Here is a 57,671-nt window from a genome sequence, read left to right as displayed (position 1 = left end):
AATTCTCGTTACTCCTGCCGCAGCAAACTGCCTTGCCGTTTCGAACCCAACGCCCGAGGTCCCTCCAGTGATTAAGACGGCTGCCTCACTAAACTCCGGAACCCAGATTGCTTTTTTGTCGCTCATAGTAGAATCCTGAATGCAGATGATTAAAGATATTGTTAATTAGGTGTGCTTTGGTTAAGGCTTATCAGATTCCAGGTCGTCGGAAAATGAAGCGCGGCCTGCGAGATACTTTTTGTCCAGTAGACCGGGTGAAAGCTTTTCCCATGTAGCGATGATTTGTTGATAGGGTACTCCGGCGAATAGCCCGTGGTAGTTCAGGTACTCCATGTGCCGCCGATTGTTGTCGAACGAATGAAAAATCGAGTCGTTTTTGCCATCGAACTCCAATGGCGTTAAGCCGGTGCGTTCACACAGCTTCCGATCAAAAGCCGGAGTCGCTTTTACCCATTTATCCGCAATAAACAATTCGCAGTAGGCGTGCCAACGGAATACATCACCGTTGCATGCATCAATCATGCGCTTCGAGGCGAGGTGATTCTTGACGTCCGCAAAACCAAGGCGAGCAGGGATGTTCTGTGCTCTTGCGCATGCAGCAAGTAGTGCAGCTTTGGGGATGCAGAAGCCGCGCCCTCTGTTAAGGGCATCCTTTGCGGAAAAGGTGCTTTCTTTTCTGAAATCCTGGTACGGGTCGTAGGTGATAGCATCCCGCACTGCGTTATAAAGCTTTATGGCTATATCATAGTCAGTCGTGGAGCCCGAGGCGGCTTTGCTTGCGAATACCTCCACCTCTGGGGAATCGCTTTCAACCAGATACGCTGGCTTGAGATAGGTCTCCTCCACAATGCATGCTCCAAAACTCGGTCGTCTCATGATTTAGCGGAGGTAAAGAAGCCGAGATCATCTTCTCACCTCCTGGCTGATTGCTAGAATCAATTAAATTATCTTGGTAGATAAGCTTAAACAACAAAACTCTATTGAAAATATAGTACCATACGGTATGCTAGTCAATAAAGTGAGGCGAGGTAGCGCCTGGCGAACTCAGCGGAATCTTTGAAATATCGTTAGTCACAGAAAATAAGAAGCAGAGGGTATGGTTATGACAGATCCCAGCACGAATACTGTAAATGTCTTCGCGACGGCGGAAGACCTTTGGTTGCCTGGCGGTGAACCCGGGCCAGGAAAAATCGCTAGGGCAAAATTACAGACAGATGCGGACCGTGACGGTATACAAGCATATCAGCCTGATCAATTGCTGCCAGCCGAGACGACCTATGAATGCATTCGCGCCGCCGCCGTTCTTGAGCCATCGAAGGCGGCAATTGTCCAGTTGTTGGCGGCAGATACCGAGGTTGCCCCCCGAGAAATCAGTTACAAGCGCCTGGTAGATCTAATTGAAAAATCGGCAAACCTATTCAGAGAGCTGTCACAGGGCCAGCCTGTGGCCGTTGGGCTGATGTTGCCCATGGTGCCGGAAGCGCTGATTGGAACCTGGGCTGCCCAAACCGCCGGTATCGCTTGTCCGATCAATCCCTATCTTGAGGCGGATGTTGTTGTCAGCATTTTGAACTCAGCTTCGGCTACTGTGCTGGTGACTGGCACCTCGGCTTTTGGCCCGGGATGCTGGGATAAGCTGGAGGAAATCCGTAGTCGTGTGCCCAGCCTGAGAAAGGTGTTGTTAGTGGACTCTAACGACGATAACAATGAATTTATGAGGGCTGCAGAGGCGTCGTTGGGTGGCCATCTCACGTTTGACACTGTCGAAGATCCAAATGCCGATATCATGTATTTACCCACCGGAGGTACGACCGGTGCGCCTAAACTCGTACGAATGAATCATAGAGGGCAGCTATTGAATGCCTGGAGTGTGGGGGCGGTGATGGGATCTGAGCAGGAGGGAGTTGTCGGTCACGCTATGCCAAACTTTCACGTGGGCGGGCTCGTGGTCGTTGCCTTGCGTGCCATTATTTTTGGCCAGACGCTGGTGACGCTGACTACAGAAGGTTTTCGCAACCCGGGTGTCATCAAGCATTTTTGGGACATCGCGAAATATTTCAAGATGACGTCTGTGCTTGCAACGCCTACCACGGCATCCGCCATTTTGGCCGTTCCGGATTCCAATTCTGAAGGACACTCGCTTCACACGTTCAACTGTGGTGCCAGTACGGTTCCGGTTGAGTTGATGCGATCGTTTCATCGCCGTTTCGGGGTTTGGCTGCGTGAAGTATGGGGGATGTCGGAAATCCATGGAGTGGTGACTGCCAATCGCCCCGATGGCAAGGAACCTTCGGTTGGCTCCGTGGGTAAGTTTCTGCCTTATCATTCCGTTACAGCGATCGAAGTGGATGATAAAAACAACTTTATTCGGCAGTGCGCTCCCGGGGAGCGTGGAGTTTTGGCAATTAGTGGTCCGGGCATTGTCCCCGGCTATGTTGAGCCCTCGCTCGACAAGGATTTCTTTGTTAATGGTGCTCCGGATAATCAACGTCTCGCCAATACGGGTGATCTGGGGGCAGTGGACGATAGCGGAAGTGTATGGATCTTCGGTCGTGCAAAAGATGTGATTATTCGTGGTGGCCATAATATTGACCCCAAGCTAGTGGAAGAGGTGCTTGCCGGTCACCCTGATGTGCTGAGTGTCGCGGCGATTGGTCGGCCTGATCCGGTAAAGGGCGAAATGCCCATTGCCTATGTCGAGCTGAAAGACGACAGCGGCACGACTGCTGAAGAGCTGATGGAGTTGTGCCGAGAGAAAGTCCAGGAGCGCGCAGCAATACCTGTCGAGATTATTCTGTTGGAGAAACTGCCCCTGACAGCGGTTGGCAAGATCAATAAACCGGTGCTCCGAAAAGATGCCATGTGTCGGGTTTCCGAAAGCGTCGCCACGCGGGTTGTTGGTAGGTCTGGGGTGATCAGCGTGACATTGGAAGAAGACGGGAAGCGTCCGAAAGTATGCGTACATATCCAGCTGAAGGAAGGTAATCCCTCACAGTTTGAAGCCGCACTCAAAACAGAGTTTGCGGGCTTCACTTACGATACGGCAATCACTATTCGTTGACCCTAACGGATCTGCAGTGTTTTGGGGAGCCATTGGCTCCCCTTTTTTGTTGTGCGCCAGGCATGGCGCGTAGCGCCTTGACGGGCGCTGTTCCGGTGCAGGTGGTGCTGGCCGGATGACTTGGGGGTGCAAGTCCCCTGTGGGCCCGGCAAGGGGAACCACTAGCTGGACGGCAAGGGTGTCCACCGCGAGGTGGAATCTGAAGGAAGCCGCAGGCAAAGCACTGGCCTGACGAACAGGAATCGTATAGGAGGCGGTCACACCTGGTGAGACGGCAACGATCGTCAAAGCCCCATACTTGCACGGAAGGTGTGGACGTAAATGCGGCAGGCATAAGTGTGAAGGTCACGCGTCTTACCCTGGGAAGTCTGGCTCTCTGCCACTGTGCTACCTGCCCCGTGAGGGGTGGGGATGGGGCGCCAGAACTCAGCCGAGGCCATAGTAGGTGCGTCACCGCGTACTGAAGGGCCGAACATGGTTAGCCGTTAGTAGGCGATGAGTTCTCGTGATGTGCTTATGAAGACAGAAGCGACCCGGATGGGTCAGGGCATTCAGGGAGGCGCCGGACAGTATCCGGCAGAGACTGAAGCCCGTGTCGAGGCAGGCGCGGGGGCCTACTCGTGGACGAACGCGGAGCCGAACACGCAGATGGAGCAGGTGCTTGAGCGCCCGAACCTGATGCGCGCGTATCAGCGGGTGGTGTCCAACAAGGGCGCCGCCGGCGCCGATCAGATGCCGGTTACAGCCCTGAAAGCCCACCTGCAAGAGCATTGGCCAACGCTGCGCGAGCGGCTGTTGGCCGGAGACTACCATCCTCAACCGGTACGCCGGGTCAGCATTCCTAAGCCACAAGGCGGCGAACGAGTGCTGGGTATTCCGACGGTGCAGGATCGCCTGATCCAGCAAGCGCTTCACCAAGTGCTAAGCCCGATGCTGGAACCGACCTTCTCGGATCACAGCTACGGGTTCCGCCCCGGGCGAAGCGCCCATCAGGCGGTCAAGGCGATGCAGCGACACATCAATGATGGCCACCGCTGGGTGGTCGATCTGGATCTGGCCCAGTTCTTTGATCGGGTCAACCACGATGTGCTGATGGGCCTGCTGGCCCGTCGCATCACCGACCGACGGATACTCACCCTGATCCGACGATACCTGCGAGCCGGCATGCTCGAAGGTGGGCTGGTCAGCCCGAGACGAGAGGGGACGCCGCAAGGCGGCCCCTTATCACCCCTGCTCTCCAACGTGCTCCTGACCGAGCTGGACCGGGAGTTGGAGCGCCGGGGGCACCGGTTCTGCCGCTACGCGGACGATTGCAACATCTACGTGAGCAGCAAAAGGGCCGGAGAGCGGGTCATGGCCAGCATGACCCAGTTCCTGGAAACGCGCCTGAGCTTGAGGGTGAACACGGCGAAAAGCGCCGTAGACCGACCCTGGCACCGGAGCTTCTTGGGGTACAGTGTGAGCTGGCACAAGCGACAGGTACGGTTGAGGGTTGCACCGAAGAGCCTGAAGGCTTTTATGACCAAGCTGCGACCATTGCTGAAACGATCCCGAGGGCAGTCGCTCTCAACGACCATCCGAAGCTTGAACCCGGTACTGCGGGGCTGGGCGAATTACTATCGCCTTACCGCCTCGAAGCGCCCGGTGGAAGCGCTGGATGGCTGGATACGCCGACGGCTCCGCTTGATCTTGTGGCAGCAATGGAAACGGCCCCGCACGCGGGCACGCTGTCTCATGCGGTTGGGTCTGCCAGAACCGAGGGCCTGGATGGGTGCCACGAATGGTCGTGGACCTTGGTGGAACAGTGGCGCCTCTCACATGAATGCGGCGCTGCCCAAGAGGGTGTTCAACGGTCTGTCTCTGGTAAGCTTGCTGGATACGATGAATTGGCTTCCGAGCCAACCATGAACCGCCGTGGTACGGAACCGTATGCCCGGTGGTGTGAGAGGACGGGGGAGGTAACTCCCCCTCCTACTCGATTGGAAGTGTCTCCCTATCAGTTGCCCGAAGTCGATACAAAAAAAAGATGCATCAATATGGAATGCCTGCATATGCTATGCTAGCATACTAAATAAGGAATGCATTTTGTGTGTTCTTTGGCTCAGCCTCCAGGGCGAACCAATTCTGGAAGTAGGTTCGCTTAGTAGGCTTAAGGTACAAAAACAATCGAAATACTGGAGGGTCGAAATGTTAACAACAACAAGATCGGCAACGCCCAATAAAGCAAAACGCGGGCAGAAGTGTGAGTTCAGATTTTCTGCTCTCGCAACAGGTGTGGCGCTCTCTTTGGGGCTCATTGCATCAGCCCACGCGTTCCAGGTTGATACAGGAAATCGCGATATCGAGATCGCTTGGGATAATACGCTTCGATACAACCTAGGCGTACGAGCAGAAAATATTGGCCAAGTAGGTAACAGCTCAACATCTGATGAAGGGGAATATTTCGCCGACAAGGGAGATATTGTTACCAATCGCCTGGATGTGCTTTCCGAATTTGATTTCATCTATAAAGGAAATTATGGCTTCCGGGTGAGTGCAGCCGGCTGGTATGACCATGCCTATAGGGATGCGGAATCAACAAGAAACCCCGATCTTAATGCACCAGGTAGTTATGAGGATGACGAATATAGCAATTATACCGAGCGCTATTACAAGGGGCCTTCAGGCGAAATACTGGATGCGTTCACGTTCGGTCGCTTCTATATTGGAGACATGCCGCTGACGGTCAAAGCGGGTCAGCATACGGTCTACTGGGGTGAGTCACTATCTCTTGGGGCGGCGATAAATGGTATTGCGTATTCCCAATCCCCTTTGGATCTAATTAAGGGTTTCGCAACACCCGGAGCTGGTGCTAAAGAGCTTTTTCTTCCGCTGAACCAGATATCCACGCAGTTGATCGCAACGGACACAGTTTCCATTGCAGCCAATTATTATTTTGATTGGGATCCTACACGTATTCCGGAGGGTGGCACTTACCTGGGTCCAGCTGACTTTATTGCCTATGGCCCCGACGGTCTTATTCCTGGAGTGGTGAATAACGAGGGAATAGAGGAGCCGGATAGTTCCGGAGATTGGGGCCTCCAAACCCTGTGGCGCCCCCAGTGGCTGGATGGAACACTTGGGTTTTACTATCGCAACTTTACAGACAAGATCCCGGCCTTTTACCTGAACGGCTCTGACTATCGTTCCTATTTTGGTGAGGATATTGACCTGTTTGGTGTCAGCCTTTCGAAACAGGTGGGTGATATGAGCCTTGGTGCTGAGGTTTCGTACCGAAACAATATGCCTTTGGTTGCCAGAACGCTCGGGCAGGTAGCCTTTGATCCTAACCTTCATCCAAACGGTGCGCCGGAACTTATTGATAACTCGTATCAGGCGCGAGGCAAGACAATTCATGGTTCCGCCAGCCTTCTCGGACTTTTGCCGAAAAGCCCTTTGTGGGATTCGGGTACCTTCCGTGCTGAAGTCATTTATGCCCGTCTAGATAGCGTTGATGAGAACGAGGATATGTATCACGGCGTAGGATACGGCACATGCGATGAAAGCCGTAGAGCTGAGCTCGGTGCAAACTTTAGGGATGAAGGCGATCAATGCGCGACCGATGATATGTGGGCCATCTCACTGACAGCTGCGCCGACTTGGCTCCAAGTGTTCCCCGGCGTGAACCTTTCAATGCCATTGGCTTATTCACACACCCTTGAAGGGAATGCGCCGACCCAACTGGGAGGAAACGAAGGCAATGGTAACTACAGCATAGGCGTGAGTGCCGATATCAAGTCGCAATACAGCGTCGACCTTAAGTATGTGGATTATTTCGGTGACGTAAAGCGGTCACAGAACGCTAACGGCGATACAGCGATCACTGGCGCAAACGGCTTGAGTACCCTGTTGAGGGACCGTGGCTGGGTGAGCCTGATGGTTAAAGCAACCTTTTGATTCGCGATTTCCGAGGAGAATGAGACATGATTGTGAAGAGAACTTTAGTTGGTGTTATGGCACTTATGTATGCCGGGGCTGCTTTCTCAGCAGTCTCCCCAGAAGAAGCCGCCAAATTGGGTAATGAACTCACCGAAGTGGGTGCCATTAAAGCTGGCAATGGGGAGGGTACAATCCCTTCTTATACTGGAGGTCTGAAAGACATACCAGCCGATTTTGAAGAGGGAAGCGGTATTCGGCCTAACCCGTTCAGTGGCGAAAAACCTAAGTTTTCCATCGATGCCAATAATATGTCGGAATATGAAGATAAGCTGACGGAGGGAACCAAGGCGTTGATGGAGAATCATCCGGATTTTCGTATCGATGTGTATGAAACGCATCGGACTTCAGCATTCCCCGAGTATATTCTGGAGAATACTAAGGAGTGTGCGACATCCGCAGAGACATATAATGGTGGCCTTTCAATGAAGGGTTGTCATGCGGGCATTCCATTTCCGATTCCACAAACTGGCTTTGAGGCGATGTGGAATCATTTGACTCGTTACCAGGGCCGTAGTGCGGTCCTCAACTTTGAGGCTTACTACGTTGACTCTGATGGTGACCGAGTACTGACCTCAGGTGGTACTTACTCAACAGACTTCCCTTACTATGATGAAAACCCTGAGTCAGAACTGTTCTCCAGGGTAAAAAGTGAATACAAGAAGCCTCGTAGGCGTAATGGCGAAACCATTATGGTTCATGATGCCCTGAATCCCACGGAGCAGGGCCGCCGCGCCTATATCTACCTGCCAGCTCAACGAAGAGTAAAGCTGGCACCGTCCGTGAACTTTGATACTCCAAATCCCTCATTGGGTGGTTTTGCCACCTATGATGACACGTTCATTTTCTTCGGATCGATGGAGCGGTTTGATTTCGAGCTCGTAGGCCGGAAGGAGCTTTTTGTCCCCTATAACACCTACGATGCGGCCTACCATACAACGGCGGACGAATTGCTGACGGCCAACCACCTGAACCCGGATCACGTCCGCTGGGAGCTTCATCGGGTGTGGGAAGTTGAGGCTACGCTCAAGGATGACAGTCGCCATCTATATAGCAAACGGACTTTCTATCTTGATGAGGACTCCTGGGTGGCATTGGCCTCGGATCAGTATGATCAGGATGGGGAGCTATATCGCCCTGCATTTGCCTTGATGACGCCAAGTTATGAGGTTCCAGCTTCGTTCTCTGACAACTTCGTGGTTTACGATCTTGATGCCGGTGTATATGCGATCAACTTTTGGACCGCGACAAGTGGCGGGGTTGAATATGTTGATCCCCTGCCCGAACGCGCCTGGTCTCCGTCGGCGTTGACGGGCTCTGGTATTAGGTAATCTAACCGGCGGTGGAGTGCATGCACTCCGCCGCCCTCGTACCAGACACACACCCGGTATTGAGCGTGCATCATGCAAAACTACTCGAGATTTTCGGTAATTTTCGTTCTGCTTTTGGTCGCTTTAGCAGCTCGAACCTCTTGGGGCTTTACAGACCCAGTTGATACAGCCTCTGCTTTTAGCCCATTAGCAGCAAAGAACCTGCTGAACGGAGTTGCGTCAGCTGGTGACCGCCTTGTTGCTGTGGGCCAAAGAGGTCATATTCTCTATTCGGATGATGATGGTGACTCTTGGCAGCAATCGCAAGTACCTGTCAGCACAGACCTGACCGATGTTCATTTTGCGACACCAACTCATGGTTGGGCAGTCGGTCATGACGGTGTTGTTCTCAAGTCAGTTGATGCGGGCGAAAGCTGGGTGAAGCAATTAGATGGGCGCTCTTTCGATCAGATTTTTGAAAATTTTAAGGCGCCTGAGGGGCTTGAAGATTTTGAGTCGGAATCGCTTCAAATGGCAGCCGATCGGTTTCAGTCGCAAGGGCCAGAAAACCCCCTTCTTACGGTTTGGTTTGAAGATGAGAAAAACGGATTCGTGTTTGGAGTCTTCAACCTCATTCTTCGAACTTCTGATGGAGGCAAGAGTTGGACTCCCTGGATTGCCAAAACTGATAATCCAGAGGAACTTCATTTTTACTCTGCAAAGCGCATAGGAGGCCAGCTTTATATCGTTGGGGAGCGTGGCTTGGTCCTCAGGCTGGATACGGAAAAGAATCAGTTTGTTGATGTCTCGGTTGATTATCGGGGAACTCTGTTTGGCCTTACCGGTGATCGCGAGGTGCTCTTGGTTTTTGGCCTCAGGGGTAATCTCTTCCGAAGCCATGACGGTGGTGTTAGTTGGGAAGCAGTTGAGACCGGAATGAGAAGTTCAATTACGAGCGGAACGGTTATGCCAGACGGCGCCTTGGTCATTGCTAATCAGGAAGGTGAGTTGCTGCTGTCTGAAGACCGGGGTGTTGACTTCAAAAAAATTCGGACCGAAACCAGGCTGCCAGTAACTGACGTTGTTGCTGTGAACGAGGAAAAGGTTGTGGTGGTGGGTGTTCGTGGCCTGGCTGTTCAGCCGCTAGAAAGCTCAGCACAAACTGATAATGGCAAATAGAGTGACTGCTATGACAAATAATAAGGGTAGTCGTGAAGAAACACCTGTTATTTCAAATCTGGATGACTTTGATGTTAACTCCGGAAACTTACCAGAGCGACTGATTTTCAAGAACCGCGTTCTAGTGGTTCTTGCCTGCTTTTTTATAACAATTGTACTGGGTTATTTCGCGGCGACAAAACTGGAAATGAATGCCAGTTTCGAGAAGATGATTCCCCAGAATCACCCCTTCATTCAGAATTACCTTGACTATAAGTCCGAACTCCCTGGCTTGGGTAATGCCATCCGCGTTGTGGTGGAGAACACAGAAGGGGATGTTTTTAGTGAAGGCTATCTGGAAAAGCTTCGCCAGATCACTAGAGATCTGTCCCTCACAAACGGTGTCCACAGGGTAGGGGTGCAGTCACTGTGGCAGCCATCTGTACGCTGGGTAGAAGTAACAGAGGAAGGCTTCCGCGGCGATGCAGTGATTGGTGACTATTACGACGGCTCACCAGAAAGTATTGAACAATTGAAACAGAATGTAGCTCGCTCCCGGGTTGCACGTGATCTCGTGGGAGATGACGAGAAATCCAGCATGATTTTTGTGCCTTTAATGGAGCGCGACCCAAAAACCAAGGAGCCGCTGGACTACCGGAAGTTTGCTACGGAACTTGAAGATAACATACGAGCACAGTATGAAAACGGCGACTCCGGCCCTGACGTAAAAGTCCGAATTATCGGATTTGCCAAACTTGTCGGTGACCTTATGGATGGGCTTACCAAGGTTGCGACATTTTTTGCACTTGCGGTTCTTATAGCTGTGGTCATTATCTACAGCTACTCCCGCTGTGCTCGCAGTACCTTTGCGGTTGTAGGTGTCTCTCTGGCTGGTGTTTTATGGCAACTAGGTGTTGTGTCGGCGCTGGGCTTTGTAATTGACCCATTCACTATACTTGTCCCGTTTGTAGTTTTTGCCATCGGTGTGTCCCACGGCGCACAAATGATGAACGGCATATTGAAGGACGTGGGGCATGGCGCTCATGCTCTTGTGGCAGCGCGGCATACCTTCAGACGACTTTTTACCCCCGGCGTAACCGCGCTGATCTCTGATGCTGTTGGCTTTGCTGTGTTGATGGTAATCGACTTTCCGATTATCAAAGATCTGGCCATTACAGCGAGCATTGGTGTTGCGATCCTCATAATCACAAATCTCATCGTACTGCCGGTATTTCTGTCATATACGGGTGTAAACAAGGCCGCTGTTCGCCGGGATCTGCAGCATTCAAGTGAGAAGGATTATGGTAAGGGCATTGGTCATGTGTGGGTACTGCTGGAAAAACTGACTGAACGAAGGGTGGCGTTGCCGACGCTTATTATTGCTGGATGTGTTGCGGCTGGTGCCTACGCGGTTGGGCAAAGACTCCAGGTGGGTGACCTGGATAGTGGTGCTCCAGAGTTACGTGCTGATTCTCAGTACAACATCGACAATCGCTATATTACTAATCATTATTCGATGTCGACTGACCAGTTCGCTGTTGTTGTAGTAACGCCTGAGGGTGAGTGTTTAAGTTATGAAGCATTGACTGAGGCTGACCGGTTGGCCTGGCGGTTGCAGCATGTCCCGGGCGTGCAATCTACTGTCGCCTTACCAGACGCCATAAGGGCAATCACCGCCGGTGCTTATGAGGGCAGCGCGAAGTGGATGACCATTGCACGTAGTCAAGGAATACTCAACTTTGCAGGGAATCAGGTCCTCATCCATAACCCTGAACTGGCTAATACTGAATGCTCGGTATTTCCAGTAATCGCGAATCTAACTGATCACAAGGCAGCAACCCTAGAGCGTGTTTCAGATGCGGCCTTGAGCTTCGCTGAAGCTCAAGGCACGGATAATCTGAAATTCCTTCTAGCCGCCGGTAGTGCCGGCATTGAGGCGGCCACCAACAGCACTGTTGAACAAGCGAGTACCGAAATGAAGGTATATGTGTACCTCGCGGTTATTCTCCTTTGCTTGATCGCTTTTCGGAGCTGGAGAGCTGTTGTTGTTGCTGTGGTGCCCCTCTTCATCACAACGCTGTTGTGTGAGGCATTGATGGTGGTGTTGGGCCTGGGTATCAAAGTTGCCACCCTTCCAGTGATTGCTCTAGGGGTGGGGATTGGTGTCGACTACGCGCTCTATTTACTTTCCACCCAACTGGCATTCCAAAGGAACGGGTTCACGCTGAGAGAGTCCTACCATAAGGCTTTGCAATTTACCGGGCGGACTGTAGCGCTTGTAGGTGCAATGCTTGCAGTCGCAGTTGTAACCTGGGTTTGGTCACCCATTAAATTCCAAGCGGATATGGGTATTCTCCTGACCTTCATGTTCCTCGCCAATATGGTGGGGGCTTTGGTTCTAATACCGGCGTTGTCACATTTCCTGCTGAATTCCTCTCCGGTTGCTGTATCAGAAGATACCGATTACCAAGAAGGCATCCAGCAGAGTGCTAATGAAACGAGTTCTGAACGTCGGGCACTTTGCGAAAGCGTTTGACGTTTATACATCTCACTCCGTGGCCAATAGAAGTATATGGCAACGGAGTCTGGGCTAGTTGTTAGTGAAGACATCTTGGAGAATAAAATGGGGTATCAATCTGTATTTCGTGAGGGCCTGTTTAATGGGCACGTAGTGATCGTTACGGGTGGCGGAAGTGGTATTGGTCGCTGTACCGCTCATGAGCTCGCGTCGCTGGGCGCAACAGTGGCTATTGTGGGGCGTGATCTCGCCAAGCTTGAAACTGTAAAAAAAGAGATCGAATCAGAAGGCGGAGTGGTTAGCTCCCATGTATGCGATATTCGTGAAGAAGCCCAGGTTATTGCGACTGTAGAGTCCGTCCTAGAACAACACGGTAGAATTGACGCGCTAATCAACAATGCCGGTGGCCAGTATCGACAGGCTCTGGAAGAGATAAGCACGAATGGATTCGAAGCAGTGGTACGGAACAATCTCACTGGTGGCTTCATCTTCATGCGAGAGGTTTATAACCGATGGATGAAAGAACATCGTGGCAGTATCGTGAATATCATTGCTGATATGTGGCACGGCTGGCCCGCCTACGCTCATTCCGGCGCTGCACGAGCGGGCATGTGGAACCTTACAGAAAGTGCGGCTTCCGAGTGGGCGTCAGCTGGCGTGCGGATCAACGCAGTGGCAGTTGGTGGTGTCGCAAGTAGTGGTTTCGACACCTATACGGCTGAAGCGCAGAAGGAAATCCTCAAGTTCCCTACCAAAATCCCGTTACAACGTTACGGAACGGTCTCTGAGATATCTGGTGCCATTGTCTATCTACTTTCTCCAGTAGCCGCATATATAACTGGCACTTGCATTCGTGTGGACGGTGGCGGTCCCAATGCTCGTTTCTGTTACACCGATCTGAAACCTCATCAAAATTCAGATCCGTTTAATGGATTTCATTTAGATGAGCCTCCGAAGCTGCTTACAGAGGGGCCGAAGAAAGAGTGACGAGCTGTCCAAGTCTGGGTTGCCCCTGAGTACGGTGTGAAACCCGGTTGGCGCATAGTAGCCAAGAGTATACCAGCAAAGTTGTTTTCTCGGGGGCGATCATTCTGCACATTGTTGAGACGTAACAAGGGCGCAAGGAGACAGCCGATGAGTCTAGATACAAGGATTTTGGTATCCATGGGCTTGGAACCCTTGGCGGAAGTGTTCTCACAGCCTGCTGCCTCTATTCATGATATTGTGAAAGGAATACTTCTCGGAAATGAAGTCATGCTCGATGTGCAAACCATGGTTAGGTGATGGTTGGTTCGACGCTGACTGCTTCATCGTTTCCAGTATGTCCCCTGTCTGGAGCAGCTAAAATAGCCCCGGCTCCATCCCCTTAACTGAAGTCGCCATGCTCAACTTTTTCCGCCACTTGCGTCACCCAGCGTCGCCCCTCGTAGGTATCGAACATTTCAACAGGTTTTACACCACCCAGCGCCGGCACATTGGAATGAAGCCACTGTTGGGCCAATTCATTAGACTCCCAGGTTCGGCGAACTCGGTCCAAAATGCGAATGGTATCCAGCAGAACTTCAGACCTCCGGCGATCGAGCGGCGTGTCCGTGCAGTAGCTTTCGAGGCCAGCAGAATCTGTGTGGAGCGCCTGTGCAAATATGAGCTCACTGCCAAGCTGACGCAGTGCCCGCCTGAGGACCTGGCCGGAGACTCCCTCCCGAACACTGGCTATAAAATGGGCTGGATTGTGAAAGATCCTGGGATCCAGTCCCAATTCAGTGGTGATGGTGTGTAAGGAGGAGTCCACGGCAATTCCTATTGTCTGATGGTCATGACGAAGATAGGAGAACGATGATCGTCTCGAAGGTCAAGTGTGAGCGCGATGCTCCTTTGTCACTATACAACGTTCCATGAATCAGCAATCCGAGAAACTCGTTTTACGTTCACTTTAGCTTAAGACGCCAGTGGTTTAGTGGGCTCAGCACCAGCCAGTTCAGGGGGCATGACTGATGTCATTAGAAATCTGGTTCGCGTATGCTGTCGCCTCAACAGCGTCATTGGTTATTCCCGGCCCAACCATTCCGACGGTATCCAGCTATCGATTTCTCAAGGGCTGCACGCGAATGTCCCATTGGTGATTGTTGTTGCCCTTGGGGACTAATCAACGCCACTGACATTGGTTCATATTGAAATGTGACAGCCGAATTTGGCGACTAGATAATAAGGGGGCAGTCGTTGCGTATCAATCACGCTATCCTTATCCGTGCTCTACCAGCAGATCGCTTGGAGGACTTCGTCAATGATTGGTTGGCCCAGCGTTGCAAAGACTACCACAGCCATGAACTTTGGCGCGGCACAGGAGACATGGGGCGCGATGTCACGGGCTATGTGACAGATAAACGGATGGAAGGCCCGTGGGATAACTTCCAATGTAAGCAGCTCAGTAAGTCACTTTCCGAAAGCTCGGCTTTTATTGAGCTTGGCAAGATATTTATGCACGCCTCTGCCGGTGAGTATTCCTTGCCACGCTCTTACATTTTTGTCGCACCGCGAGGCGTTGCTAGGGCTGTGCAGCAGTTTATCGCTCATCCTGAGCGTTTTAGAACTGCGTTTCTCGAACGTTGGAATTCTGATATCGCGGGAAAACTAGTGGAAAAGCAAAGTATACCGCTCAGCCCCGAGATAGAAATGGCGATTAAAGCATTTGATTTCACCCAGGTCCATTGGCTTGATGCAGCTCGGCTTGTCGACGATCCTGCGTGCAAGTCCGCTTTGGTTAAATGGTTTGACGAAGATCCTGGCCCTTCGCCACGAGGCGTCGTTCCAGATCAGATAGATGCCAGTGAGTCCTCCTACATCGGTCAACTTCTTAAGCTATACGAAGAAAAAGGTCCGGGGACGTTCCCAGATGCAACTGCAGCATTGGCGAGCCCTGAGTTTGCTACACATTTGCGCGACCAGCGTACTCGTTTCTTCGATTCGGTAGCATTTGATCGGTTTTATAGAGACTCTACCCCTGAGGATTACTTGTTCAACTTTAAGGATGAAATCTATCATGGTGTGGTCGAAATTCATGGTGATGATCATCCAAATGGGCTGGCGAGGCTGCGCCAAGTGATGCAGCAAGCAGCCCTTTTGCAACCATCCGGAATACTGGGAAAGCATGCAGGCCCTCAAGTCAAACAAGGGACCTGCCACCAGTTCGCAAATAACGGACGTTTGCCGTGGCATCGTTAGAGGACAGAATGTTGGACAAACATCCGTTCAATAGCACCCTTGAAACCGGTATTCGGGCCTTGGTAGTGCTTGAGGCTTTTTATCCGCGCCATTGCGATTTAATGGAAATGACGTGGTTTGATCATTTGATTGTACATACAGGCGATATTGATGGGCAGGACGTACCGGAAAGCCTCCACCCCGATTTACCTAATCGTACCGGTGAACTCCTAGTTCGTCGCCAGTTGGTAGAGAGAAGCCTGCGCATGATGCAGCAAATGCACCTTGTTGACGTTTTTGAGACAGAAGCTGGCATCGAATTTTGCGCCAGTGAGGAGGCTCCAAGTTACGTAGAGCTTTTGCAGACGCCTTATTCTCTTGCGCTCAAGGAGCGTGCTAGGTGGATGGCAGGTCGCTTTGCTCAACAGGAGAGTGTTGAAATTCGGGAACTCATTGAAAGCCGGATTGGGCGCTGGACTACGGAATTTACGACTGATGACACATCGTCGGGGCGATCAGCATGAATGGTATCCGGCTGCGTCATCTCGTCTTCACTGGCCCCGGCATTGAGCCCGCCGGACTTGGGTTTGATGAGGGGCTCAGTATTATCTATGGCGCCTCGAATACTGGTAAATCCTTCGCTTCGAAGGCCATTCTGTTCATGCTCGGTGTTTCCAAGAGTTTACCTGAAATTGAAGAAATTGCTGCCTATGAATCGGTTTGGTTAGGCCTGACACTACCTGATAATCGCGATGTTACGCTTTACCGTGCCACACAGGGCGGTCAGTTCAAGCTCTATGAGGGGCTTTACAAGAAGGCCGCTGTCAAAGATGGTTTAGTGCTGCGTCAGAAGCACGATTCAAAGCGTACTGATACGGTTTCGCACTTATTGCTCAATGCGATGGGGGTCGCGGGGAAAGCGGTTGTACGAGACGGTAACTGCAAAAAGGACGCGCTGTCCATTTACTTGTTATCCCCCTACGTTGTGGTGTCCGAGCAGGACATTATTGCCGAGAAAAGTCCTGTCTTTACCTCGGGATCGCCTTCTCAGCGCACCTTCGAGCAGAACCTGTTCAAGTTTTTGCTTACCGGTGTTGACGACGTCGCTGCCGTAACAGTTCCTAAGCCTTCAGAACGCAAAGTGGCGAAGGCTGCGAAGATTGAACTAGTGGATGAGCTGATTGCCCAGATCGATGCGGAACTTGGCGAGAATCCACCAGATGAAAGGGAAACCGAAGAGCAGCTTCGGCGACTGGAGCAAAGTGCAAGTGACCTAGCCTCTCGGCTAAAGGATGCCCAAGCAAAACTTGACGCCCTTGCAGGTGAGAGACGAAAAACCATAGAGCGCCGTCGCGAGTTATTAGAAAGGGCGGGAGAGCTTGATCTAACGATTGAACGTTTCTCTAAATTGCAGGCTGTCTACAGCTCAGACCTTCAGCGCCTGCAATCAATTGAGGAGGGAGGATTCGTGCTCGTGGCGATGACCGATATGGATTGTCCGGTCTGTGGTGCTCCGTCCGATGCCCAAAAACATAATCATGCTGCGGAAGAAATTGCGATGGCGCATAAAGCTGCTGCCGCTGAGGCCCGCAAAATCGAGCGTGAACAACGTGAACTGACCCAAACTATAGCTTCTCTTGAGGCCGAAGCTGTTGGGCTGCGCCGGACCGTTGATTCGGAAAAAAAGGAGATTGATAGACTCGATGGCGAGATAGAGAAGGCGCGCCCACATGAAACTTCTCTGCGAGAAAGTTACGAAGTATATGTTTCGAAGCGATCCGGGATAGTACGTGTTCTCGACCTTTATAAACGCCGTTCCAACCTATCAACCCGGAGAGCCGAAATCGGCGCCGAGCCAACCCGACGTAGTAAAGGCGATGCACCATCAGTCGGCCCAGATTCGACTACACTGTTCCGGTTTGGCGAGACAGTGAAGTCTGTGCTGACTGAATGGCGCTTTCCCGATGCAGACAAGGTGCAGTTTGATACGGAAGCTATGGATATTACCGTTGCCGGAAAACTCCGTGCCGCCAACGGCAAAGGCGTCAGAGCAATTCTCCATGCTGCTTTTAATGTAGCTGTTGTTGTTTTTTGTATCGAAAACGATCTTCCACATCCTGGTTTCCTTGTTCTTGACACTCCGTTGCTCACTTATCGTGAGCCGATGACATCGCGCTATGGTGAGTTGTCGGATGATGAAAAGGTCCTCAAGAAGACAGGTCTTGCTGAGCATTTCTACAAACACCTTGCTAGCCTGAAGGACAAGGTGCAGATCATCGTGATCGAAAACTCTGACCCGCCGGTCGCTATCCGAGATGTAGCTCGTATTGAGACCTTCAGTGGTCTCGAAGGCAACGGTCGATTTGGTTTGTTGGCGAGACGTATGTGATTGTATTCGAAGCTTGAAAATCAAACTCGTCTTGAGTCGTGAGATTACATGGGTTAACAGAAGGTAAGGGGTCAACTTGTTGCTGCGAACAGGGTTCTGAATGCCTGAGCCTGGCGCTGTCGCCGTCACGATAGTGTCCACTTATTTTCTCGTGTACATTTATCATGAACAACGCAATGCCCATCAGAAGGGAATTGCTTTGAAGCTTACCTGTTTCCTATCGGAGAGTTACCAACTTTATTACGACGGAAAATGATTGATTTTCTGCAGGGAGTCTCAAAAGTAACCAACTTTATTTATTTTCGAAAGTGACTTGGTATCTTAAAGTGCGGTCTAAAGAGGTTTTTTGTTACCAACTTTATTATGATCCTACACTAATCCTTTGGCACTGCGACGATCGCTTCCAGTGCCTCCGGATAGACCTCAAACCGGGCGGGGGTGTAACAGACCGGCTCACCGTCGGCATGAATCGCCATCGGGCGCTTTGTCTGCACTTCGATTTCCAGGCCCCTGGCGGTGAAGATACGCCGGTGCCTTTGATGGCTGCCGCTTCGTAGCAGGGGTGCCAGCAGCAATAGCCTCCAGAGTTTCTGTGGTTTCAGGCTGTATACCGATAGTTGTCGGTCGTCGATACGGGCGTTCTTGTGGATCACATTGCCGCCGCCGTAAAAGCGACCATTGCCCACCGCCAGGTGGATGCTTCGCATCCGATGGCTGCGACCATCCACCGTAATTTTCACCGCGAACTGGTCCGTCCTTGCCAGAGCGGCGAACAAAGCCTTGAGATAACTGAACACGCCCCAGCGTTTTTTGTTCTTGTCGGTCAGTTCTTCAGTAACCTTTACGCCCAGCCCGATATGGGCGGCATTGAAGAAATAGTGCCCGTTCAATCGGCCGAGATCGATACGCTGGCGACGGTTTGCGATAATGGCATTGAACGCGGCTTCCAGGCTGTCGGCGACGCCGAGCGATCGAGCCAGATCATTGGCGGTGCCGAGGGGCAGCACCGCCAGGGTCAGTTTGCAGTCCAGCAGCGTTTCGGCCATGGAACTGATGGTGCCGTCGCCGCCTGCCAGTATCACGAGGTCGATGTACTGGTGGCGGCTCTCTACGATTTCGCGACTTTCGGAGGGACTGCTGGACTGAACAGACTCCACATCGAAGCCAGCATCGTGTAGTCGCTCCAGACCCTCCTGCAGTTGATCCACAGTGCCGTGACGGCTTTGGGGGTTGGTGATCAGCAGTGCCTTTACTGAATGTTGAGAGGCCATAAAGTAACGACTATGTGGGTCTGCTCTCATCTTCCAGCCTGGAAAACCTGGTCAGCCATTCAACACCGAACCGCACACCAAAACCCTGAAGGTCGGTTGGTATCTGTGCAAGCCCGCCCTTATGAGTACCTGAGGAAGCCATGTCCACGTGGACCCAGCCAATATCCTTGTCGACGAAACGCCCGAGCAGGCGGGCAGCGTAGATGTGATCGCCTGCCCCGGTTGTCCGGCACTGCAGGGTGTCGGCGACTTGCGATTGCAGATCCTCATCGTAATCGTCTTCATAGGGAAATGGCCAGACCCGCTCGCCACAACGTTCACCGGCCTGAATGATCGGCTCGATCCACTCGCGGCGGTTGGTGATGGCCCCACCCATTCGCTGTCCCAGGGCGGCTACCACGCCCCCGGTAAGCGTTGCATAGTCGACGATGGCCCGGGGTTTTTCGCGGCAGACCAATGCCAGAGTGTCTGACAGCACCATGCGACCCTCGGCATCGGTATTGATCAGTTCGATGGTGGTGCCATTCAGGGCGGTAATCACGTCATTACATTTAACAGCCCGGGAACCAATATGGTTTTCCGCCAGAGCCAGCCAGCAGTCAACGGGCTGGTCGAATTCCAGGCGGGTCAGGGCAAGAAATGCACCCAGGGCGACGGCACTGCCCTGCATATCGCCATGCATGCCCAGCATGCTACCTCCGACTTTCAGGTTGCTTCCGCCGGTATCGAAACAGATGCCCTTGCCGACCAGGGCGAGGGGTTTTTCTTCAGTCCCTTTTGCTCCAATCCCAGACGGGCGGTATTTCAGGTGCAGTATGCCGGCGTCCTTCACCGGGCTGGCCTCGACCACGGAAAGAAACGCGCCTGCGCCCAGCTCTTCCAGTCTGTCCAGGTCATAGAACTCTGTATGCCAGCCTTCCTGGCGAGCAAGTGATTCGGCGTACTCCCGATAGATGCCCGGGGTCAGATAATTGCCCGGCAAATGGGTCAGCCAACGGGCCAGGTTGTTACCTTCGGCGGTTGCTTCCGCGTGGGCGAAATCAGCACTGTCGAAATTGCCGGAAAAGCGGATGGCTTTCAGGTTGCGCGGGTCAGAGGGCTTGTCCGTTATTTTCGGTAGTTGAAAGAGTGCCGCGTGGGCCGCCGCCACGAGTGATTCAGCCATACCCGCTGCCGCGGAATCATCTGGAAGCAGCGAAATCACATTGATCTGTTTCAGTCGGTCAGCCATCAGAGGGCTGATGACCTTGCGGGCCAGAGTCAGAGCCTTGAATGCCGGAAGCCGGTCAGCGACAAAAACAACCACTGTCCGTTCACCGCCGGGCCCTGACAGAATCACCGGATTGGTGGTTTTCGGATAGTCTGGGAGACGGCTTCCCAGGAAATCCGACCAGGGAGTATTTTCTATGGTCTTCCGATCAGCTTCGGGCACCAGGAGAACGACACCTGAGCCCGGTTCGAATTGCCAGGAGGAAGGCATGGATGGGTCTTTATTGAGCTGTAATTCGTATACTTCCGGGATAGCTGGCCTCATGAGGCATACTCCTTGTCCGAGCTGACTATTGCTTCAGCGTAGTGTGATCTTCTTTCTCCAGTTCATAAAGCCGATTCACATTGTGACCGTTCCTGCTGTTCCTGATCATAAGCGAGGCTTCAGATGTCTGACAGTTCTGGTCGAATCAATCGTGTTATCAGCGCTCTTCAAACCCAGTTCATCGCCGATGCCCTGGCCATGCCGGTGCACTGGTATTACAACCCCATGGATATAGACCGGGCGTTCCCGGGCGGCATTCAGCAGTTCGAGGCCGCACCGGAATTTCACCCTTCGTCGATCATGTCCCTGCACTCCACCACCAGTGGCGGCCGTCGAGGCGGAGAGGTCAGTGCGCCCGAAGTGGTCGGCAACCTGATTCTGAAGGGCCGGGCGGGGTACTGGAATCAGCCCAACGTGCACTGTCACTGCCATACAGGCCCTGTGCCGTGACCATGTCGCGCTGACCCACCCGGATGAATCCCTGCTGACGGTGTGTGATCGCTACGTTGCGCTGCTTTGGGGCCTGATGGAAGGCCCGGATGATGACCGGGTGCGCGCGCTTCTGGTGGATGCCGGCCGGGGTGTGGCGGGTCGGGATGTGGAAGTTCTGGCCAAACGGAATCTGCCGGATCTCCAGGTGGTGGGGCGGTTGTACTCACCGGCCTGTTATATTTCCGAGTCCTGGCCGGCGGTGCTGTATCTGGCCTACAAGTACCGCAATGACCCGTCCCTGGCGCTGCGGGTAAACACCAATCTGGGGGGCGACAACGTGCACCGAGGCGCGGTGCTCGGAGCCTTGATGGGGCTGCTGAGCGACCGGGTGGCCACCCGCTGGTTCGACCAGCTGGTAGCCCACCGGGAGATTGATCAGGAGCTTACCGCACTGGTCAGCGCGGCAACCGCTCCCAGATAGTCACTTCCGACAGCGTGTGCTGGAACTTGTGCTGCGTCTCGCGGATCACGAAGGGCACTTTCCTGGGCTCGCTGACCAGCCGGAAATGCTTGCCCAGGTGCTCCTTCAGGCCATCCAGGGTGGTGTGATTCTCACCATCCCGTTTGAAGCCGCCGATCCATTCCGCTTTCGGAGTGTGCTCTTCCAGCCAGGTATAGGGCGAGGCAATCACCAGAATACCGCCGTCGTTGATGCGTTCGTGAATACTGTCCAGGAAACGCCTCGGGCGGTAGAGCCGGTCAATCAGGTTCGCGGCCAGCACCAGGTCATAGCCGTCGTACTGGGGTTTAAGATTGCAGGCATCGCCCTGATGGAAAGAAACCCGGTCTGCGTAGCTGTCCAGTCCTAGCTCTTCGAGGGTACGGTTGTGATAGCTGACCAGCTCCCCTTCCTCTACCAGTTCGTAACGGACCGACCCCTGTTCGGCGATTTCAACGCCCAGCCGAATGAAGTTGGCGGAAAAGTCGACGCCTTCTACAGTGTCGAATTCACGGGCCAGTTCGAAACTGGACCGTCCACAGGCGCAACCCAGATCCAGTGCTTTGCCGGTGGTTTTGCCCTTCATCGCCTTGAGAGACAGGTCCGCCAGGGCTTTGGGGAAATTGTTCACGCCAAACCAGTTATCACCAAAATGGAACTCGGCGTACTCGGCCAGCAGTCGGTCGCTCTCGTAGTAGGCATTGGGCTGGGCTGCCTCGACATCCGAGGCAATATAGCGGAAGCCGGCGTGCTGGAAGAAATGTCTGCGGAATGCATAGCGCGCTGCCAGGCGTGCCTCGTCGCCGCAGGAAATCCACGAGCCGCCCTTGATCAGGTTGTGCTGGCCGTCGAAGGTCGGCGTTGTGAAGTCGTCATACAGCGGGTGAACCTTGAAGTTGTCGAACGGATAGGTGGGTGTTTCCATCCACTGCCAGACGTTGCCCACCACATCAAACCACTGGCCATGGCGAAAACGGGTAACGGCGCAGGAAGAAGCGCCATGGTCCAGATGAAGATTGGCGTCTGCGGGGCGCTCGTCCACCTCTTGTACACCCGCCTCGGAACACAGCCGGTACCATTCATCTTCCGTGGGCAGCCGGATGGGTTGCCCACTCTTTTCCCGCTTCCATTCACAGAAGGCTTTTGCTTCGTGGTAGTTCACCTCAGCCGGCCAGTCCCAGGGCATTTCCACTTCCTCGGTCATCAGCCGTAGCTGCCAGCCGTTGTGCCAGCGCCAGAAAGTGGGGTGTGCGGCCTGGGCAAACGTGCGCCAGGAAGCGCCTTCCTCGCTCCAGTAACGGTCCGTCTGATAGCCGCCGGCCTCAACAAATTCCAGGAACTCCTGGTTACTGACCAGATACTGGCTGGCTTTGAACTCTTCCACACAGGCTTCGTGCTCGCCGTATTCATTGTCCCAGCCATAGAAAGCGTCATCATAGGGCTTGCCGATGCGGACGGCGCCGGCCGGAACAGTGATCAGGGCATTGTCCGGTGCCTCTCCGGTCTGGCGAACGGGAGCCCACTCCGGCTGAGCCCGGACCAGCGCCAGATCATGCTGGCGGATCAGCACCGAGGAGGTTTCCAGATGGATCCGCTCGTGCTCGATGCCCATAACGATCGGCCACCAGGGGCTTTCCCAATTGATCGGCAGGGTCAGAGGCAGGGTCTCGATCAGCTCCAGCACGCCGGCACGGACTTTCCGCCGGTAGTCTTTCACCGCCGATACGCTGGGCCATTCATAATGCTCGTCGTTCAGGTCATCCCAGCTCATTTCGTCCACACCCACGGCGAAGACGGACTCGATGTGAGGGTCGATGCGCTCAGGCAGCAATTTGGCCAGTACCAGTTTGTTCACGAAGAAGGTGGCGGTATGGCCCAGGTAAAAAATCAGCGGGTGGCGCAGGGGGATGGATTTTTTGAAGTAGCCCTCATCGCCGGCAAGACAGTCGAACAGGCGGGTATAGGTATCAAACGTGTTGGCGAAATAGCGGGCAATTTCCGTGCGTTTCTCTTCCGGCGTCCCAGCGTCGAGCCGGGGCGTTCTGAGCAGCTTTGGCCGGACGGATTCTTGGGTCAACGAATCGGAGAAGGCAACAGGATCCTGGGTAGACGATGCCATATCAAAACACTTCCTTGGTGATTTTCACTAACCGTCTAGTACGCTTGAGGGTCTGAAGTCGGTTCACTTTCTTTGGCTCGTCGAACCGCTTCCGGTGCGCCGAGGGCGAGCAACACAGCGCCGATTGAGCAGGCCAGCATGCCGGTGGCAATGGTTGTCAGGCTCAGATCACCAAAGCTTGACGACACGCTGCTGATGGCGCCGGCAATGGTGAACTGGGAAGCCCCCAGAAGGGCAGACGCCGTGCCACTGAGTTTGGGAAAGAACTCCATGGCGTTGGCCATATTATTGGGCACAATCCCGCCCTGGCAGCCGATGGCCAGGATAATGCAGGGCGCCACCGCCCAGACCGTTCCGCCCAGAAGTGCGGCGACCGTCAGGGCAACCAGGGCCAGGCACTGAAGAATGACCTGGGCCCGAACCAGAATCGCGGAGGGAAAGTATCTCAACAAAGGCCGGTTGATCAGATTCAGAAGAGCCATCAGAACAATATTGGCGGCGAACAGCAGGGAAAAGTGGCCGTTCGACAGACCGAACCACTCCTGATAGATAAACGAAGAATGGGTGATGAACAACAGCATCATGCTGAAGCAGAGCACCTGAATACCGATGAAACGCATGGTGGTGCGGTGCCTGAGTACCAGCAGGTAGTTGGTGGCCAGGGTAGCGATCGGCGTTTTGGTGGGAATGTGGGGTTTGAGTCTGGGGAAAAGTGCCAGATTCAGTGCCAGCATCAGGCCACCGGCGTAAGCGGCCAGCATCAGAAAGATCCACTGCCACTCGCCCAGCGCGAGCATCAATGAGCCAAGTGCGGGTGCCGCGGCCGGCGCAACGAACATGATCAGGCCAATCAGCCCGAACAGCCGGGCGGCGTCCTGCCCGCTGACCTGGTCCCGCACCAGGGCCGGCACCGAAACCGCACAGAAGGCGCCGCCAAGGGCCTGGGCCACGCGCCAGAACACCATCTCCGAAAGGGTGTCGGCCAGTGAAACCATAACGGCGCCCGCAGCAAAGACAAGCAGCCCGCCAAACAGGACAGGCTTGCGTCCATAACGGTCGGACAGCGGTCCGCCGACCAGTTGCGCCAGCCCGAGCGTCATCACATAAGCGCTGAGGGTCAGCCCGACCTGGGCATGGGGAATGCCCAGCCAGTCGGCGATGCTGGGAAACGCCGGCAGGTAGGCATCAATGGACAGCGGCGCAAGCGCCACTGTCATACCGAGCAATAGAGCGAGTCGCAGCTGTGACAAAAGACGTTTCCCTGAACGATAGATCGCTAACGGTACGCTGTTAAACTGTACCGGACCACGATCAATCTGATAATGACACACAGAGAGCCACAGTATGAGCAATCAAGCCCTGGCCGAACTACTGGCACTGGACGGTGAAGAGCGGTACGACTTCTTTCTGAGCCAGGTGGCGGAGGAGCGTGAAATCTGGATTCTGGCCAACGCCGACAACCGCTTCCTGAAAATTTCCTCCGAAGAGGACGGCGTGGAGTATCTGCCGGTCTGGCCGGCATCGGAGTTTGCCGTGGACTATGCTGGCGGCAGCGATGGACTGACACCCCTGAGCATTTCATTGCCGGATTTCTTCCGCAAATGGGTGCCGGGGCTGACCAAGGACGGCCTGGAAGTGGGTGTGTTTCCGGGCCTCGACAAAACCCTGTGGATTACTGAGCCGGAAGAGTTAAAGCGGGATTTGCAGGATGCCATGTCGGACTTCTAGCGGGTAGCTTATGCAGCGTTGGCTCCTGTTCTGTGGAAGCTTCCTTTTCTGTCAGGATCTGGCAGCCGAGCCAGCTGGCAACTGCACGGTCAGCGAGGTCCAGCCGGAGACAATAGATCTGGACCGGCCCCGTGACCAGCTGGCGCGCCAGTCGGATCTGGTGATACCGGAAGATGCCCGCATTGGCCGGATCCGCATTATTCGCCGCCCCATTTTCGATACCAGCGACCCTGACCAGGACAACGTCCTCTATCGTACCCTGAATGCGCTCAATACCCCAACCTGGGAATCAGCCTTACGGGCCCAGCTGGTCTTCAGCGATGGGGATCTTTATCAGCCCGGAATGCTTGCCGAAACCGAGCGGGTTCTTCGTCAGCGCCAGTATCTGGCGGCTGCCTGGGTTGGAGTTACGCGCATCTGCGGGAACGAACTGGAAGTCAGTGTGCTGGTGCGAGACACCTGGACTCTGTTACCCACGGTGGGCGCCTCCCGCGCCGGTGGCGAGAACACCACTAGTACGGGCCTGTCGGATCCGAATTTTCTCGGTTCCGGCAAGAGCCTGGGGATTGCCTACACGGAAAGTGCTGATCGCAGCCAGACCAGCCTGAATTTCGATGACCCCAACCTGCTGGGTACCCACTGGCAGACGGGATTTTCATATGCCAGCCGCAGTGATGGCCGCGGCCGCAGTGCTTACCTGGAGCGGCCCTTCTACAGCGAGCGTACGAACTGGCGTTTTGGCCTGAGCGGCACGGAAGACGTGCGTGAGCAGACCCTGTATGTGGGCGCGCAGGCCTTCGCAAATTATCGTCGTCGCAGTGAATTTGCCAGCATTGATACCGGTTGGCGGCTGGCGGAGCGCAACAACAGACAACTGCGGCTGCTCGCCGGCTACCGGTACGACACCAAAGAATTCGAGCGGCTGCCCGGCCAGTTTGACTTCTCACCCTTTATTGAAAACAGAACTCTGAGTTATCCCTGGGTCGGTTTTGACTACCGGGAAAACCGGTTCCGGGAAATGACAAATCTGACACGACTTCAACGGGTTGAGGATGTCAGGGACGGCTTTGTCTGGCGCACGGAACTGGGTTACTCCTCCCCCGGACTCGGCGCAACAGAGGATCGCGCCGTCCTGAATATGGATTTCCGCGATGCGCTTCTGGTTACTGACACCAATTACGCCCGTTACGGGTTCAACCAGAGTGGCACCTGGCGTTTTGATGAGCACCGCTTCGAAAATCTGCTGGGAACAGTCAGCCTGGAGTATTTTCATGGAGGGTCAGTGACCTGGAACAGCTGGTATACCAAGCTGTCCTTCACCGCGGCCCATAATCTCACCTTGGACCAGCAGCTGCTGATCGGCGGTGACAATGGGCTTCGCGGTTATCCCAACGACTATCAGCAGGGTAATCGGCGAGCGCTCTGGACCCTGGAACGGCGCTACTTCCCGGACTGGTACCCGTTTAAGCTGTTCCGGCTTGGCGGCGTTGTGTTCACCGATGTGGGGCGGGCCTGGTTCAGTGACGGACGCAGCAATGGCCCTGACCAGGGCGTACTGACAAACGCGGGCTTCGGGCTGAGGCTGGCGTCGAGCCGGATTGAGGTCCAGAGAATGCTGCACCTGGATCTTGCCTTCCCGCTCGGCGCGGACGACAACATCGATCAGGTGCAGATTCTGTTACGGGGTCGTACGAGCTTCTAGTTCGCTTTGATCCGCTGGTACTTCCTGGTACCAGTCGTCCATGGTGTCGTACATCTCGCCCCGGAACAGGTGTATGGGCGCGTTCTTGTAGATCTTGATGTCGTGGAAAGGGTCGGTGAGGATCTTGGTCATCCACACCAGCCCGGATTGCACACCCATCAGCTTGAACAGGTGCACCGTCCGGAACAGCACCGCACCCAGGCCGATGTAGAGCCACACCAGGGCGGTATTTGTGATAAAGCCCATCAGGTCCGTGGCCGGTGCGAACAGGCCGAACAGGTCGGGGCGCAGGTAGAGCACCAGCGGGGTAGCGGCCCAGATGGACAGCAGCACCACCTTGCGGTTCAGGTTATAGCCCACCTTGATGCTTTCCTTGTAATCGTGGGTGGCCTTGTTCACCTCGTCGTAGGTCTTGGGCTCGAAAAAGAAGTGTCCGGTCTGGCGCAGGGTCATGGCCAGCAACCAGCCCACCAGCGCCGCGGCCGCCGGATAATAGAACACCAGTCCGTAGCTGATCAGAAAACAGCAGGCGCTGAGCAGATGCAGGGACTGGTTGATCCGGTTGTGATGGTAAAACCGGTGATCGTCCCATCGCTGTTTTTGAAGTTCTTCACGAAAGTTCATGGCAATTTCCTTGCAGTTCAAGAGTTGAGTTGGTGACCGGTCAGCAGTACCTGACCCATGTTGATCGGTTGCCCCGATGTGATGCCGGGGCTGAGTTGGTAATGCTCGGAGGCAAAGACGATGATCGTTGAGCCGTGCTGGAAGTAGCCCATTTCATCGCCCTTGTGAAAATGGGCGTCACAGGGAATCCGATTCGGACCCCGGTATTTCAGGTCCAGTGGCTCCGGCAGGCAGTGGAATTTCATGCTGGCCACCAGAATGGCCGCCACCGGCACCAGGGTCAGGCTGGCTTCGGGATGATCGAACTCCAGTTCCAGCACCGCCCGTTCGTTCTTGCAGAACAGCTTTTCCACTTTTTTCAAGGCAATCGGATTCACGTTCCAGGTGTCGCCGGAGATGTAGTTCACCTGCCGGACGCGACAGTCCACGGGCGCATGAAACCGGTGGTACATGCTGGATTTCAGCCTCAGGGTCACAAATCGTCCGTTGCGGTAGCGCCTGGCAAGGGCCGCATCGGGAATCAGATCTTCCAGGGTGTAGGGAAAGCCCTTGGCCTGGAACAGCCGGTTACCCTCGATGGGCCCACAGGCGCCGATGATGGCGTCGCAGGGGCTGGTGACCACTTCGGGACTGTTATCCAGTGGCCGCAGTCCGGGTTTGAGCTGGCGAGTGAAGCAGGCCTGCAGGCTGCGAAAGCTCTGGGTTGTGGCGTCCTGAAGGCGCAGATCCTCGGCAAACAGCTGCCAGACGGCGATGGACAGACGCGTCAGCGCCGGGCTTTCAATCCGGCTGAACCAGCCCATGAAGAGCGTCAGCCAGCGCCTGGGCAGACGGTTGGTCAGCAGGAAATTCAGCTGTTCCCGAACGGTCAGTAGCGGTTTTGGTTCTGTGGCGGAATCGAGTGTATCCACTAGGCCACCGTCACATGGGCGTGGGCGGTTTCCGGGTAGTCCAGCCCCAGATCCGCCACGAACTGGCGCATGATGGGCTCGGCCTGGAACCGCGCCGCGCGCTTGCGGGCCTGGTCTTTCATTGCCTTCCGGTCGTTCTGGCTGAAGAAGCGCACAACCGCCTCTGCCATGGCGTCGATATCCTCAACCAGATAGCCGCTGGTTTCGTGCTCGATAATGTCTTTCGGCCCCTTGCAGTTGTAGGCCAGCGCGGGCATGCCGTGGGTCAGTGCCTCAAGCAGCACATTGCCGAAGGTGTCGAAGCGGGACGGGAATACAAACAGATCCAGTCCCAGATAGAGCGACGCCAACTGTTCACGGGTCTGCCAGCCCAGGAACACCGCGTCAGGCATGGCCCGTTGAAGCTCCGCACTGGCGGGCCCGGAGCCGGCAACCACAATCTTCAGGCCGGGAACCGACAACTTTGCCTTGCGGACAATATCCGGCAGATCAAATATGCCTTTCTCGCGACTCAGGCGGCAGGCGATGAACAGCACCGGGGTGTTTTCGTTGGCGCCGGGAATCAGGTCCGCCTTGCGCGCCGGCTGCACCCGCAGGTCCCGGGGCGAGGTGTGATGGGCGGTGAGGAAAACCCGCTCTTCTGGAAGTTCCATTTCATAGCCGGTGAGCCAGTCCCGGTGTTCGCGGTTGAGAACAAACACTCCGTCAAAGCGGCCATAGAGCGCCCGCATCAGTCGGCGGATCCGGTCCCTTTCAGGCCGGTTCAGATTGGTGGCATGGGTGATGAAATCTATCCAGTCCGTGTGCATAAAGAAATAGCTGGGCACGTTGAACATCTGCTGCAGGAACAGGGCCACCAGCGCCATGGGGCCCTCGGTGGAGCAGACAATCCGGTCGTAGCCTCCTTCATAGAAGATGCGGGCGATTTCCATCACATCCGGCACCTGCAAGGTCTGTTCACCGAAGGGGTGCAGATCGATGTCGGCTACGGGTCTGACCACGTGCAGGTGGGGCTCTGCCTCGGCCTCCGGATGACAGATCAGGAAATCAATGGGCAGGTCGGTGCGTTTGATCTCTTTCAGCTTGCCGCTCAGGGACGTGGACACGCCGTTCTTGTCCAGCAGGGTGTCGGTGAGATAGAGCGCCCTTCTGGAATGCTCGTTTTTGCCGAGTTCCCTGGCAAACCGGTTGAGCAGGTCGCGATTCTGGTAGAGCACCCGGGTGGACGCCAGGGTGGACCCCGCCAGCACGGTACTGATCAGCACCGGGAAGGACAGGCTGTCCAGCACTTCCGCCAGATTGATATTACTCATGTTGTCCTGGCGTTTGCCGTCGCCCAGAAACAGCGAGGTGAGCTGGCTGGGGATCTCCAGCTTGCGGGTCAGCTCCTCGGTGGAGAAGTCCTTCAGGCTGGTGCCCTGATGCTTTTCCAGGGCCTTGCGAACCCGTTTGGCAATCAGCAGGTTGAGATGGTTGAACAGCTCGCCGATGCTGTCGTTGACCGTGTCCACAAAGGTGTCCGGGTTGTTGCGTTTGCTGTCGGCAATCCGCTCCAGGTGGGTGATGCAGAACTTGTAGTCTTTCGATGCCTGCCACTTCAGGAAACGCTGGGGCTTTTTGCCCTGCAGGGCGTCGTGAATGAACGAGAAAAACTTCATGGTTTTCTTGTGCTTCTGCATTTCCAGAAACAGGTTGGCGACCACAAAGCAGCCCATCTTGTCCCAGGTGGACCCCCGGTGAAGCAGGATGCGCAGCAGGCCCGGGTCTTTGAGTTTCGTGGCCACCTGGGCGAAGTAGTCCAGCAGGGCAATGTTCAGTTTCTGGTTCTCGCCCACCGTGCCAAAAGGTGCGACCTGGCCGTTGCGCAGGGCTTCCAGGGCCAGGTCGGAGGCGCGTTCAGTTTTCAGGCGCTTCCGAAGATCGGGCACATGCAGGCGGGACCCGCAAAGTCCCGCGAAAATGCCGGTGTGGTCGTCGGAGCCGCCGGTCACCACCTTGGGCTTGTCAGGGTCAACCCCGAATTCGGCCGGGTCCAGATTGTGCTTCGTCGCGCAGGCGCGGATGCGTTCCGGTGTCAGGCTTTGCACCCAGTTGAGGGTCAGCACGCTCTGCCAGAGGTCGCGCTGACCGTTCAGCACTTCAAAACGCCAGAACATCACCGCCAGCTTCTCGAACAGACACAGGTCGATGTGGTCGTTGCGGCAGTACAGGTAAAGGGGATGGGGCAGGATCACCGGAATATCGAATCGGGCGGCGTAGCGCAGAAATTCGTAGATGTTCTGGCGCTTCTGGTTGAGGATCACTTCCTGTTCCCGGGTGAAACCGTAGGTAAGCACGTGAATGAACAGATCGTATTCGGGAAAGAAGCAGGTGAATTCGCAGCCCACCAGCACATCCACGCCTTTTTCCTGAAGTTCCCAGCAGGATCGTGCGTTGTTGTGGTTGGTCACGGTGACTACCGAGCTGCCGTTCTGCTCCAGCACCTTGACCAGCTTTTTGGTCTTCAGCCAGGTTTCCGGTAGCCGCAGGATCCGCCCCCAGAGTTCGTCGGGTATGTCGCTGTTGTGGTCGTGGCAGTGAAAGTCGATCTGCAGGCAGTCCTCCGGGTCGAAGCGCCTGGACTGCTGGCTGATAAAGTCATCGAACTCCGCCCGGAGCCCTTCGCGGAATTGTGGTTCGCCGTTGCTCTGCCATTGCATGGTCATACTCAACCCACCTTTTGGGAGTGTTGGTCCGGGCCCGTTATCGGGCCGGCACGGGTTTTGTCTCGGGCGTTTGCTCGGGAAGCGCCAGGGGGCCGTTCAGCCGGCCTTTCAGTACCGGAAACCGGGCGCACAGCATGTCCACCAGAAACTGGCGCTTGATGGCCTTGTTGGTCAGTCCCGGGCTTTGCCACCACCAGCCTTCTGCTTGCATCCTGCGGGCGGCGGCGATGAAGCGTTCGATGACCTGGTTAAAGTCGTCGTCGGTAAAGCTGTAACTCATGATCAGCCGGCCGGTGCCGGTCCAGCTCAGTTCCAGCCCGGCGTCGCGCAGATAGAACTGAAGCATCCAGTTGTAGCGACTGGGCCGGGTATAAAGCACCGAGAGAATGGAATGGATGTTGGTGATTCGCAGCGGCAGGGCTTCACTTTCCAAACGCTGATTAAACGTGGCCACGCGCCGGTTCCAGAGGCTTTCCGACTGCCGGTACTGTTGCTGGAACTCAGGCTGGCGGGCGCGCTCCAGGAAGGCATTCATGGCACCCATCACATAGGGGTGCGAATTGAAGGTGCCGCGGGCAAAGGACACGTTGACCGGCTGATTGTCCTTGAAGCGTTGCATCAATCGGTGGGTTCCCGCCAGCACGCCGATCGGCAGGCCACCGCCCAGGGTCTTGCCGTAGGTCACCAGGTCCGCCTGAATGCCGAAGAACGCCTGGGCACCGCGCCAGGCCAGCCGGAAGCCGGTAAACACCTCGTCGAAAATCAGCACAATGCCCCGCTCGGTACAGACTTCCCTTACCTGCGCCAGCCAGCGGGTGTAATCCTCTTTGTCGAAACCGTTGTTGCGGTCACTGGCCACCAGCGCGGTATCGGAGGGGGCATCGCTATTGGGATGGAAGGCCTGCAGCGGATTGATCAGCACGCAGGCGATGTCCTTGCGGGTGCGCAGTATGTGCAGGGTGTGTTCGCTTTGATCGGCCAGGGTGTAGACATCCCGGGCCTTGCGGGTGTTGCCGATACCCGGCTGCACGCCGTCCCACCAGCCATGATAGGCGCCGCAGAAACGAACCAGATGGGTTTTGCCGGTGTGGTAGCGGGCCAATCGCACCGCCTGCATCACCGCCTCGGTGCCGGACATGTGGAAAGACACCTCGTCCAGCCCGGACACTTCGCGGATGATGTTCACGTTCTCGGTAATCAGCGGATGGTAGGCGCCCAGTACCGGGCCCAGGGCGTGGGTTCTGGCGATACCCTCGTCCATGCACTGCTTGTAGAAGTCGTAGCCAAAGACATTGACGCCGTAGGAGCCGGACAGGTCATAGCGCCAGTTGCCGTCCAGATCCCGCACCTGCGAGCCCCGGCTTTCCTCGGCCATGGAGCCCAGGCGAAAACACTCCGGCAACTGGTCAGTGAACGGAAAAGGCACCCGGTAACGGCTGGTAAAGCGGATATCGGAAACGCTTTCTTTCAGGCTGCGGCAGTGGGCGAGGGTTTTTGCGCATTGTTGTTCGGCCCGACTCTGCAATGCCAGCAGCCCCTGGCGACGCTGCTGCTGTATTTCCGTTGGCGCGCCGTCACTGGCAAAAAAACCGTGCTCATCGTAGCTGAAAAACGGCACCAGACGTGCCACCCGCCGGGACCAGTTGCTGTGTCCGCGTAACGAGGGATGTTTCGCCCGAGACAGCTGCAGCCTGACTACAAGGCGGTAAATAAAGTAGAGGCCGGCGGCTGTTGCGAAAGCGTAGACAATAAAGGCAGACGTCATAGAACCTGTTCCTGCTGGTTTTATTGAAACCTAGCAATAGCAGGTGAAGCCTTTGTGTCAGTTTTCGGACAGTTGCATGACAGGCAAAAGGGCGCCACCGAATAAAGTGTTGATGGAAATCATTTTCTTCCATCAATTTTGCTGAAAAACTGTCATCTGTTCGCAGATCTCGCGAAATTCCCTGGCCGTCTCTGGTAAGATTGCCGCGCCTTCGGCACCACCCCTCCGCACTGAACAACTGAAGTGAAAAAAGCTATGCCTTCCACCGTCACTGGTAGTTTTGCCGCCAACTTCCTGGGCAACGCGCCTGCCTGGTACAAACAGGCCATTGTATTGTTTCTGATTGCCAACCCGTTGATTGTCTGGACCCTGGGGCCGGGCGTGGCAGGCTGGGTACTGGTGGCGGAATTCATCTTCACTCTGGCCATGGCGCTGAAATGCTACCCGCTGCTGCCCGGAGGGCTGCTGGCGATTGAAGCAATACTGATAGGCATGACCACTCCCGAGACGGTCTACGAGGAGCTGCTAAAGAATTTCCCGGTGATCCTGCTGCTGATGTTCATGGTGGCAGGTATCTACTTCATGAAAGACCTGCTTCTGGTGACCTTTACCCAGATTCTGGTGGGCGTACGGTCGAAATCAGCCCTTTCATTGCTGTTCTGCATTGCAGCAGCCCTGCTGTCGGCGTTTCTGGACGCGCTGACCGTCACCGCCGTAATCATCAGCGTGGCGGTTGGCTTTTATTCGGTCTATCACAAGGTGGCCTCGGGCAGGGGCTACCACCACAAGAACCACAATACGGCCAGCGATGAGCTGGTAGTCGAACTGCATCGTGAGGACCTCGACCGGTTCCGGGCGTTTCTGCGTAGCTTGCTGATGCATGGAGCGATCGGCACGGCGCTGGGAGGGGTTGCCACCATGGTCGGTGAGCCCCAGAACCTGCTGATTGCCAAGGTGGCAGGCTGGGATTTTGCCGAGTTTGTAAGGCAGATGGCACCGGTGAGTTTCCCGGTACTGGGTGCGGGGCTGCTGACATGCTGGGCCCTGGAAAAACTGCGCTGGTTCGGTTATGGCGCACGTTTGCCAAAGCCAGTTCGTCAGGTGCTGGTGGAGTTTGCCGATAATGAGCGCGCCCGTCGTACCAAAGCGGATCAGGCCGCCCTATGGGTTCAGGCGATCGCGGCGTTTATTCTGGTGGTTGGCCTGGCGTTCCACCTGGCCGAGGTGGGACTGATTGGCCTGATGGTGATCATTCTGATCACCTCTTTCACCGGCGTGACGGACGAGCACCAGATCGGCAAGGCGTTCCAGGAGTCCCTGCCGTTTACCTCATTGCTGGTTGTGTTCTTTGCCATTGTTGCGGTTATACACGACCAGCATCTGTTCAAACCGGTGATTGATTTCGTTCTGAGCCTGCCGAAGGACCAGCAGCCGGGCTGGTTCTTTGCCGCCAACGGCTTTCTGTCTATGATCAGCGACAACGTATTCGTGGCGACGGTCTATATCAGCGAAGTGCGGCAGGCGCTGGATGATGGCAGCATCAGCTATGCGCATTTCCAGGAGCTTGCGGTGGCGATCAATACCGGCACAAATCTGCCCAGTGTGGCCACCCCCAACGGCCAGGCGGCGTTTCTGTTTCTGCTGACCTCCGCGATTGCGCCGCTGGTGCGGCTGTCCTACGGCCGCATGGTGGTGATGGCGTTGCCCTATACTATTGTGATGAGCTCGGTAGGCCTGTTCTGTGTCATCAATTTTGTCTAGCCTCGGTCGTACAAAACGGACCCTGTCTGTTACGTTTTATTCGTGAGGTGCAGACTTATGACCAGAGCATCACTGGTAGTGCTTTTTCTTGCCGCCGGCGTGCTGTTTCCGGCTCTGTTGTCCGCGGCTGACTCCGTAGACAAGCGACCGGTGCTGCAAACCGGTTTCGTCGAATTCCCGCCGTTCAAATATGTGGATGAAGCAGGCAAAGCGTCTGGTCCGTGGATCGAGATGACCGATAAGGTCGCCGCCGAGGCCGGTTACCGTGTGGAGTGGGTGCATCTGCCGATTGCGCGGGTCTATCTGTACCTTCAGAACGGAACAATCGATCTATGGCCCGGCGTGGCCGGTATTCCGGCGCTTCAGGGCAGTGTCTTCGAAAGTACCGTCACCCCCATGGAAGTGGTTCTCTACGCCTTTCACCGTAGCAGCGCCGAGCCACCGGACAGCCTTGAATTCCTGGTGGGTCAGCCGTTGATTCTGATTAACGGATTCAGTTATCTGGGGGCACTTGAGAAACTGCCCCTGGAAGATAACGATTTATCCTATTCGCCCGGCCATGAGTCGGCTCTGCGGATGCTGGAGCTGGGCCGGGGGCGCTACGTGCTGGACTACGACGAGCCGGTTAAAGCGGTGCGGAGCGAGTTTCCGGCGCTTGATCTTACCGGCACGCCCATATTCGAGGCCCGGGGCGCGTTCATTGTGTCCCGGGCTCTTCCTGATGCAAAAGCCGTTATCAAGAAGTTTGATGAGGCATACCGCCGCCTGGTGGAAACTGGCGAACTGGAGCCGCTGCAGTAAATCAGCGACTATCCGATTCTGTTGGTCACCAGCGGTAGCTGAGCGTCCCGGTAATGCTGCGTTCTTCACCGTAGTAGCAATAGAACTCACAGCTGGCGACGTATTCGCGGTCAGCCACGTTGTTCACATTCAGCTGCGCTCTCCAGTTATCGGCAAAGGCGTAACTGGCCATCAGGTCAACCAGGGTATAGGACGGAACCGCTGCGCCGGTAAAGCTGTCATCCGTTCCTCCCACATAGCGGGCACCACCGCCTAATTTCAGGCCCGGCGCCAGGGCCTGGAAGGTGTAATCAAGCCAGGCAGAAGCCGAGTGGCGGGGAATCAGGTCTGCCGGTGCTTCGGGCTGGTTATCGGTGGTATTGTCGCTTGTGGCATCGTTGTAGGTGTAAGCGGCCGTCAGCTCCAGTTGATCTGTCAGGTAAACCACGCTTTCAATTTCAAAGCCCTGGGTCTCCCGTTCGCCCTCCTGAACCTGGAATCCGGATGGGTTGTTCACCAGAGAGTTCTCTTCCTTGATGTTGTAGATGGCCGCCGTGACATAGCCATCAAGATCGTCAGGCGCATACTTGACCCCGAATTCCAGTTGCTCACCCGAGCGCGGCTCGTACAGATTGCCATTGCTGTCGGTGCCGGCAATTGGCTCGAATGATTCGGTCCAGGAAAGGTAGGGCGATAGTCCGTTGTCCGCCAGGTACATCACGCCACCGGACAGGCTGACTTCCTCCGCATCCGCTTTCTCGCGGCTATCGGCACTCAGATTCCGGTTAACCACATCGGCCTGGTCGTAACGCGCCCCGGCGAGGAATACCCAGTGGTTATCCAGTCGAAGTTGGTTCTGAATATACAGCCCCGTTTGTTCTTTGCGGGTATTGACCAGGGTCAGATCTGCTGGGGCCACGGGTGTGAAATTGCCGTAGGACGGGTCGAAGATATCGATGGTGGAGAACGCAAAGTTGTCCAGCTCTTTGCCCCGGGTTTCCAGATCCTGGTAGTCAACGCCGATCAGGAGGGTGTTCTCGGTACGATCGGTGAACCATTTGCCGACCAGGCGGTTGTCCAGGGTCCAGCTCTCAAGATTACCGTCCCGGTAGACAATGCCCCGGGTCCCCTCGCGTGGGCCACTCTGGAAAGACATGTAGATACTGCGCAACAACAGGTCGAGCTCGCTGTAGCGGGCGTCCTGCTGGAACTCCCAGGTATTGTTGATCTGATGGGACAGGCTGTAACCGAGGGCAGACTGGGTGCGCTCGTTGGTGTCGTAGCCGGGCTCACCGTAAAAGGTGGAAGGCTCCACTTTGCCAAAAGGCGTGTCCTGAATTGTGCCGTAAGCCAGTTTGAAGCCGTTATAGGGCACGGCGTCGTCTTTCTGAAAGCTGGCCAGCAGCGTCAGCGATGTATCGTCCGAAATGTCCCAGCGAAGGCTGGGTGCAACGTAGTAACGCTCGTTCTCGGTGTAATCAATATCACCTTCGCCATCGCGGTAGAGGCCGACAAGGCGGTAGCTGACATCACTGCTGTCACCTACGGGGCCGGAGGTGTCTAACCCGAGCTGTCGGTGGGCATTGGTTCCGGCCTGAATCTGGATCTCGCCCCGGGCTTCATCGGTGGGGCGTTTACTGATGGCGTTGATCACCCCGCCCGGAGGCGCTTCGCCATAGAGGATTGATGCCGGGCCTTTCAGCAACTCCACCCGGTCGAGGCCATAGGTTTCCGGAAGCCACTGATAGAAGCCCTGTCGGTAGATGCGAAGGCCGTCCTGGTAGGTGGACTGGTCAAAACCGCGAATCTTGATCCAGTCGGTGTCGTTGTCCGGCCCATAAAAGCCGGATGTTACACCGGCACGGTAACGAAAGGTTTCATCCAGGGACTGTACGTTCCGCTCCGATAGCTCTTCTTCATCCACCACCGAGGCCGGGCGTGGCGTTTCTACCAGTGGCGTTTCCACCTTCAACGCAGTGGCTGAGACCACCAGTGCGTCCAGATTGGTGGTTTCCTGAGCCAGGGAAGGATAGGAAAAGGCGATCAGACTGCTGCCGAGCGCCAGACGGACAGCTCTGGTCACGGGAGAAGGCACGAAATCTTTAGACATGGGAGACAACCTGCAGTTTGCAAAGGGAGAGACGGCTACAAAATCTAGCGGAATATTAGCCCTTAACAAATCGTAATGCAAATGACTCGCATTACGTTAACGATGTTCCCGGGTCAGGGTGACGTCTCCATACCATGCCCTGGCACTTGCGCCGGTATTGTCGGAATCCGACATAATGGCCACGCCCACAATGGCCGGTGGCTCGGCTCCAAAGGCACGGCGGTAATCGGCCACAATATCCCGCTCGGCAGACAGCCACTGGCCCGCTTTGTCGTTGCCGGATTCCACCGCAATCATCATGGTGGTGTCGGTGAAGGGATTGGCCACCAGGGTGCCTTTATCCAACTGGTTGGCCCAGATGTAGTTCAGGGCGTTGCCCGGCAGCTCCTGACCGAAAACCAGGGCCGCGGCCTGGCGTTTTGCCCGCTCAAAAAAACCGGCTTTGTCCGGTTCAAACTCGAAGGCTACGTAAATGCGGGCCGGGTAATCATCACCGGACTTGCGCCGCGCGTTACCGTTTTCGTACACCGATGAAATCTTCCAGCGCCAACGCAACATCAGTTTCTCCCCGGGTTCCACCCGAATGCGCGCAATCAGGCCCGAGGCACTGTTGTCTGTTGACGCCATGACCGCCTGCTGGCCGTTCTCCGTCACCAGGGTGTATCGGGTAAGGCGGTCGATATTGGGGAATTTCAGTTCCTCCCACTCTGGCGCCAGGGAGGTGGCGGTAGAGAAGGGCTTTAGAAGCGACTCCTTTTCGTTCTGGGGGAAAGCCAGGGTGGAATAGACGGCGGCAAGCAGCAGGACCAGACATGCCGCAAGCCCGGTTTTGCTTAAACGATGGTTGATCATATCGGTGCCCTGTGTCGATGTTCACTGGGGGATGATCAGAACAGGTTAGCGGGCATTGAAAAAAATTACCCGCCTGGATGGAATAAGGTGTTTACCCAGCCGTCTTCCTGATGAAAGCCACCCATAAAGGGTAAAACAGGAGGACGTAATCATGAAAAAGCATGTACTGACACTCGCAATCTGTTCCATCCTCTCCGCTGGTGCGTTTGCCGCTGAAGGTTCGGCCAATGCAAGCGCAGAAGCCGAAGCCAACATGAACGCCCAGGCAAGCACCCAGAATGGTGTTTCCGCCAGCGGCAACGGTTCTGCCAACGCGCAGGCCGGCGGCAACGGCGAAGCGGTCCGGGACGAAGCCCGGGAGCAGGGCCAGGCGATCAGCGCTGAGGCCCGTCAGAACGCCAGTAAAGCGGTCAGGGCCGGGGTCGAAACTGGCCAGAAAGTCCGTGGCGCTGCGTCGGCTTCGGCCGAGGCAGCTTCGGACACGGCCGCCGAGAAGCGCGAACAGGCACAGGAGCGGATGAACGAGTCACGCAATGCCGAAATTCGCGCTGAAACCAATCAGCAGATCGGCACGTCTGTTTCTGCCAGTGTCAGAAGTGAAGTTCAGAACAGCGTCAAAGGTGCAGTGAAAGGCTCCGCCAGTGGCGGCCTGTTGTAAAATTTCTTCCTTCACGTCGGCCGGGCCTCAGTGCCCGGCTTTCTTTTTGGCAGCCCAAAGGAGCAGAGCACTATGCAACCGATACAACGCATTCTCACCCTGCCCGCTGTCCTGAGCCTTGCGATGGCCCCGTTGCTTGTGTACGCCCAGCAGGCAGAGGATAAGGCACGTCTCAATGGGTATGTTGAGGGCGGTTTTGAACACGACAGCAACGTGACCGTGGATGAACTGAATACCGCCTCTGACCAGAGCGATGGCGCCTGGATATTCGATGCCGGTCTGGACGGGATCCTGAAACCCGTTGAACCCGTGACCGTTACGCTTGGCTATTCGCTGTCCGGCAGACGCTACCAGAATCTTGATCAGTTCGATCAGAATATCCATCTGCTGTCGGCGGATATCAGCTATGACTTTGATCCGGTCACCATCGGAACCAGCTACTACTATTCAAAAGCGACGCTTGGGCCCAATGGCTCGGATCCGTTTCTCGATTTCCGCCGTGCCAGTGTCTATCTCGGCAGCATGGTCGGCCAGGACGTCTACCTTCGGGCCAGCCTGCAGGGCAAACGCAAGGATTTCGAGGAAAGCAACGCCCGGGATTCCGATATCCGCGGGGTAAGTCTGGATTCGTTTTTCTTTTTCAACCAGGCCCAAAGCCATGTACTGCTTGGCCTGGATGGCAGTCGTGAAGACGCGAAGTCAGAGGCTTTCGATAATGACCTGCTGCGCGTCCGCACGGCGCTGGTGCACAAGTTTTCGCTGGGCGGTGAAGACAACCGGCTCCGGTTCGGCTGGCGTTATGAGAAGCGCCGGTACGATGAGGTGACCGTTTCCGGCTCTTCGCCGCAGTTCAACAATCCCCTGGCCGGTGGCCTGACCGAGCGAACCACCAGTGAGCGGGTCGATAACGCCCATATTCTGGAGGCAAGCTGGCGGATTGGTCTGAGCGAGGTATTCAGCCTGGAGCCCAGCGTGTCCTGGGGCCACTACTCCTCCAATGAGGCGTCGGCGGACTACCAGAAGACCGTGGCGGGGGTGACGCTCAAGGCGGGATTCTGAGGGTCTCGCCTACAAGTCGAGAAAACCATGTCCGAAAGCCGGGTCGCGGCCCGGCTCGCCGAGATCACGGGCCTGACGTATCAGGCTGTCGATGGCGGGTTGTTCAGCCAACTCGGCGCGACGGCAGGCAAGGGCGGCGGCTATGACCGGTGATGCCAGGGAAGTGCCATCGTCATTAACCATCTCACCGCCTGGCCGAGCTACCGGAACGGAAACCCCCGGCCCGGCAAACATCACCTGCTTCCCCCTGTTCGCCCACCGATAGAGTTCCCCCGACCCATCCACGGCCGTTATCCCCAGCACGCCATCATAGGCCGCCGGATACAGAGGCGATGCGGCTGGCCCTTGATTGCCCACGGCTGCCACCAGCAGAAAATTCCGGTCCCTGAGCGCTGAGACTGCAGCGGCCAGAAGCCGGTTATCCGGCCCGGTCAGGCTGATATTAATCACCGACACCGGCTGGCTGGCCAGCCAGTTCAGTCCTTCAAGCAGATGGCTGAGTGTAGCGCCGGTAAGTCTGGACTGTTGGCCATAGAAGACCGAAGCATTGTACACCGTCGCCCCTGACAGGCGGGCGGGCCATTGACCATTTCGGCTGCCCACCAACAGGCTGGCAACCGCGGTGCCGTGGGCTTTGGCGTCTGTCAGCTCCCCTTCTGCGACATCCAGAAAACGTTCCTGAACGATCCGTGCTTCCGCAAAAACCGGATGGTCGGTGGCAATGGAGGTATCCACCATGCCGATGCCCAGGGAACCAGTGCAGTGGCTTTGCCACCGGGGACGGACTTCCCTGGCATTTCCGCCTGCATCGCCACTCGCCTGCGGCTTGTAAATGTGGTTGCGATCCAGGCGGTCGGCCAGTTGCGGGAGCGCCGTTTCAAGGGCTTCACGGGAATCCAGGTCCTCTGTTACCCGAAAGCGTGCCAGGGTCATGCCCAGACGGCTTAACTGGCGGCGTTCCAGAACGGTAATGCCCGGCTGATCCAGGCTGTCAATCTCCGCAGCGGTGCCGGTAACCAGCCACTGGGATTGTACGGCGCGAAAGCCGTTTTCCAGCGCGATATCATAGAATGCCTGCTGTCCGTCGCTGGTGCTTATTGGCGCTCTTGCCGGTAATTCTTCAAGCTGCTTCCTGACTTCAGCAGCCTCGGATCTGATCTGTTCCTGCAGGCGTCGGTCCATGGCTCGCTCAACGGCCTGACGGGCCCTTTGTTCCACCTGCTGGATGATGGGCGCTATCGGGCCGCCTGACGCCCCGCCACCAACGAGTGCCAGACCGGGAGTGGAAAGCAGGCACAGGGCAGCCGTGGGGATCAGGCGGGTCTTGAGAAAAGTTTTCATGGTTCCCATCCGGACTTGAGAGTATTTCATAAGGTATAACGGCTGAGCGCGGGATAAATTCCCCCGCTCTCTGGAATAAAACCCGATCCGAGCCGTCTTATCGGTAACACTCAACATAAAAGATGTCTATGCGACAGGAAATCACCGAACTATTACCGAGGCTCAGGCGCTTTGCCTATTCGCTCACCGGGTCCATGGATGAGGCAGACGACCTGCTGCAGAATACCGTGGAACGTCTATTGACCCGCGATATGCCGCAGGACGCCGACCTGACCAAGTGGGCATTCCGAATCTGCCGCAATGTCTGGATAGACGAATGCCGGGCCAAAAAGGTTCGGCGGGAAGCGGCGGAGCAGCCGGAGCTGACGGACGGACAGGTCGTGGACGGCCAGCATCAGACCACCAAAGAGATCGAATGGAACCGGGTGGATGCGGCCATGTCGCGGCTGCCGGAAGACCAGCGCCAGATTATCTCCCTGGTGGCGTTGCAGGGCATGCCCTACAAGATTGTTGCCGAGATTCTCGATGTGCCGAAAGGCACGGTGATGAGCCGGTTGGCCCGCGCCAGAGCCGCGCTGGGTGAGGCCTTGACGCCCGTAACCATGAGGACCGATTCATGAAGATGACAGACGAAACCCTGTCGGCGTTCCTTGATCGTGAATTGACCGACGCGGAAATGGAGGCTGTGAGGCACCAGCTTGCGCAGGACCCGACCCTGGCCGACCGGCTGGCTGAAATGGCCTCGGTGGACGCGCAGTTGCAGGAGCACTATGCCGCCATTGATGATCGGCCCATGCCGGAATCAGTGACGCGGCTGCTGGAACAGGAGCCGGCCCCGGACACCGCTGCGTCACCGGATAATGTGGTGACCTTCCCCTGGTGGCGCACGCTGCGTGGTCATGCCGGGAAGGCAGTAGCGGCTGCGGTTGTTGCCGGTGTGGCGTTGATGCAGTGGTTCGGTATGCCATCCTCCGGCGACCCTTCCTGGCAGACGGTTGCCCAGGCGCTGGATACCCGGCCTAGTGGCGAGATTCACCAGGTCGGTGGCCAGGCAACCCTGACCCCCAGGCTGACCTTCCGGAACCAGGCCGGGGAATGGTGCCGGCAGTTCCGTCTGGTATCGGATGGCGAGGCTTCCGAGCAGATTGCCTGCCTTACTAACGCGAGAAGCTGGGAGCAGGTTGCCCGGGTCAAGGCCGGGCCACTGCCGGAAGCCAGTACCTATCAGACCGCCAGTGGTGGCAGTGTGCTTGATAGCACCCTGGACCGGATGATGGCCGGCCCGCCGATTGGTCCTGAAAAGGAGCGTGAGCTGCTCCAGGGGCAATGGAGAAACTGATGTGGACAACCTGAACCTTCGCCATCTGTTCTATTTCTGGACCATCGCCCGGGAAGGCTCCATCGTGAGGGCCGCCGAGCATCTGGACCTGACGCCCCAGACCCTGAGCGGGCAGCTGGCCACGTTTGAGGCCTCACTGGGCGGGGCGCTGTTTCGCCGGGCCAATCGTTCGCTGCAACTGACGGACTTTGGCCAGACGGTACTGGGCTACGCCGATGAAATGTTCCAGACCGCCCAGGCGCTGTCGGATGTGATTCGTCAGCCGCCGGAAGACCGCCCGCTGCGGCTGGACATCGGCATTGCGGCGTCTGTCCATAAACTGATCGCCTACCACCTGACCGCGCCGGTGCTGACGCTGAAACGGGAAGTGCGCCTGAGCTGCCATACCGGAGATCCGGACGAACTTCTCAAGCGCCTGGCCCAGCGGGAACTGGAGGTGGTGCTGACCGATCGTCAGCCGGGGTCCGACGAGGCGGGCCGCTTCCGCACCTACCGTTTGGGGGCGTCCTCCATGTCGCTGTTCGCAGCGCCGGAACTGGCGGAAACGCTGCGGGAAAGGTTTCCGAGAAGTCTTGATGGCCAGCCTTTTCTGGCAACTTCCCTGAAAGCGCCCTACGTAACGGCACTGATGAACTGGTTCGCGGTCCAGAGCATACAGGTAAAGGTCGTGGCCGAAGTCGACGACAGCGCGCTGATCAAGGTATTCGGCCGGCAGGGCCTGGGGTATTTCGCGGCGCCCACGGCCATCCGGGACGAGGTCTGCCGTCAGTATCAGGTAGAGCACATTGCCCGCATTACCGAGGTGCGGGACACGCTCTATGCGGTTACCCGCTCGGGGAAAACCCACAATACCGCAGTGGCGGAGTTGATCAAGGAGCGCCCGGAGCTGGGCGAAAGGCTCGAGAAAATCGATCAATAAATAGTAAAAAAGTCGATTCTTTTTGTTTATACGGTGCCCGACAATGTTCCTGTGTTAGTTACCCACAACAGGAGATGGGACCATGAAAACCATTCACAAATTCAGGCTAGACAGTGCAGGGCAGCCGACCACCCTGAAGTTGAAACCCGGCTGCCGGGTGGTCCGTTGCGAATATCTGGTACCCGACAAAGCGGTTTTTCTCTGGGTAGAACAGCCGTTGAAGGTGGATCTGCCAGAGCTTGAACGGAAGTTTATGGTGGCATTTTCTGGCGATCCGGTGCCTTCTGCCTACGAGTACGTGGACACCGCCCTGGACCCGTTCGGGCCTGAGGCTTACCACGTCTTTGAGGTAAAAGAGAAAGCTGGCGAGCGTCCGGACCCTGCCGATGTGTCACCGCTTTCCCTTGCAGGCTGAAATCCGCCAAAAGCTCGGCTAGACTTGGATGACTTAACGTCCAACCTAGCCGAGTCGATTGATGTTCCGATGTCTGAGCCTGCCTGCTGCAGGCTTCTGTAGAATTATTATCGTCTCTTTGGTGGTGATACTGTCCGCCCAGGCCACTGAGCTGTCGGAGCCAATGAAGGGGGCGCTGAACCTCAGGCTGATGGTGTCAGGCGGCGAACAGCGGCTGGTCTATCAGAGGCTGATTGAACGTTTCGAACGTGCCTACCCACAGATCGATGTGCGTCATCGCGAGTACGAGCAGGAAGACTACAAGGCCAGGATTGAGACCTGGCTGCGCCAGCCTGACGATGCGCCGGATGTCCTGTTCTATTTTGCCGGATACCTGATGGCGGAGTTTTACCGCGAGGGCCTGGTTCGGCCCATTACCAACCTCTGGCAGTCCCGGCAGTGGGATGAGGCATTCCCCCCTTCAGTCAGCGGTGTCGTGATGCACGATGGCCAGCCCATGGGGTTGCCTATCTCGTACTATCACTGGGGCATCTATTACCGGAAATCCCTGTTCAAGCGCCTGGGCCTGACGCCGCCGGAAACCTGGAATGAGTTTCTGGAAGTCGGGGAGGCCCTGAAAGCAGAGGGCATCACCCCGATCGCCCTCGGGTCGGAAGCGCGCTGGCCTGCCGCAGCCTGGTTTGACTACCTGAATCTGCGAACCAACGGCCTCGAGTTCCACAAAGATTTGCTGGCAGGTCGCGAAGACTTTGACGATGAACGCGTCCGCCGGGTGTTCAACGCCTGGCAGGATCTCATCGACCGGAATTTTTTCCTGTCCGGGCACAGCGAGACAAGCTGGCGCAGCGCGTTGCCGTACCTCTATCAGCGGCAGGCGGGCATGATGTTGATGGGCGGGTTTGTGGTGCCGCAGTTCCCGGACCAGCTGGTAGAGGATATGGGCTTGTTCCCGTTCCCCACTATGAACTCTGGGCATCCGATGGCAGAAGAGGCTCCCACCGATCTGCTGTTTATTCCCAGCCGGGCGCGCAATGTGAAGGAGGCCGAGCTTTTTCTGCAGTTTGTGGCCCGGCCGGACATCCAGGGCTGGTTCAATCGCCAGCTTGGTACCATCGCTCCGAACCGTCAGGCCCCGGAACCGGAAGACAGGCTGGTGGCCACCGGCAACGCTATTCTGCAAAGAGCCAGCGGCTATTCCCAGTTCTTTGATCGGCAGATGCCCCGTTCAAAGTCGACGCCCGCCATGGACACTTTCGTTCACTTCCTCAATGGTGGGCTCTCCGTCGATGCCACTCTGGCAACGCTGACAAGTATTCTCGAACGCACCGACCAGCAATAGCTATATCCTATAGTTTGTCTAAGGATAATCTATTTGTTTGTTGGGCTTGAAATTACTATTTTGGCGCCCACTTCTTTAAGGTATTTACGATTCCCTTTATTCATTCCACAAATTCCAGGAGTTTTAACTGATGGGTGTAATTAACAGCGAAATCAAACCATTCAAAGCCACGGCGTTCAAAAATGGCGAGTTTGTCGAGGTTTCAGACGCTGATGTAAAAGGTAAATGGGCTGTATTTTTCTTCTACCCGGCCGACTTCACCTTTGTATGCCCGACTGAGCTGGGCGACGTGGCAGACAAGTACGAAGAACTGCAGAAGCTGGGCGTGGAAGTGTTCTCCGTGTCTACCGACACCCACTTCACCCACAAAGCATGGCACAGCAGCTCAGACACCATTGGCAAGATCAACTACTACATGGTTGGCGACCAGACTGGCACCATCACCAACAACTTCGGCGTGATGCGTGAAGGCCAGGGCCTGGCGGACCGCGCCACCTTCCTGATTGATCCGGATGGCGTTATCCAGGCAATGGAAATCACTGCGGAAGGTATCGGCCGTGACGCAGACGATCTGATGCGCAAAGTGAAAGCCGCTCAGTACGTGCGCAAGCACCCGGGCGAAGTCTGCCCCGCCAAGTGGAAAGAAGGCGAGGAAACACTGACTCCGTCACTGGACCTCGTTGGCAAGATCTAAGCACAATACTGCTTAAAGCGACGGAAAGACGCGTCGCAATGCCTGTCAGAAGGCCCGCATTGCGGGCCTTCTGTCTTTGTGGCCGATAAAATCACAAAATAGTGAAGCCCTATTAAGTATTTAATAGCAATTAATTTGAGCTTTAGACGGTCGGTCCGTATCGTTTGTGGCTAACGATTCGCAGTGTTATCTGATCTTCAAAGAGGAGCTTTTCATGTTGGATGCCAACATCAAGGAACAGTTGAAAGCCTATATGGCCAAGCTGCAACAGCCGATCGAGCTGGTGGCAGCCTATGACGACAGCGCCAAATCCCAGGAGCTGAAGCAGCTGTTGGATGAATTGGAGCCCATGTCGGAGAAGATCAGCCTGCGCACGGAAGAATCCAGCGATGTCCGCAGGCCGTCTTTTGCCATTACCCGGGTTGGTAGCGACGACATCAGTGTGCGTTTCGCCGGTATCCCCATGGGCCACGAGTTCACCTCACTGGTTCTGGCCCTGTTGCAGGTCGGCGGGCATCCGTCACGGGAAACCGAGGAACTGCTTCAGCAGGTCCGTGACCTGGACGGTAACTTTGAATTCGAGACCTATTACTCGCTGTCCTGCCAGAACTGCCCCGACGTGGTTCAGGCCTTGAATCTGATGAGCGTGCTCAATCCCGGCGTGAAGCACACTGCCATCGACGGTGCCCTGTTCCAGGATGAAGTGGAGCAGCGGGAAGTCATGGCGGTGCCTAGCGTCTACATGAACGGCGAGCCCTTCGGTCAGGGCCGGATGTCGCTGGCGGAAATCGTCGCCAGGCTGGACACCGGTGCCGAAGCCCGGGAAGCGGAAAAGCTCCGGCACAAGGACCCGTTTGAAGTGCTGGTTGTCGGCGGTGGCCCGGCTGGCTCCTCTGCGGCTATATACGCCGCCCGTAAGGGCATTTCCACCGGTATCGTGGCGGAACGGTTTGGTGGCCAGGTGGCAGATACCATGGGCATCGAGAACCTGATTTCCGTGCCTTATACCGAAGGCCCGAAACTGGTTGCGGCCATGGAGCAGCACGTTAAAGAGTACGACGTGGATATCATGAATCTGCAGCGGGCGGAAAAGCTGATTCCAGCTGCAAGCCGCGGCGGGCATCACGAGATACAGCTGGCTAATGGCGCGTCGCTGAAATCCCGCACGCTGGTACTGTCCACCGGCGCCCGCTGGCGCCAGCTCGGTGTGCCCGGCGAGGAAGAGTACCGCAATAAGGGCGTGGCCTACTGCCCCCACTGTGACGGCCCCCTTTTCAAGGGCAAGCGCGTGTCGGTGATTGGTGGCGGCAACTCCGGTGTGGAAGCGGCCATCGACCTGGCGGGTATCGTCGGCCACGTGACGTTGCTGGAATTCGCCGATGAACTGAAAGCGGACGACGTACTGCAGAAGAAATTGCGCAGCCTGAAAAACGTGGAAATCCTGACCTCGGCCCAGACTACGGAAATCTTTGGTGAAGGCGGCAAGGTTAGCGGTCTGAAGTACAAGGATCGTCAAAGCGGCGAGGTGCATGACGTATCGCTGGAAGGTGTGTTCATCCAGATTGGTCTGATCCCCAACACCGAATGGCTGAGGGGTTCCATTGAACTGAGCCAGCATGGCGAGATCATCGTTGATGAGCGCGGCGAAACCTCCATTCCGGGTATTTTTGCAGCGGGGGACGCAACTACCGTACCCTACAAGCAGATTGTGATTTCCATGGGCGACGGCTCTAAAGCAGCGTTGAGTGCCTTCGACTTCCTGATTCGAAACTCGGTGGATGACAGCGAGAGTGACGAACAGGCGGCCTGAGCTGCTTCATTAACCGTCAGTGATCTCCGGAGGAGCGAGTATGTTTCTTGCCGAAAAATCGACGGGTCATATGATCGAAGTGCTTGATACCCTGGCACTGTTTGATCCCAATGAAACCAGGGTCAAAGGCAGCTTGCACTTCGGTGAGGAAGCCCAGGATCCGGAGTTGTTCGACAAGTCCGGCCTGAACTTCCCTTCCGGGGAATCCCTGCCGGTCTGCTGGACGGACCCGGAGTATCGTAGACGTTAGGCCGGAACTTTAGGCCATGCTTGAGGGCATGAGTTATACCGATATGGCGGGCCAGGTGGTCAGCCTGATCGCCCTGGGGTTCTGCCTGGTGGGTTTTGCCAGCAAGCGGGACGACCGGCTGATGGTTCTGCTGATCTCGGCGAATGTGGCCTTCGCCACCCAGTTCGCCCTGTTCGGCAGCTGGACGGCGGCGGTTCTTAGCCTGCTGGTGATTGGCCGGATCATGCTGGCCCGGCGCTATCTGGGCAACTGGCAGGTGATGCTGGCGGTTCTGGCTGTGAACCTGCTGGCGGCTGTTCTGACCTGGCGCAGCCCGGTGGATTATTTCGCCATTGCCGCCGCCGTGTTCGGCACTGTCGGTATGTTCATGCTCCGCGGTATTCCCATGCGTTTGATGCTGGCGGCCGCGGCCATTTGCTGGATGCTCAATAATATCCTTATCGGTTCGGTAGGCGGCACGCTCGCCGAAGGCCTTGTGGTGGTCACCAACTTTATCACCATCTTCCGGCTTGCCCGGATGAAGCGCCGCTACCCAGAGGCGTTTGAAAAACTTAACGAGTCCGGTCTATAGCCGCGCCCGCTCGAATCCCTTCAGCACATTCACCACGTTCACGCCAATGGCGTCCACGTCATAGCCGCCTTCCATGGTAAACAGGGTAGGCAGGTTCAGCTTTCCGATCTGCTCTCCCATCTGCAGGTAATCCGCGGAGGTGAGCTTGAAAAAGGAAATCGGGTCGTCCTCGAAAGTGTCCACGCCCAGGGCGATCACCAGCGCGTCCGGTTGATAGGCTGCGATCCGGATGCAGGCGGCTTCCAGCCCCTCGCGCCAGACACTGAACGGGGTACCCGGCGGATAGACGATATTGAGGTTGAAGCCCTTGCCTTCGCCTTCGCCGGTCTCATCCTCAAAACCGAGAAAGTGGGGAAAGACCAGGTCCGGGTCGCCGTGCAGGCTTATGGTCAGCACATCGTTGCGCTGGTAGAAGATGCTCTGGGTGCCGTTGCCGTGGTGGAAATCCACGTCTAGCACCACCACCCGTTTTGCCCCCTGATCCCGGAACGCCTGCGCCGAGATCGCGGCGTTATTGAAGAAACAGTAGCCTCCGAACAGGTCGGCGTGGGCGTGATGACCCGGCGGACGGCAGAGCGCGAAGGCTCCCGGTTCGCCGTCGGCGACCAGCGCCTGTGCGGTAAGCGCCACATTGGCGGAGGCGCAGGCCGCTTCCCAGGTGCCGTCGGTAATGGAGGTTTCAGCGGCAAAACTGTAGTACCCCAGACGGCCATCAATGTCTTTCGGTACCCGTTGGCGCATGCCTCTTCCGGGCCAGACCGCGGGAATGGCCTCCCCGGGTTTGCCCTCTGCAGCCCAGTCGGCCCAGCTTGTTCGCAGAAAGTTGACGTAATCCTGTGTGTGCACCCGCAGAACCGGATCAGGACCGAATTCCTTGGGGGCCAGTACCTCGCCCAGCGCCTCCTGCTTGACCCGGCCCAGTATGGTTTCCGCCCGTGAGGGCTTTTCGTGGGGCTCTATCAGGATGCCCCCGTCCAGCTCGGTTCTCGCGGTGCGGCGACTGTGCAGTGGTGAAAAAACGGTTTTCATGGCAAAAAAGCCCGCATTGGTCTGGATGAATCAGTGGTTGTCGGTTTGCTGCCGGAGCTGGGAATACAGACACACCTGGTTTCGCCCGCCGGTTTTCGCGGCGTAAAGCGCCTTGTCCGCTTGAACCAGAAGAATATCAAGCTCGTCGGAGCTGTCAGGAACAAAACTGGCCACACCCACACTGACGCTCAGGGAAAGGTTGCCCCGCTCCAACGGTAGCGGCGAGTCGGCAATGGCGGTTCTCAGGCGTTCTGCCACCTCGGCGGCTCTCTCTTCGCTGGTATTCTCCAGCAGCACGGCGAATTCCTCGCCGCCGATGCGGGCCAGTATGTCCACGTCCCGTACCGCACTGCTGGCCAGGGAGCTCAGGTGAATCAGGGCCTTGTCGCCGACGGCATGGCCATAGGTGTCGTTCACCTTTTTGAAAAAATCAGCATCGAACATGATCGCAGAAACAGGCGTTCCGGCGCGAACCGCTTTCTTGATCGCCGTTTTGCCAAGCTCGAACAGGTAACGGCGGTTATTCAGACCCGACAGGGCGTCGGTTCGCACGGTTTCCTCAAGTCGCCGGTTGGCCTTTTCGAGTTCACGGGTACGTTCCGTTACCCGTTGCTCGAGGGTGGTGTTCAGCTGGTTCATCTGACGTGTTTTTTCTGCCAGCCGCCGGATCAGCTCCCGCAGGACCGTGGACAGTACTTTGACTTCTTCATAGTCGTCCCGCTGTTTGATGAAGGTGTCCGGGTTATCCGGGTCCAGATCATTCGCCTCTCGCGCCATCTGAAGCAGAGGACGCGTTGTAAGGCGGGCGGTGGAAGATGCCAGAAGAATAAGCAGCAGGGCCATCAGTATCCCGACGGCCAGAATCGTGTTGCGAAGGTCGTTTGCGGGCAGGAACGCCTGCTCCGCCGGTTTGCGAACCAGTACCAGCCAGTTGAAGCTGGCGTATTCCTCGCGATCCCGAAGACGGCTGAATCCCACCAGATAATCCTCGGTTGTGGCTGCCTGCTGCAAACCCATAGTGGTGATCAGGTGGCCGGCCTGGTCTGACCGGGCAGCCGCGATCAACGGGTCACCGAGTTTGTCACCCACGGTGTTGTCCGGCCCAATGAGTATGACGCCCTCTCTGTCCGCCACAATCAGCTCTGAAGCCAGTCGTTCCTGAAGGGGCGCGAGCAGTGACTGGCCCAGGTCCGCAACCCAGTCCAGGTAAAGGTGGGCCCCAAGAACTGCGATCAGCTCGCCGCTGTCGGATTTCAGTGGTACCGCGATATCCACGAATCGCAGGGGTATCCCCGATTTGTTCGCGAGTTTGTCGGCCAGCAGGGCGGCTTCATGAGCGTCCCCGAGAAACGGCTTATCCCGGGCAGCCTGAAACCAGGGCCGATGGCCAACATTCATGCCTTTCAGAAGATTGTCGGTGCTGGCCATTACGGTGCCCTCCGGGGAAACCAGGCCAATCCAGGCATAGCTGGGGAAGTTGTCGGCCAAGGCGTCCAGCAGCGCTGAAATCTCCGGCGATTCTTGCTCCTTCAGACGCTGTCTGGTGATCGCCGCGGCTATTTTCAGGTCGCGGTAACGCTCGTGCAGGTCCAGCTCGATCTTGTCCCGCAGCTGAACCGCCACCTCTTCCAGGTTCTGGCCAGTGGATTTGCGCATGGCATTAACCGCCAGATCACTGGCCAGCCAGGTGCCAATGCCGGTTGCGCCCAGGATTATCAGGCCGAAAAACAGTACCAGGCGAAATTTGAGGGTGTTGAGCGTTTTGATAGTGAGAGTCCAGGGTCGGGTTGATATATTGGCATTCCCTGGCCAATGATGTTGTTAAGTCTAGACGCTAAAGCGCCGTTAAAAAAAGGTATCACCATGAAAATCGCCGTATTCTGTGGCTCAAGTTCCGGAAACAGGTCCTGTTTTGTCGAGGCGTCGGAGCACTTTGGCCAGACCATGGCAAAACTGGGGCACGATCTTGTCTTTGGAGGCGGCAACGTAGGACTGATGGGCTGCGTCGCTGATGCCGTCCTTGCCGCTGGCGGAAAAGCCTACGGTGTGATTCCGGAATCCCTGCGGGATCGGGAACTGGCCCATAACGGGCTGACTCGCCTGGACGTGGTTGGTTCCATGCACGAACGCAAAGCCCTGATGGCAGAGCAGGCCGACGCTTTCGTGGCGCTGCCCGGCGGCCCCGGCACCATGGACGAGATCTTCGAGGCCTGGACCTGGGCACAACTGGGCTACCACAACAAACCCTGTGCCTTTCTGAACGTGGATGGCTATTACGACCAGCTCTTCGGGTTCTTCAAAACCATGGCGTCATCGGGATTTTTGAAGCCGGAATATGCGGACATGGTGATTGTCGAGGAGTATTCTGAGGCGTTGATTGCCAGATTGGCCAATTACCAGCCACCAAAACGGAAGTGGAGTTAACGCCGCCGCATGCGCGTCACACGATTGATGTCAGTTGTCCTGTGGCTGGGATGCCAGTTTTTGCTCACTGCGACGGTGTTACAGGCGGACGAAGTGCTCAGGTCGCGTTTTGAGGCGGCAAATCAGGGATTTTCTATCCAGTTCGGACAAACACCCCTGTTGATGCCTGAGCAGCTAAGAGGCTTTTATGCGGCCCGTAACTATGAACTGATCTGGATGACCGAAGAAGGCGGCCCGCTGCCCGCCGCAGACACCCTGGTGAGCGCCATTCGGGACGCCGGAATTCATGGCCTGGTACCGGAAGACTACCATCTGGCGCCCATCAAGCAGCGGCTTGTAGAGCTCCATGAGGCCAACGAAGACTCTCTGGCCATTCGTGATCTGGACATGCTGTTGTCCGATGCGTTTCTGCTCCTGGCCACCCATTTGCAACGGGGCAAGACAGATCCCCGGCTGATTGATCCGCAATGGGACGGGCTTCCCCCGGAGTCGGACTGGTTGCTGCAGAAAACGGCGGAACTGGACGAGCCCGTAACCCGGCAAAGCCTGTCCCGTTTTCTGGCAGATCGGCTGCCCCAGGATCCTGGTTATCAGCGGTTGGTCGCGGCCCGCCAGAAACTGATGAGCCTGTCCCGAACCGGTGAATGGAAAACCATCGAATCTGGCCCGTTACTACGTCCCGGAAGCCTTGATAAGCGTGTGCCCGATATCCGTGAGCGACTGATTCAATGGGGTGATCTGTCACAGCTCACCGCTGGTGTGGACGGGGCGGATCCGGACCCCGAGCTTTATACCGAGGGCCTGGCCGCCGCCGTCATGGCGTTCCAGAGTCGCCATGGGCTGGTGGCAGATGGCGTGATTGGGCCGGCAACCATTGCCGCTTTCAATGTATCCCCCGCAGAGAGAGTTGATCGGATAGACGTCAATCTGGAACGCTGGCGCTGGATGCCGGCGGAGCTTGGAGAGCGTCACGTTCTGGTCAATATTGCCGGGTTTGAAATGAGATTGGTGGATAGCGGCCGGCCTGTTCTGGTCAAACCCGTGGTGGTCGGTCGGGATTACCGAAGGACGCCGGTGTTCAGCGACCGAATACGCTATCTGGTGTTAAACCCGGAATGGGTGGTGCCTCCCAAGCTCGCAGTTGAGGATAAACTTCCGGAAATTCGCCGCAATCCTGACTACCTGCGGAGTCTGGGCTATCGGGTCTATAACGGCTGGGGGGCGGACCGGCAGGTCATTGATCCCGCCACCGTCGACTGGAATACGGTTACGGCGCGAAACTTTCCCTACCGCCTGGTTCAGGAACCCGGCCCCCTGAATGCGTTGGGCCGGATAAAGTTCATGTTCCCCAATCAATACAACGTTTATCTGCATGACACCCCGGCGCGGGAACTGTTTCGTCAGCCGGAGCGGGCGTTCAGCTCAGGTTGCGTAAGGGTACAGGACCCGATGGAGCTGGCGACCCTGTTGCTTGCAGAGGATGGCTGGACAGAAGCGAGACTGGATGCGGCACTTGCGGCAGGCCGCACAGAGACCGTTGTTCTGAAAAGACCGGTGCCGGTGCATATTCAGTACTGGACCGCCTGGGTAGATGACAATGGCATGCTCCATTTCCGGAAAGACCTCTATAAAAGGGACGATGCCATCTTCGATGCGATAAGGCGCAGGCAAGAATGATGAACTCTTTGTACTTCATGCGCGCGATCGCTGCTCTTTTTGTGGGCGTCTTTCTGTGCCCCATGGTTTGGGCCGGTAGCGATTTCGACCCGGGAAAGCTGGGCTTTTCGGTGGCTGTCAATCAACGACCGGTTTCCCATCACACCATGATTGCGAGTGTGATGCCGGGCCAATCAATGGCGATAGAGCTCAAAGGCAATAGCCTGCGCAACGCCTTCTCGGTAAGCGGTGACGGCGGGCGGATCAAGCCTTTTGGCATGCAGGGATGGAGCTGGAAAGCGCCCACTACGCCGGGTCTTTATCCGCTGGTGATTAGCCGGAAGGAAACCGGGGAAACGCTGACGCTGCAGGTGTTTGTTCTGGTACCAGCCACCGAAGTTCGCGACGGTCGCCTGAACGGCTATCGTATCGGCCAGTACCCGGCCAAGCCCTATCGCGGACTGGCTGCTTACCAGGCACCAAAAGGTTTTATCGAGGTAACCGCCGACAATGTGAATACGCCGGTTTCCCCGCATTTCCAGCTGAGCCAGTTTCTCAGCAAACAGCCGTCCGGCTATCCCAAGTATCTGGTTCTGAGCCCGAGATTGCTGACCAAACTTGAGCTACTGCTGGAAGACGTTAACGCTACGGGTATTCGAAGAACGGATAGCTTTGTGATCATGAGCGGCTTTCGCACGCCCTTCTACAACCGGTTGATTGGTAGCTCAGCGAACAGCCGGCATATGTTTGGCGGCGCGGCGGATATCTACATTGACCAGGGAGCGCCCGCGGGAATGATGGACGACCTGAATGACGACGGGCTCAGTAACCGCAAAGATGCGGCGATTCTCTATGATCTGACCCAGAGCCTTGCCAGTCGTCACGGTCGGCCAGACCTGATTGGCGGCCTTGGTGAATACGACGCGCGGCTTCCGGTACGTGGGCCCTTTATTCATGTGGATGTGAGGGGGCAGCAGGCCCGATGGGGACGCCCAGCTGACTGATGTCAGCCCCGGGCCAGGCACCTGATGGCGGCGGCAGCAGCAGATGTGCGGTTTTCCACCCCCAGCTTTCGGAACACCTGTTCCAGATGTTTGTTTACCGTGCGGGGGCTCATGTCCAGAATCTGACCGATTTCCCGGTTGGTTTTACCGTTGGCAATCCACAGGAGTACGTCCGATTCCCGCCCGGTCAGGCTGAATTTTTCCCGCAGGGCGGCGGTGGCGGCGGTAGGCTGCTGAACTTCGTGCAGCCGCAGCAGGTATTCCCGGTTATCCACCAGGGTCAGAAATTCCACCGAGTGGGGCTCCGGCAGGAAATCCAGCGTAAGACTGTGGCCGTTCTCGGGGCTGTGCCCCAGCCAGGTTTTCAGCCGCTGGCCAAGCTCGTTCTGGTGGCTGGTCTCGCCTGCCGTCAGGCGCTGGTGTACCTGGGGCGTGGCCCAGAGAATATCCCCGTCGCGGCCGACGGCAAACAGGTTCTGCCCGGCAGTGTCCAATGCCTGACGCGCGCTGCGGGCCATGCGGGCGTTGGTCAGGTGCACCTGCATCCGCGCCAGCACTTCAGTGGTATTGATCGGCTTGGTGACGTAATCCACACCGCCACTGTTAAGCCCCATCACCACGTGTTCGGTATCGCTCAGGCCGGTCATGAAGATGATCGGGGTATCGAGAAATTCCGGGTTCTGCTTCAGCTGCCGACAGGTTTCGAAGCCGTCCATGTTGGGCATGATGGCGTCCATCAGCACAATGTCCGGGGTGATGTTCTGGCTGATGGTCAACGCCTGGTTGCCTTCCAGTGCTACCAGTACCGTCATGCCGGCGCCTTCCAGGGCATCGCTGATCATGCGGATGGAGTCGATGGCGTCGTCCACCACCATGACCACGGTTCTTTTCGGGTCAGGTGCGTTCATAGTCGGTCACCTTCAGTGCATCAATAATCTTCTCGAATTGAAAGTCGTTGGTCAGGCGAACCATCTCCCTGACAAAATCTGGGTCTGCTTCGCTGCGGTGCCCAAGCCCGTGTAGAGCCTCCAGCAAACCCTTTCGGTGGCCAATGGTGGCCAGACCCACCAGTGAGGCCCGATGTGGTTCGGAGGGCAGCGCCATGCTGGCAGTATCCGGGGCGGGCCTGGCAGCCAGTGGTTCGGCGCTTTTCTCGAACCGCCACTCCAGATCGACCAGCCGGGCAATGTGGTCCAGCAGCTGGTTCTGGCGCACGGGTTTGATCACGTAGCCGTTGTGCAGCATGGGATCCGGGCGGTCGCGGCCTTCGCTGGCATCGGCAGACACCATGACCACCGGTAACGGATGATTGGCCGCCCGCAGCTGATCCAGAATCTCCCACCCGCTGAGGCCGGGCATGGAGACGTCCAGCAGAAGCAGGTCCGGCAGTTCCTTTTCCAGTGTGTCCATCACCGCCAGGGAGTTGCCGACGTCGATGATCTCGAAGCCCAGCGGAGCCAGCATGGCGCGGATCAACTGGCGGTGACCGGTTTCATCATCGACCACCATAATTTTCCGGCGAGGCCCTTCGTAGCCGTAAATGCGCCGTGCGGGGGAGGTCATGGATTCCGGTCGTTGCGTGTGCAGGCTGGACAGCATCAAGCTGACCTTGAAGGTACTGCCCTTGCCAACCTCGCTGACCACCGAAAGATCGCCGCCCATGATGTCGGTTAGCAGGTGGGTAATGGTCAGGCCCAGGCCGGTGCCGGCCTGGCTTTGCCCGGGTGTGCGGATGCGTTCGAACGGTCGGAAGATGCGTTCGATGTTTTCCTCGGCGATGCCTTCACCGGTATCTTCCACGGTAAACTCCGCCACCTGGCTGCGGTATTTCAGGGTCAGTGATACGCGACCGGTGTCGGTGTACTTGATGGCGTTGGATAGCAGATTGATCAGAATCTGGCGAAGGCGCTTTTCGTCCGTGGTGACCAGTTCCGGGAGCCTTCCCACGCAGTGGTATTCAAAGGTCAGGCCTTTTTCCTCGGCCTGAAGCCGGAACATGTGCACCAGTTGCTCCATCAGCAGATCGATGCGTACCGCGTCACGGTGCAGGTCCAGGCGGCCGGCCTCTATCTTGGAAATATCCAGCAGGCCTTCAATCAGATCGGCCAGGTATTCGCCGCTACGGCGGATCACGCCGAGCGCTTCCTTGCGGTTGTCCGATACGCCTGAGTCATTCTCCATCAACTGGGCATACCCCAGAATGGCGTTTAGTGGTGATCGGAGTTCGTGACTAATGCCGGTCAAATACCGGCTTTTCGCGCCATTTGCAGCCTCCGCATGTTCCTTGGCCTTCTGAAGCGCCTGGTCGGTACGTTCGTGGGCGACGATTTCCTCGGTTAGCAGCCGGGTCTGACGCTGGGATTCCTCCTCGGCCACCATGCGGCTGTCGTGGGCCAGCACAAACAGCCAGCACACCACGCCGGTAATGATGATCAGGACGAAAAACACCTTCCAGAGCGTAATCGCCAGCAAGGCTGCTTCGGCAGCCGAGGCTACCAGGGTCTGTTCGTGGATCAGCCATAGCAGCAGCCCCGATACCCCGTTGATCAACAACAACAGCACCAGAAAATGCCCGAGCCGGGAGTGCAGGTAGGCAAAGGCTGACTCAGGGATAAAAAGGCCAAAGAACCGGCGCATCTGCTCCCGATAGCCGGCGCCGGGTTTGCAGAAGTCGCCGCAGCGGGCATCCAGCGAGCAGCACAGGGAGCAGATATTGCCGGCATAGGCAGGGCAGCCGGTCACGTCTTCTGGCTCGAAT

The 57,671-nt window shown here is 56.5% G+C and carries 49 protein-coding genes (2 of these 49 only partly in view); 31 read left to right on the top strand and 18 right to left on the bottom strand.

The window, feature by feature from the left end; genetic code table 11:
- Together FPL19_RS07195 and FPL19_RS07190 are read right to left on the bottom strand one after the other, a co-directional pair.
- A protein-coding gene (locus tag FPL19_RS07195) for an SDR family NAD(P)-dependent oxidoreductase (protein ID WP_150911775.1) crosses the window boundary here: on the bottom strand, positions 1 to 126 show its 5' end (the start). The gene continues 672 nt to the left of window position 1, outside the view; the window shows 126 of its 798 coding nt (coding positions 1-126); the start codon lies at positions 124 to 126; its stop codon lies beyond the left edge, outside the window.
- Positions 127 to 180: 54 nt separating this feature from the next.
- Positions 181 to 846, bottom strand: coding sequence for a transglutaminase-like domain-containing protein (locus FPL19_RS07190; protein ID WP_225314322.1), 666 nt, complete (start codon positions 844 to 846; stop codon positions 181 to 183).
- A gap of 256 nt (positions 847 to 1,102) precedes the next feature.
- On the opposite strand from FPL19_RS07190, the gene FPL19_RS07185 reads away from it, so the two are divergent.
- The 8 genes from FPL19_RS07185 (at position 1,103) to FPL19_RS17535 (ending at position 13,306) form a co-directional block, all read left to right on the top strand.
- The gene (locus FPL19_RS07185; protein ID WP_150911774.1) at positions 1,103 to 3,061 is read left to right on the top strand and encodes an AMP-binding protein; all 1,959 of its coding nucleotides are present in this window, start codon (positions 1,103 to 1,105) and stop codon (positions 3,059 to 3,061) included.
- Positions 3,062 to 3,577: 516 nt separating this feature from the next.
- Positions 3,578 to 4,969: a group II intron reverse transcriptase/maturase gene (gene ltrA / locus FPL19_RS07180; RefSeq protein WP_150911773.1), complete on the top strand. Its 1,392-nt coding sequence runs from the start codon at positions 3,578 to 3,580 to the stop codon at positions 4,967 to 4,969.
- 279 nt (positions 4,970 to 5,248) lie between these two features.
- Positions 5,249 to 6,997 carry a DUF1302 domain-containing protein gene (locus tag FPL19_RS07175; protein WP_150911772.1) on the top strand — a complete coding sequence of 583 codons (1,749 nt, stop codon included), beginning with the start codon at positions 5,249 to 5,251 and terminating at the stop codon, positions 6,995 to 6,997.
- A gap of 26 nt (positions 6,998 to 7,023) precedes the next feature.
- Positions 7,024 to 8,367 carry a DUF1329 domain-containing protein gene (locus FPL19_RS07170; protein WP_150911771.1) on the top strand — a complete coding sequence of 448 codons (1,344 nt, stop codon included), beginning with the start codon at positions 7,024 to 7,026 and terminating at the stop codon, positions 8,365 to 8,367.
- Between the two features lie 72 nt (positions 8,368 to 8,439).
- Complete coding sequence (locus tag FPL19_RS07165) at positions 8,440 to 9,525, top strand: WD40/YVTN/BNR-like repeat-containing protein (RefSeq protein WP_225314321.1); 1,086 nt, start codon at positions 8,440 to 8,442, stop codon at positions 9,523 to 9,525.
- 10 nt (positions 9,526 to 9,535) lie between these two features.
- Positions 9,536 to 12,040 (top strand): efflux RND transporter permease subunit, encoded by a 2,505-nt coding sequence (locus FPL19_RS07160; RefSeq protein ID WP_150911770.1) that lies wholly within the window; start codon positions 9,536 to 9,538, stop codon positions 12,038 to 12,040.
- A gap of 87 nt (positions 12,041 to 12,127) precedes the next feature.
- Complete coding sequence (locus tag FPL19_RS07155; RefSeq protein ID WP_150911769.1) at positions 12,128 to 13,009, top strand: SDR family oxidoreductase; 882 nt, start codon at positions 12,128 to 12,130, stop codon at positions 13,007 to 13,009.
- Between the two features lie 147 nt (positions 13,010 to 13,156).
- Entirely contained in the window at positions 13,157 to 13,306 is a 150-nt protein-coding gene (locus FPL19_RS17535) for a hypothetical protein (protein WP_191965232.1), read from the top strand.
- Between the two features lie 82 nt (positions 13,307 to 13,388).
- Here the strand turns inward: FPL19_RS17535 and FPL19_RS07150 are convergent, their stop codons facing one another.
- A complete protein-coding gene (locus FPL19_RS07150; protein ID WP_191965231.1) occupies positions 13,389 to 13,814 on the bottom strand; it encodes an MbcA/ParS/Xre antitoxin family protein in 426 nt (141 codons plus the stop codon).
- A 428-nt stretch (positions 13,815 to 14,242) separates the two neighbouring features.
- On the opposite strand from FPL19_RS07150, the gene FPL19_RS07140 reads away from it, so the two are divergent.
- The 3 genes from FPL19_RS07140 to FPL19_RS07130 are packed head-to-tail and all read left to right on the top strand — an operon-like array spanning position 14,243 to position 17,612.
- The gene (locus FPL19_RS07140) at positions 14,243 to 15,244 is read left to right on the top strand and encodes an ABC-three component system protein (RefSeq protein ID WP_150911767.1); all 1,002 of its coding nucleotides are present in this window, start codon (positions 14,243 to 14,245) and stop codon (positions 15,242 to 15,244) included.
- Between the two features lie 8 nt (positions 15,245 to 15,252).
- The gene (locus FPL19_RS07135; RefSeq protein WP_150911766.1) at positions 15,253 to 15,747 is read left to right on the top strand and encodes an ABC-three component system middle component 2; all 495 of its coding nucleotides are present in this window, start codon (positions 15,253 to 15,255) and stop codon (positions 15,745 to 15,747) included.
- A complete protein-coding gene (locus FPL19_RS07130; protein ID WP_150911765.1) occupies positions 15,744 to 17,612 on the top strand; it encodes a coiled-coil domain-containing protein in 1,869 nt (622 codons plus the stop codon). Before FPL19_RS07135 ends, FPL19_RS07130 begins: the two co-directional genes overlap by 4 nt.
- A gap of 374 nt (positions 17,613 to 17,986) precedes the next feature.
- Here FPL19_RS07130 and FPL19_RS07125 read toward each other — a convergent pair whose 3' ends face one another.
- A complete protein-coding gene (locus FPL19_RS07125; RefSeq protein ID WP_150911764.1) occupies positions 17,987 to 18,883 on the bottom strand; it encodes a lipid kinase in 897 nt (298 codons plus the stop codon).
- 10 nt (positions 18,884 to 18,893) lie between these two features.
- Positions 18,894 to 20,417, bottom strand: coding sequence for a M17 family metallopeptidase (locus FPL19_RS07120; RefSeq protein ID WP_150911763.1), 1,524 nt, complete (start codon positions 20,415 to 20,417; stop codon positions 18,894 to 18,896).
- Positions 20,418 to 20,540: 123 nt separating this feature from the next.
- On the opposite strand from FPL19_RS07120, the gene FPL19_RS17740 reads away from it, so the two are divergent.
- A complete protein-coding gene (locus FPL19_RS17740; protein ID WP_263656786.1) occupies positions 20,541 to 20,867 on the top strand; it encodes a hypothetical protein in 327 nt (108 codons plus the stop codon).
- Between the two features lie 40 nt (positions 20,868 to 20,907).
- Positions 20,908 to 21,330, top strand: a complete 423-nt coding sequence (locus FPL19_RS17735) for an ADP-ribosylglycohydrolase family protein (protein WP_263656785.1) — start codon at positions 20,908 to 20,910, stop codon at positions 21,328 to 21,330.
- Here FPL19_RS17735 and ovoA read toward each other — a convergent pair.
- Together ovoA and FPL19_RS07105 are read right to left on the bottom strand one after the other, a co-directional pair.
- A complete protein-coding gene (ovoA, locus tag FPL19_RS07110) occupies positions 21,305 to 23,467 on the bottom strand; it encodes a 5-histidylcysteine sulfoxide synthase (RefSeq protein WP_191965230.1) in 2,163 nt (720 codons plus the stop codon). The two genes, FPL19_RS17735 and ovoA, sit on opposite strands and share 26 nt — an antisense overlap.
- Before the next feature lie 35 nt (positions 23,468 to 23,502).
- Positions 23,503 to 24,717, bottom strand: coding sequence for a multidrug effflux MFS transporter (locus tag FPL19_RS07105; protein ID WP_150911762.1), 1,215 nt, complete (start codon positions 24,715 to 24,717; stop codon positions 23,503 to 23,505).
- A 94-nt stretch (positions 24,718 to 24,811) separates the two neighbouring features.
- Here FPL19_RS07105 and FPL19_RS07100 point away from each other — a divergent pair, with 94 nt between their 5' ends.
- Entirely contained in the window at positions 24,812 to 25,195 is a 384-nt protein-coding gene (locus tag FPL19_RS07100) for a DUF2750 domain-containing protein (RefSeq protein WP_150911761.1), read from the top strand.
- Positions 25,196 to 25,205: 10 nt separating this feature from the next.
- On the top strand, positions 25,206 to 26,897 hold the full coding sequence (locus FPL19_RS07095; RefSeq protein ID WP_150911760.1) for a BamA/TamA family outer membrane protein: 1,692 nt from the start codon (positions 25,206 to 25,208) through the stop codon (positions 26,895 to 26,897).
- On the opposite strand, the gene FPL19_RS07090 is transcribed toward FPL19_RS07095, so the two are convergent.
- Genes FPL19_RS07090 through FPL19_RS07075 form a run of 4 tightly spaced genes read right to left on the bottom strand, consistent with a single transcriptional unit; the run spans position 26,874 to position 32,902 of the window.
- On the bottom strand, positions 26,874 to 27,521 hold the full coding sequence (locus FPL19_RS07090; protein WP_150911759.1) for a hypothetical protein: 648 nt from the start codon (positions 27,519 to 27,521) through the stop codon (positions 26,874 to 26,876). The genes FPL19_RS07095 and FPL19_RS07090 overlap by 24 nt on opposite strands.
- A 17-nt stretch (positions 27,522 to 27,538) precedes the next feature.
- Complete coding sequence (asd, locus tag FPL19_RS07085; protein WP_225314320.1) at positions 27,539 to 28,432, bottom strand: archaetidylserine decarboxylase; 894 nt, start codon at positions 28,430 to 28,432, stop codon at positions 27,539 to 27,541.
- Complete coding sequence (locus FPL19_RS07080; protein ID WP_150911758.1) at positions 28,432 to 31,137, bottom strand: glycosyltransferase; 2,706 nt, start codon at positions 31,135 to 31,137, stop codon at positions 28,432 to 28,434. Before FPL19_RS07080 ends, asd begins: the two co-directional genes overlap by 1 nt.
- 37 nt (positions 31,138 to 31,174) lie before the next feature.
- A complete protein-coding gene (locus FPL19_RS07075) occupies positions 31,175 to 32,902 on the bottom strand; it encodes an aminotransferase class III-fold pyridoxal phosphate-dependent enzyme (protein WP_150911757.1) in 1,728 nt (575 codons plus the stop codon).
- A 255-nt stretch (positions 32,903 to 33,157) separates the two neighbouring features.
- On the opposite strand from FPL19_RS07075, the gene nhaB reads away from it, so the two are divergent.
- Together nhaB and FPL19_RS07065 are read left to right on the top strand one after the other, a co-directional pair.
- Positions 33,158 to 34,663 carry a sodium/proton antiporter NhaB gene (nhaB, locus tag FPL19_RS07070; protein WP_150911756.1) on the top strand — a complete coding sequence of 502 codons (1,506 nt, stop codon included), beginning with the start codon at positions 33,158 to 33,160 and terminating at the stop codon, positions 34,661 to 34,663.
- A gap of 57 nt (positions 34,664 to 34,720) precedes the next feature.
- Complete coding sequence (locus FPL19_RS07065) at positions 34,721 to 35,464, top strand: substrate-binding periplasmic protein (RefSeq protein ID WP_150911755.1); 744 nt, start codon at positions 34,721 to 34,723, stop codon at positions 35,462 to 35,464.
- Between the two features lie 25 nt (positions 35,465 to 35,489).
- On the opposite strand, the gene FPL19_RS07060 is transcribed toward FPL19_RS07065, so the two are convergent.
- Positions 35,490 to 37,553, bottom strand: coding sequence for a TonB-dependent siderophore receptor (locus tag FPL19_RS07060; protein ID WP_150911754.1), 2,064 nt, complete (start codon positions 37,551 to 37,553; stop codon positions 35,490 to 35,492).
- Between the two features lie 96 nt (positions 37,554 to 37,649).
- Positions 37,650 to 38,405 carry a DUF3047 domain-containing protein gene (locus FPL19_RS07055; protein WP_150911753.1) on the bottom strand — a complete coding sequence of 252 codons (756 nt, stop codon included), beginning with the start codon at positions 38,403 to 38,405 and terminating at the stop codon, positions 37,650 to 37,652.
- Positions 38,406 to 38,556: 151 nt separating this feature from the next.
- Between FPL19_RS07055 and FPL19_RS07050 the strand changes: the two genes are divergently transcribed.
- Positions 38,557 to 39,063, top strand: coding sequence for a hypothetical protein (locus FPL19_RS07050; RefSeq protein ID WP_150911752.1), 507 nt, complete (start codon positions 38,557 to 38,559; stop codon positions 39,061 to 39,063).
- Positions 39,064 to 39,135: 72 nt separating this feature from the next.
- Entirely contained in the window at positions 39,136 to 40,122 is a 987-nt protein-coding gene (locus FPL19_RS07045; protein ID WP_150911751.1) for a surface lipoprotein assembly modifier, read from the top strand.
- 9 nt (positions 40,123 to 40,131) lie between these two features.
- Here FPL19_RS07045 and FPL19_RS07040 read toward each other — a convergent pair whose 3' ends face one another.
- The gene (locus FPL19_RS07040) at positions 40,132 to 41,463 is read right to left on the bottom strand and encodes a S8 family serine peptidase (protein WP_191965229.1); all 1,332 of its coding nucleotides are present in this window, start codon (positions 41,461 to 41,463) and stop codon (positions 40,132 to 40,134) included.
- 128 nt (positions 41,464 to 41,591) lie between these two features.
- Here FPL19_RS07040 and FPL19_RS07035 point away from each other — a divergent pair, with 128 nt between their 5' ends.
- From FPL19_RS07035 to FPL19_RS06995, 9 genes are all read left to right on the top strand, one after another.
- Positions 41,592 to 42,083: an RNA polymerase sigma factor gene (locus tag FPL19_RS07035; RefSeq protein WP_150911749.1), complete on the top strand. Its 492-nt coding sequence runs from the start codon at positions 41,592 to 41,594 to the stop codon at positions 42,081 to 42,083.
- The gene (locus tag FPL19_RS07030; RefSeq protein WP_150911748.1) at positions 42,080 to 42,802 is read left to right on the top strand and encodes an anti-sigma factor family protein; all 723 of its coding nucleotides are present in this window, start codon (positions 42,080 to 42,082) and stop codon (positions 42,800 to 42,802) included. The genes FPL19_RS07035 and FPL19_RS07030 overlap by 4 nt, the downstream gene beginning before the upstream one ends.
- Position 42,803: 1 nt before the next feature.
- A complete protein-coding gene (locus FPL19_RS07025) occupies positions 42,804 to 43,721 on the top strand; it encodes a LysR family transcriptional regulator (RefSeq protein WP_150911747.1) in 918 nt (305 codons plus the stop codon).
- A gap of 82 nt (positions 43,722 to 43,803) precedes the next feature.
- Positions 43,804 to 44,136, top strand: a complete 333-nt coding sequence (locus tag FPL19_RS07020; RefSeq protein ID WP_225314319.1) for a DUF7352 domain-containing protein — start codon at positions 43,804 to 43,806, stop codon at positions 44,134 to 44,136.
- 61 nt (positions 44,137 to 44,197) lie between these two features.
- Positions 44,198 to 45,475 (top strand): ABC transporter substrate-binding protein, encoded by a 1,278-nt coding sequence (locus tag FPL19_RS07015; RefSeq protein ID WP_150911746.1) that lies wholly within the window; start codon positions 44,198 to 44,200, stop codon positions 45,473 to 45,475.
- Between the two features lie 130 nt (positions 45,476 to 45,605).
- Positions 45,606 to 46,169: an alkyl hydroperoxide reductase subunit C gene (ahpC, locus tag FPL19_RS07010; protein WP_150911745.1), complete on the top strand. Its 564-nt coding sequence runs from the start codon at positions 45,606 to 45,608 to the stop codon at positions 46,167 to 46,169.
- A gap of 214 nt (positions 46,170 to 46,383) precedes the next feature.
- Positions 46,384 to 47,979 carry an alkyl hydroperoxide reductase subunit F gene (gene ahpF / locus FPL19_RS07005; protein WP_150911744.1) on the top strand — a complete coding sequence of 532 codons (1,596 nt, stop codon included), beginning with the start codon at positions 46,384 to 46,386 and terminating at the stop codon, positions 47,977 to 47,979.
- A 40-nt stretch (positions 47,980 to 48,019) separates the two neighbouring features.
- Positions 48,020 to 48,229, top strand: a complete 210-nt coding sequence (locus FPL19_RS07000; RefSeq protein ID WP_150911743.1) for an acetyltransferase — start codon at positions 48,020 to 48,022, stop codon at positions 48,227 to 48,229.
- Between the two features lie 16 nt (positions 48,230 to 48,245).
- Positions 48,246 to 48,800 (top strand): YgjV family protein, encoded by a 555-nt coding sequence (locus tag FPL19_RS06995; RefSeq protein WP_150911742.1) that lies wholly within the window; start codon positions 48,246 to 48,248, stop codon positions 48,798 to 48,800.
- Here the strand turns inward: FPL19_RS06995 and FPL19_RS06990 are convergent.
- On the bottom strand, positions 48,795 to 49,829 hold the full coding sequence (locus FPL19_RS06990; RefSeq protein ID WP_150911741.1) for a histone deacetylase family protein: 1,035 nt from the start codon (positions 49,827 to 49,829) through the stop codon (positions 48,795 to 48,797). The genes FPL19_RS06995 and FPL19_RS06990 overlap by 6 nt on opposite strands.
- Positions 49,830 to 49,859: 30 nt before the next feature.
- Complete coding sequence (locus tag FPL19_RS06985) at positions 49,860 to 51,485, bottom strand: diguanylate cyclase (RefSeq protein WP_150911740.1); 1,626 nt, start codon at positions 51,483 to 51,485, stop codon at positions 49,860 to 49,862.
- Between the two features lie 207 nt (positions 51,486 to 51,692).
- Between FPL19_RS06985 and FPL19_RS06980 the strand changes: the two genes are divergently transcribed.
- From FPL19_RS06980 to FPL19_RS06970, 3 genes are read left to right on the top strand one after another with little or no spacing between them, the layout of a single operon-like run.
- Positions 51,693 to 52,253, top strand: coding sequence for an LOG family protein (locus FPL19_RS06980; RefSeq protein ID WP_150911739.1), 561 nt, complete (start codon positions 51,693 to 51,695; stop codon positions 52,251 to 52,253).
- 9 nt (positions 52,254 to 52,262) lie between these two features.
- Entirely contained in the window at positions 52,263 to 53,930 is a 1,668-nt protein-coding gene (locus FPL19_RS06975) for a L,D-transpeptidase family protein (RefSeq protein WP_150911738.1), read from the top strand.
- Entirely contained in the window at positions 53,927 to 54,913 is a 987-nt protein-coding gene (locus FPL19_RS06970; protein ID WP_150911737.1) for a D-Ala-D-Ala carboxypeptidase family metallohydrolase, read from the top strand. The genes FPL19_RS06975 and FPL19_RS06970 overlap by 4 nt, the downstream gene beginning before the upstream one ends.
- Positions 54,914 to 54,915: 2 nt before the next feature.
- Here FPL19_RS06970 and FPL19_RS06965 read toward each other — a convergent pair whose 3' ends face one another.
- Positions 54,916 to 55,821, bottom strand: a complete 906-nt coding sequence (locus FPL19_RS06965) for a response regulator transcription factor (RefSeq protein WP_150911736.1) — start codon at positions 55,819 to 55,821, stop codon at positions 54,916 to 54,918.
- Positions 55,808 to 57,671 carry the 3' portion of a hybrid sensor histidine kinase/response regulator gene (locus tag FPL19_RS06960; protein WP_150911735.1) on the bottom strand. Its footprint extends 1,514 nt past the window's final position, so the window shows 1,864 of its 3,378 coding nt (coding positions 1,515-3,378); the start codon falls outside the window, past its right edge; the stop codon is at positions 55,808 to 55,810. Before FPL19_RS06960 ends, FPL19_RS06965 begins: the two co-directional genes overlap by 14 nt.

The sequence above is a fragment of the Marinobacter halotolerans genome (genome assembly GCF_008795985.1).
GTDB lineage: Bacteria > Pseudomonadota > Gammaproteobacteria > Pseudomonadales > Oleiphilaceae > Marinobacter > Marinobacter halotolerans.
Note: the sequence above shows the minus strand (reverse complement) of the source record. Positions and strands in the feature narration are given on the sequence as shown.

Coding starts and splice junctions, on each gene's coding strand:
- FPL19_RS06975 (WP_150911738.1), top strand. CDS start 52,263: ATGCGCGTCACACGATTGATGTCAGTTGTCCTGTGGCTGGGATGCCAG.
- FPL19_RS07035 (WP_150911749.1), top strand. CDS start 41,592: ATGCGACAGGAAATCACCGAACTATTACCGAGGCTCAGGCGCTTTGCC.
- FPL19_RS06970 (WP_150911737.1), top strand. CDS start 53,927: ATGATGAACTCTTTGTACTTCATGCGCGCGATCGCTGCTCTTTTTGTG.
- ltrA (WP_150911773.1), top strand. CDS start 3,578: ATGAAGACAGAAGCGACCCGGATGGGTCAGGGCATTCAGGGAGGCGCC.
- FPL19_RS17740 (WP_263656786.1), top strand. CDS start 20,541: ATGTCTGACAGTTCTGGTCGAATCAATCGTGTTATCAGCGCTCTTCAA.
- FPL19_RS07050 (WP_150911752.1), top strand. CDS start 38,557: ATGAAAAAGCATGTACTGACACTCGCAATCTGTTCCATCCTCTCCGCT.
- ovoA (WP_191965230.1), bottom strand. CDS start 23,467: ATGGCATCGTCTACCCAGGATCCTGTTGCCTTCTCCGATTCGTTGACC.
- FPL19_RS07020 (WP_225314319.1), top strand. CDS start 43,804: ATGAAAACCATTCACAAATTCAGGCTAGACAGTGCAGGGCAGCCGACC.
- FPL19_RS07165 (WP_225314321.1), top strand. CDS start 8,440: ATGCAAAACTACTCGAGATTTTCGGTAATTTTCGTTCTGCTTTTGGTC.
- FPL19_RS07095 (WP_150911760.1), top strand. CDS start 25,206: ATGCAGCGTTGGCTCCTGTTCTGTGGAAGCTTCCTTTTCTGTCAGGAT.
- ahpC (WP_150911745.1), top strand. CDS start 45,606: ATGGGTGTAATTAACAGCGAAATCAAACCATTCAAAGCCACGGCGTTC.
- FPL19_RS07075 (WP_150911757.1), bottom strand. CDS start 32,902: ATGACGTCTGCCTTTATTGTCTACGCTTTCGCAACAGCCGCCGGCCTC.
- FPL19_RS07125 (WP_150911764.1), bottom strand. CDS start 18,883: ATGGCCTCTCAACATTCAGTAAAGGCACTGCTGATCACCAACCCCCAA.
- FPL19_RS07060 (WP_150911754.1), bottom strand. CDS start 37,553: ATGTCTAAAGATTTCGTGCCTTCTCCCGTGACCAGAGCTGTCCGTCTG.
- FPL19_RS07175 (WP_150911772.1), top strand. CDS start 5,249: ATGTTAACAACAACAAGATCGGCAACGCCCAATAAAGCAAAACGCGGG.
- FPL19_RS07170 (WP_150911771.1), top strand. CDS start 7,024: ATGATTGTGAAGAGAACTTTAGTTGGTGTTATGGCACTTATGTATGCC.
- FPL19_RS07120 (WP_150911763.1), bottom strand. CDS start 20,417: ATGAGGCCAGCTATCCCGGAAGTATACGAATTACAGCTCAATAAAGAC.
- FPL19_RS07100 (WP_150911761.1), top strand. CDS start 24,812: ATGAGCAATCAAGCCCTGGCCGAACTACTGGCACTGGACGGTGAAGAG.
- FPL19_RS06995 (WP_150911742.1), top strand. CDS start 48,246: ATGCTTGAGGGCATGAGTTATACCGATATGGCGGGCCAGGTGGTCAGC.
- FPL19_RS07135 (WP_150911766.1), top strand. CDS start 15,253: ATGTTGGACAAACATCCGTTCAATAGCACCCTTGAAACCGGTATTCGG.
- FPL19_RS07080 (WP_150911758.1), bottom strand. CDS start 31,137: ATGACCATGCAATGGCAGAGCAACGGCGAACCACAATTCCGCGAAGGG.
- FPL19_RS06985 (WP_150911740.1), bottom strand. CDS start 51,485: ATGCGCAAATCCACTGGCCAGAACCTGGAAGAGGTGGCGGTTCAGCTG.
- FPL19_RS06965 (WP_150911736.1), bottom strand. CDS start 55,821: ATGAACGCACCTGACCCGAAAAGAACCGTGGTCATGGTGGTGGACGAC.
- FPL19_RS07130 (WP_150911765.1), top strand. CDS start 15,744: ATGAATGGTATCCGGCTGCGTCATCTCGTCTTCACTGGCCCCGGCATT.
- ahpF (WP_150911744.1), top strand. CDS start 46,384: ATGTTGGATGCCAACATCAAGGAACAGTTGAAAGCCTATATGGCCAAG.
- nhaB (WP_150911756.1), top strand. CDS start 33,158: ATGCCTTCCACCGTCACTGGTAGTTTTGCCGCCAACTTCCTGGGCAAC.
- FPL19_RS06980 (WP_150911739.1), top strand. CDS start 51,693: ATGAAAATCGCCGTATTCTGTGGCTCAAGTTCCGGAAACAGGTCCTGT.
- FPL19_RS07185 (WP_150911774.1), top strand. CDS start 1,103: ATGACAGATCCCAGCACGAATACTGTAAATGTCTTCGCGACGGCGGAA.
- FPL19_RS17535 (WP_191965232.1), top strand. CDS start 13,157: ATGAGTCTAGATACAAGGATTTTGGTATCCATGGGCTTGGAACCCTTG.
- FPL19_RS07015 (WP_150911746.1), top strand. CDS start 44,198: ATGTTCCGATGTCTGAGCCTGCCTGCTGCAGGCTTCTGTAGAATTATT.
- FPL19_RS07000 (WP_150911743.1), top strand. CDS start 48,020: ATGTTTCTTGCCGAAAAATCGACGGGTCATATGATCGAAGTGCTTGAT.
- FPL19_RS06990 (WP_150911741.1), bottom strand. CDS start 49,829: ATGAAAACCGTTTTTTCACCACTGCACAGTCGCCGCACCGCGAGAACC.
- FPL19_RS07030 (WP_150911748.1), top strand. CDS start 42,080: ATGAAGATGACAGACGAAACCCTGTCGGCGTTCCTTGATCGTGAATTG.
- FPL19_RS07090 (WP_150911759.1), bottom strand. CDS start 27,521: ATGAACTTTCGTGAAGAACTTCAAAAACAGCGATGGGACGATCACCGG.
- FPL19_RS07155 (WP_150911769.1), top strand. CDS start 12,128: ATGGGGTATCAATCTGTATTTCGTGAGGGCCTGTTTAATGGGCACGTA.
- FPL19_RS07045 (WP_150911751.1), top strand. CDS start 39,136: ATGCAACCGATACAACGCATTCTCACCCTGCCCGCTGTCCTGAGCCTT.
- FPL19_RS07040 (WP_191965229.1), bottom strand. CDS start 41,463: ATGAAAACTTTTCTCAAGACCCGCCTGATCCCCACGGCTGCCCTGTGC.
- FPL19_RS07055 (WP_150911753.1), bottom strand. CDS start 38,405: ATGATCAACCATCGTTTAAGCAAAACCGGGCTTGCGGCATGTCTGGTC.
- FPL19_RS07065 (WP_150911755.1), top strand. CDS start 34,721: ATGACCAGAGCATCACTGGTAGTGCTTTTTCTTGCCGCCGGCGTGCTG.
- FPL19_RS07160 (WP_150911770.1), top strand. CDS start 9,536: ATGACAAATAATAAGGGTAGTCGTGAAGAAACACCTGTTATTTCAAAT.